A 57,671-nucleotide genomic window follows, 5' to 3' on the forward strand; every position below is an offset into this window, starting at 1 on the left:
CCGCAGCGTGGGCCAACCGGAACGCCGGGCCGCGGACGCGGCGGACAGCCGCGCGACCTGGCCGTACGACAACACCGGGCGGCAGGCAGGGCCGACAACCCCGCAGCGTGGGCCAACCGGAACGCCGGGCCGCGGACGCGGCGGACAGCCGCGCGACCTGGCCGTACGACAACACCGGGCGGCAGGCAGGGCCGACAGCCGCGTGCATGGGCCGGGTCTTATCCGAGTTGAGACCTCGCGGAAGTATGCGCGGCCTGTACGTTTCCCGGTGGAAAAGTCCCTGTCCTCGCCCTCGAATGCCACAGGCAACACCCTTGACACATCCTGGCACTTGAGCGACTACTAGTCCTTGCGCATTGAAGGTGACAACGTTGTCCACTGCGCAGGGAGGGTACCCGTTGATGCAGCGGAAAGCTCGGCACAGATGGGGTTCGGCGGTCGTGTTGGCGACCGCCTTCGCTTTGGCCCTGGGTTCGCAGGGCGTTGCGGTGGCACTGCCCCAGGCCGCGGAGAAACCCGATCGGGGATTTGCGTCCTCCTTCGAGGCGGACGACCCGCTTCCGGACTGGACGAACACGGTCGACACCGGCCCCGGCGGCGCCAAACGCGCCTCGGGTGTCGACGGCGGCTACAGCAGCGGCATACCGGGCAATGTGACCGACCGCGTCACCGACGTCCGGGCCAGCGCCGAGAACACCGGCGGCGGCGAGGTCAAGGAGAACCTCGTCGACGGTGAGCCGAGCAGCAAGTGGCTGGCCTTCGAGTCCACCGGCTGGGTGGAGTTCGGCCTGGACGAACCCGTCAAACTGGCGCGCTACGCGCTGACGTCGGCCAACGACCACGACGAACGCGACCCGAAGGACTGGACCCTGAAGGGCTCGGCCGACGGCAAGGAGTGGGCGACGCTCGACACCCGTTCCGGGGAGTCCTTCGCGGAGCGGTTCCAGACGAAGACGTACGACCTGGCCGAGCCCGCCGAGTACCGGCACTTCCGGCTGGAGGTCACCCGGAACAACGGCGGCGGCATCCTGCAGCTCGCCGACCTCCAGCTGTCCACGGGCGGCGGCGACGGGCCGGTCCCGCAGGACATGCTCTCCCTGGTCGACCGGGGACCGAGCGGCTCCCCGACCGCCAAGGCGGGCGCCGGGTTCACGGGCAAGCGAGCACTGCGCTACGCCGGCCGGCACACCGCCGAGGGACGGGCGTACTCGTACAACAAGGTCTTCGACGTGAACGTGGCCGTCGGCCGGAACACGCAGCTGTCGTACCGGATCTTCCCGTCCATGGCGGACGGCGACCTCGACTACGACGCCACGAACGTCTCCGTCGACCTGGCCTTCACCGACGGCACCCACCTGAGCGAGCTGCGCGCCACCGACCAGCACGGTTTCCCGCTGACCCCTCAGGGCCAGGGCGCCTCCAAGATCCTGTACGTCAACCAGTGGAACAACGTGACCTCGCGGATCGGGTCGGTCGCGGACGGGAAGACCGTGGACCGGATCCTGGTGGCCTACGACTCGCCCAAGGGCCCTGCCAAGTTCCGCGGCTGGTTGGACGACGTGAGCATCGCCTCCGTCGCGCCCGAGCGGCCCAAGGCCCATCTGTCGGACTACGCGGTGACCACCCGCGGCACCAACTCCAGCGGCGGCTTCTCCCGGGGCAACAATTTCCCAGCGACGGCGGTGCCGCACGGGTTCAACTTCTGGACGCCGGTGACCAACGCCGGTTCGCTGAGCTGGCTGTACGACTACGCGCGGGCGAACAACGCGGACAACCTGCCGACGATCCAGGCGTTCAGCGCGAGCCACGAGCCGAGCCCCTGGATGGGCGACCGGCAGACCTTCCAGGTGATGCCGTCCATCGCCGACGGGACCCCGGAGTACGGGCGGGAGGCGCGGGAGCTGGCCTTCCGGCACGAGAACGAGACCGCGCGGCCCTACTACTACGGGGTGCGGTTCGAGAACGGGCTGAAGGCCGAAATGGCGCCGACGGACCACGCGGCGGCGCTGCGCTTCACCTACCCGGGCGACGACGCGAGTGTCCTGTTCGACAACGTGACGGATCAGGCGGGCCTGACCCTCGACAAGGAGAACGGCGTCGTCACCGGCTACTCGGACGTGAAGTCCGGCCTGTCTACGGGCGCGACGAGGCTGTTCGTCTACGGCGAGTTCGACAAGCCGGTGACCGAGGGCCACTCCAGCGGCGTCAAGGGCTATCTGCGCTTCAAGGCCGACGACCGGACCGTCACCCTGCGCCTGGCGACCTCGCTCATCAGCGTCGACCAGGCCAAGGACAACCTCCGCCAGGAGATCCCGGAGGGCCGGTCCTTCGAGGCGGTCAAGAAGGGTGCCCAGCGGCAGTGGGACCGGCTGCTCGGCAAGGTGGAGGTCGAGGGCGCGACCCCCGACCAGCTGACGACGCTGTACTCCAGCCTGTACCGGCTGTACCTGTACCCGAACTCCGGGTTCGAGAAGGTGGGCGGGAAGTACCAGTACGCCTCGCCGTTCTCCGCCATGCCGAACCCGGACACCCCGACGCACACCGGCGCGAAGATCGTCGACGGCAAGGTGTACGTCAACAACGGCTTCTGGGACACCTACCGGACGACCTGGCCCGCGTACTCGTTCCTGACGCCCTCTCAGGCCGGCGAACTGGTCGAGGGGTTCGTGCAGCAGTACAAGGACGGCGGCTGGACCTCCCGCTGGTCCTCTCCCGGCTACGCGGACCTGATGACGGGCACCTCCTCGGACGTGGCGTTCGCGGACGCCTACGTCAAGGGCGTGGACTTCGACGCGAAGGCGGCGTACGACGCGGCCGTGAAGAACGCGACGGTCGTGCCGCCGAACCCGGGCGTCGGCCGCAAGGGCATGGCCACCTCCCCGTTCCTCGGCTACACCAGCACCGAGACCCACGAGGGTCTGTCCTGGGCGCTGGAGGGCTACCTCAACGACTACGGCATCTCCCGCATGGGCCGGAAGCTGTACGAGGAGACCGGTGAGCGGCGCTACAAGGAGGAGTCGGAGTACTTCCTGAACCGCGCCCGGGACTACGTGAACCTCTTCGACACCAAGGCCGGGTTCTTCCAGGGCCGCGACGCCGAGGGCGACTGGCGGGTCGAGTCCTCGAAGTACGACCCGCGGGTGTGGGGCCACGACTACACCGAGACCAACGGCTGGGGATACGCCTTCACCGCACCGCAGGACAGCCGGGGACTGGCGAACCTCTACGGCGGCCGCAAGGGCCTCGCCGACAAGCTGGACGAGTACCTGTCCACCCCCGAGACGGCCTCCCCCGAGTTCGTCGGCTCCTACGGCGGTGTCATCCACGAGATGACCGAGGCGCGGGACGTGCGGATGGGCATGTACGGGCACTCCAACCAGGTCGCCCACCACGCCCTGTACATGTACGACGCGGCCGGGCAGCCCTGGAAGACGCAGAAGAACGTCCGCGAGGTGCTGTCCCGCCTCTACACCGGCAGCGAGATCGGGCAGGGCTACCACGGCGACGAGGACAACGGCGAGCAGTCGGCCTGGTACCTGTTCTCCGCGCTCGGCTTCTACCCGCTGGTGATGGGCAGCGGCGAGTACGCGATCGGCTCGCCCCTGTTCGAGAAGGCGACCGTGCACCTGGAGAACGGGCGCGAGCTGGTGGTGAAGGCGCCGCGCAACAGCGCGAAGAACGTCTACGTGCAGGGGCTGAAGGTCAACGGCCGGCCCTGGTCGAAGACTTCGCTGCCGCACTCGGTGGTCGCCAAGGGCGGTGTCCTGGAGTTCGACATGGGTCCGAGGCCGTCGTCGTGGGGCACGGGCAAGAACGCGGCTCCGGTGTCCATCACCGAGGACGACGAGGTTCCGGAGCCCCGGGCGGACGTGCTGAAGGGTGACGGCGCCCTGTTCGACGACACCTCGGCGACGGACGCGGTGGTGACGTCCGTGGACCTGCCGGCCGGCGAGGGTGCCGAGGCCGTGCAGTACACGCTGACGTCGTCGAAGGACCGCACGAAGGCACCGGCCGCGTGGACCCTCCAGGGCTCCTCGGACGGCACGACCTGGCGGACGCTGGACCGGCGCTCCGGGGAGTCCTTCGCCTGGGACCGGCAGACCCGGGCGTTCTCGGTGAAGTCGCCGGGCTCGTACGCGAAGTACCGCCTGGTCCTCGACGCCGAGTCGACGCTGGCGGAGGTGGAACTGCTCGGCTGAGCCGATGAGTTGAGGTCGAACGCCGGCCGGGTTCCGGGGGCCGGGTCGCGCGGGACTGCCGAAAGGCGGCGGGCGCGGCCCGGCCCCCGGCTTTGCCGTGGGGTCTCCGGTCTTCTGAGTCAGGAGTTCTGTTCAGATGTGTAGGTTCTGGGTGGCGCGCACTGGGCGTCAGGACGGGCGGTCGCGCGCGCTGACGGGTCGGTATCGGACACCGGGAGGGTCGTTCCGGCCCCTTGGCTGCGGACGGACCGGGCCGGGCGGAGGGGGCGACGGGGACGGCGCCGGTCGAAGCGGGCAGGGCGGTTCGCTGGACCAGGCGCTCGGGCGGCCTTCGTGCTCTTCGGGCTGCGGGGCCGGGCAGGGGCGCGGCGGCGCCGGGAGCGGCCGCCCGGCAGGTGTCGGCCACGCCTGACCGGTGGACCGAGGTGATCGGTGGAGCTCGCCGGGCCGGTGCCCGCACCCTGCGGGCGCCCGTCGGAGCGAGGTCCTGACGCCGGTCGTCGGAGGTGCCCCGTCGGCCGGGGCGGATGCGCGCCGGCTGAGCCCGCCCCGCGCTCTCCCGGCCGCTCGGCCACGCCCGCACCGTGCGCCAGTCAGCCGAGCACGACACACGACGCAGCCGGCACCTCGATCGAGCCGGACCGGCGGGGCAGGCCCGTGGCGGGGTCGAGGGCGAACCAGGTGACGTCGCCGGAGCGTTCGTTCGCGACGTAGAGGAAACCGTCGGACGCCGCGAGCGCCCGCGGCCAGTGGCCCGCGCAGGGCACCGTGCCGATCAGCCGCAGCGCCTCACCCCCGCCCTCGGCGGCGAAGACGGACAGCACGTCCTCGCCACGCGTGGCCGTCCACACGAACCGGCCGTCGGGCGCCACGGCGACGCCCGACGGGTAGGCGTCCCCGGTGGGCGCGCCGGGCAGGACGGGGACCTCCGCCAGGGGCTTCAGCGAGCCGTCGGGCGCGTCCCAGCGGCACACCGTGACGCTCGGGGTGAGCTCGTTGACGACGTACGCGTACGCGCCGCCCGGGTGGAAGGCCAGGTGGCGGGGGCCCGAACCGGGGCGCAGGGCGAACTCCCGGTGGAGGACCGGCGCTCCGTCGCGCAGGTCGCACACCCGCACCGAATCCGTGCCGAGGTCCACGCTGACCGCCCAGCGGCCGGTCGGGTCGGGCTGCACCTGGTGGGCGTGCGGTCCCTGCTGGCGCCGCGTGTGCGGTCCGGAGCCGGTGTGGCGCAGCACGCCGGAAGCGGCCGGGGCCAGGCTGCCGTCGGGCCGGACGGGAACGGCGGTGACGCTGCCGGATCCGTAGTTGGCGGTCAGGACGTGGCCGTCGAACACGCTGAGGTGCGTGGGCCCGTTTCCGTCGACCGGAACGGGCGCCCCCGCGGGCTCCGGAACGTCCCCCGCCACGCTGTACGCCGCCACCGCGCCCTCGGCGGTCTCGCTCACCGCGTACAGCGTGTCCCCGGTCGGCGAGAGGGCCAGGTAGGAGGGGTCGGGGACGCCGTTCACGCTGCTCAGGACGGTCAGCGCGCCGCTGCCCGGATCCACGGCCGCCGCCACGATGCCGGGGCCGCCGGCCGCCGTGAACGACCCGATGAACGCCCGATGCCGCCGTCCGCCGACGTCTGCCACCGCTGTCCCCTCTCGCCCCGTCGCTGGTTGGGGGTGACGGTAGCAGTCGATCGCGATCGGTCTAGACCAAGGGTGACGATCGGTCGGAGCTGTTCACAGGGGCCGACGGCGCGATGCGCGGCGCCGCGGGAGCGATGCCCGTACCGCGGGGCCGGGCGTGGCGCCGAACGGGCGCGGTGCCTCGCGCGGCGCCGGGTTCACCGTGCGTGCCGCCCCGCCCCGAGGGCCGGCAGGTCCCACCTGCCTGGAGGCTGCCCTGCCGGTCCCTGAGAGCCGCCTGGAGAGACGCGCTCAGAGATGCCCTCGGAGGGGTCGAAGGCGGTGATGACCGGCAGTCCCGTCGGCCCCGACGCGTTGATGACCCGCGATCCGGTCAGGCACCCACCAACGGCGATCCGGATCCCGCCCGCAGGGGGTGCGCCAGTTCCGTCAGGGCCCGCTCCAGCCCGTGCAGATGCGCCAGCGCGGGTCCGCCGTTCGCCGCCGGACGTTCGGCGTGACCGGCGCGGACCGGCGGGCGCCCGACGTGCGCGGCCTGCTCCGGCCCTCCCTCGGTCAGTGCCTCCACCGCGTCCTGCACGCGCCAGCAGGCCGCCGCGAGGCGTGCGTCGTGGGAGGCCTCGGGGTCGGCGGCCACGGCGACCAGGCCGCGGATCTCGCGGGCGCAGTCGTCCAGCAGGGCGAGGACGCGACGGGCGCGCCGCTTGCGGCCCAGCACGGGGTTCAGCGGGTGCACGAGCGGGGCGACGGAGAGCCGTACCCGGCCGAGGAGCTGTTCGAGTTCGGCGACGCGTGCCGCGGGGTCGGCGGCCGGGTCGCCCGCGAGGCGTGCGGCCGCCTCCGCGGTGCAGGCGTGGACACTGCGCAGCGCGCGCTGGATCCAGGCGTCGGTGACGGCGTGGGTGGTGACGGGCAGCACGAACAGCACCGCCAGGACGGCGCCGAGCGCGCCCACGCCGGTCTCCGCGAGCCGCAGCGCCAGCAGCCCGGGGCTGAGGACGCCGAGCAGTCCGTACAGCAGCTCGGCGAGCAGGGTGACCCAGAGCATCATCCAGGTGTAGGACACCGCGGCCGTGTAGAAGACGCCGAAGACGCAGACGGCGACGAGGGCGGCCGTGGGCAGGCCGGCGCCGTTCACGGGAATGGCGACGAGCAGGCCGAGTCCGATGCCGATGACCGTGCCGAGGACGCGGCGGAAGCCACGCACCAGCGTCTCGCCGCGCGAGGTGGTGTTGACGAAGATCCACCAGGTGGCGCCGACGGCCCAGTACCAGCGCTGCCCCGACACCAGCTGGCCCACGACCAGGGCGAAGCCCGCGCCGGCCGTGGCCTGGACCGCCTGGCGGGTGGTGACGCGGGCGAGGCCGCGGCCGCCCGGCGGGGCCGGGACGGGCGTGGGGGGCAGCCGGCGCTCGTAGCACCACAGCCCGAAGCGCACCGCCGCCGCGGTGAGCACGGACAGGGCGAGGGACCCGTACAGCTCGGGCAGCTGCTCCCTGGTGGCGTGCAGGAACTGGGCGACGAAGAACATCATGAACGCGAACACGCCGAGGCTGTGCCCGCGCGGCCCCCAGCGGCGCGCGTACACGCCCGCGCCGATGACGGCGAGGAAGGTGACGTCGCGGGCCACGGGGTGGTCGTGCAGCACGGCGGCGGCCGCGAGCACCGGCATGCCGACGGCGGGCAGCAGCGCCGTGGTGATCGCCTGGCCGCGCACCGTGGCGTCGACCACGGTGAACAGGGCGAGCAGGGCGGCGAGGCCGCCGGTGACGGCGCCGACGAGGGAGTGCCCGGCGAGGCCGCAGACCGCGACCGCCGACCCGATGCCGAGGACGGCCCGGGCGGCGAACCGCAGCCGCGCCCGCCCCGGATCCGGAGCCACGAACACCCTCTTCAGCACTGCTTCCCGCCCCTCAGCGACAACGGCATGAAAAAGGCGCCGCGGAGTCCGCAGCGCCATCGACACGACTATCTCAGCACCAGGACGGCTGATGGTTCAACCGAGTCCGCGCACGCTGGGCCAATGGCCCGGTCAGGTCCGGCCTTGGAGTGCCACCACGTGGCCAACGGACCACTCGGCGGGGCGTGCCCTCCGCGGCTAGGTTCTGGTGGGACGCCGTTCGGCGGCCACGCGGAGGGTCTCCAGCACGTCGTTGTCCGAGAGCTGCTCGAAGTCCTCGTACCAGAGGCCGACGGCCATGAAGGAGGCCGGCCGTTGCAGGCAGATGACCTCGTCGGCCTCGGCGCTCAGCAGGTCCACCGCCTCGGGCGAACCGACCGGCACCGCCAGCACGACCCGGCGAGGCGTGAGATGCCGTACGGCGTGCAGCGCGGCGCGGGCCGTGCCTCCGGTCGCCAGCCCGTCGTCGACCACGATCGCGGTGCGTCCGCGCAGGTCGGGAGCGGGGCGGCCCTGCCGGTAGAGCCGCTCCCTGCGGTGGAGCTCCCTGCGCTCGCGCTCGACGACCGGAAGGAGATCGCTCCTGGTGAGGCCGAGCCTGGCGAGGACCGCTTCGTCGAAGAGTTCCTGGTCGCCGGCGATGGCGCCGACCCCGAACTCCTCCTGGAACGGGGCGCCGATCTTGCGCACGACGAGCACGTCGAGCGGGGCGTCGAGCACCCGGGCGACCTCCGCGGCCACGGCGACGCCGCCGCGGGGCAGGGCGAGGACCACGGGGTCGGGCAGGGCGCCCTCCTCCTGCCTCGTCCGCAGTACGTCGGCCAGTCTCTCTCCGGCCTGCCTTCGATCACGGAACTGCATGGGGGTGCCACTCCTTCCTCGTCGGCGGCGGAGAGCGGCGTGCCGGGAACCGGACAGGCGGGCTCCGGTCATCTCTCCTCCGCCTGCTCACGCACGGACCTCAGGCAGTCGTCGCACCACTCCTTCACCACCTCGGCGACCTGCTCCAGCGCGCCGGGCTCCTCGAACAGATGGGTCGCGCCCGGCACCACGTGGACGGTGTGCGGCCCGCGCAGCCGCCGGGCCGCCTCCTGGTTGAGCCGCAGCACCTCCGGATCCCGGCCGCCGACGACGAGCAGCACCGGCGCCCGGACGCGTTCCAGGGCCGCTGTCGCCAGGTCGGGCCGCCCGCCGCGCGACACCACGGTCAGTACCTGGTCCGGGCGTTCGGCGGCGGCCAGGAGAGCGGCGGCCGCCCCGGTGCTGGCACCGAACAGGACGAGGGGCAGTTCCCTGATGCCGGGCTGGACCGCCAGCCAGTCCGCGACGGCGATCACCCGTCGGCCCAGCAGCGGGATGTCGAAGCGGTGCACGCCCGTGGACGCGTCCTCGCGGCCCTCGGCATCCGTGAGCAGATCGATCAGTACGGTGCCCAGCCCGGCGCTGCGCAGCGACGCGGCGACCGCGCGGTTGCGCGGGCTGTGCCGCGAGCTGCCGCTGCCGTGGGCGAACAGCACCACCGCCCGGGCCGACGGCGGCGCGAGGAACTCACCCGTCAGCGCCCCGCCGTCGACGGGCACCCGTACCAGCTGGGAGGTCGTCGACATCGTCTTCTCCCTCGTCCCGTCGGTCGGCTTCGCCTCATGGGTCCACCGGAATCCGGGTACCCGTATCCGCACAGCAGACGAAGGTGGTGGGCATGGTCGGCGACACCGATGACGACATGCAGGCACGACGGCAGGGATCGAGCGGCCACCGGACGGTGCCGCACGCCGAGGAGATTCGCATCGACGCCTGGGCGACGAGCCGTGAGCGCTGTCTCGCGGAGGCGGCGCTGGGAATGGTGGAGTGCTTCGCCGATGTCACGGCGGTGCGTCCCACCGCCGTAGAACGGCTCCAGCTCGCCGAAGCCAGCGACGACGACCTGCTGACGGCGCTGCTGGACGAGGTCGTCCATCGGCTGGAGGTGCACGGTCAGGTGCCCGTCGACGTGGAGGCGGAGGCCACGGACGACGGGATGGACGTGCGGCTGGCGGTCGTCGGGCTGGCGGACGTGGAGGTCATGGCGGACGTTCCGAGCATCGTCGAATGGCACGAAGTACGCATCGGGCCGGATCCGTACGGCTGGTCGTGCGCGGTGACGGTCGACATGTGACGACCGGCGGCGTTCGCCGATGGCGGCTTCGACCACCGACGGCATGTGACCGTCGGTGGTCGAGCTGACCGACCGGCCTCGGGTCACGACCGGCGGCGCGTGACCGACCGACGACGAGCGACGACCAGCGGCGGCCGTCCCATGGGTGACAACGGTGGAGGCCGGTGGCGGCCTGACCGGGTCGGTGCGGGCCGGCCGGGGGCTACCGTGGGGGCATGGGCGGCAGCGCGGTGACGCTGTTCCTGTGCGGCGATGTGATGCTCGGGCGCGGCGTCGACCAGATCCTCGCGCATCCCGGCAGTCCGGAACTGCGGGAGGACTACGTCAGGGACGCCCGGGACTACGTCCGGCTGGCGGAGTCGATGAGCGGGCCGATCCCCGCGCCCGTCGACCCCTCGTGGCCGTGGGGCGCGTCGCTGCGGTGGCTGGAGGAGTCCGCCCCGGACGTACGCATCGTGAACCTGGAGACGTCCGTCACGCGTCGCGGTTCCTTCGCCCCGGACAAGGCGATCCACTACCGGATGCACCCGGACAACCTGCCCGCTCTCACGGTGGCCCGGCCCGACGTCTGCGTCCTGGCCAACAACCACGTGCTCGACTTCGGCCGCCCGGGCCTGGAGGAGACCCTCGACTCGCTGGCCCGCGCGGGTCTGCGTACGGCCGGGGCGGGCCGGACTCCCGAGGAGGCCTGCGCGCCCGTCGTGGTGTCCGTCGCCGGTGATGGCCGGGTGCTGGTGTTCGCCCTGGGCGCGTGGTCCGGCGGCGTACCGCGCGCGTGGGCGGCCACCCAGAGCGCGGCCGGTGTGGCCCACCTTCCCGAGCTGTCGGCGGACACGGCCGCCGCGGTGGTCCGCCATGTGCGGCGGGCCAAGCGCCCGGGCGACGTCGCGGTGGTGTCCGTGCACTGGGGATCCAACTGGGGGTACCGCGTTCCCCGCGACCAGATCCGCTTCGCCCGCGCGCTGGTGGACGGGGGCGTGGATCTCGTGCACGGCCATTCCTCGCACCATCCGCGGCGCCTCGAGGTGTACCGCGACCGGCTGATCCTCCACGGCTGCGGCGACTTCATCGACGACTACGAGGGCATCTCCGGCTACGAGGAGTACCGCGACGACCTTCGGATCGGCTACCTCGTCACGGTGGCGGCGGACACCGGCCGGCTGACCGGTCTTCGCATGCTGCCCCTGCGGGCCCGGCGGATGCGGCTTGAGCCGGCGCCGCAGGAGGACCGCGCCTGGCTGCGCACCCTCCTTGACCGCATCAGCGAGGGCGTGCACGTCACCCTGGAAGCGGACGGCACGCTCAGCCTGGTCCACCCCGTCACCGCGCGGCCGGCGGGGGCCGGTCACTGATCGGCCGGTCCGCCCGGAGTGCGTACGTCTGCGCTATTGGTACAGTCGGCGGCGGTCGCGGGCGGACAGCGGGCATCGGGCAGCGGACAGCCGGTCGAAAACGCGTACACAGACACCATCAGGACACCAGGAGGCCGGGCACCATGGCCGTGGACGAGCTCGACACCCGCATCCTGCGGCTGCTGCTCGAACAGCCGCGCACCAGCGTGCGGGAGTACGCCCGGATCCTCGGCATCGCCCGCGGGACCCTCCAGGCCCGTCTCGACCGGCTGGAGCGCGACGGCGTGATCACCGGCACCGGGCCGTCCCTCTCCCCCGCCGCGCTCGGCCATCCGGTGCTGGCGTTCGTGCACATCGAGGTCACCCAGGGCCACCTGGACGACGTGGGCGACGCGTTGGCGGGCGTTCCGGAGATCGTCGAGGCGTTCTCGATCACCGGTGGCGGGGATCTCCTCACCCGGGTCGTGGCGCGCGACAACGCCCACCTGGAGGACGTCATCCAGAAACTGATCAGCCTGCCCGGTGTGGTCCGCACCCGCACCGAGGTCGCCCTGCGCGAGCGCGTGCCGTACCGACTGCTGCCGTTGGTGGAGTCGATCGGGCGGGCCGCCGGAAGGTGACGGCACCCAGCGCCGGTCACGCCCTCCTCCTGGCCCTTCGGATGCCCGAGGGCATCGATCCGGCCGACTACGCGACCACCGTGGACGTCCTGCGGCGCAAGGTCGCGAACCTGGGCGGCAACGGCGACCTGCCCGATCGAGCCCCTGCCGCTGACCTTTCGTCAATCACGTCCGTACCGTTGACGCCCTCCGGCACCCCTTCTAACGTCTGGTCGATTATCCGCACACTGTCCGTAATCTCGAACATATGTGGACCGGAGGAGCAAGCCCATGGCACCGCCTCTCACCAGACGAACGCTTCTTCAAAGCGCGATCCTCGCCGCCGCCGCCCCCGGAATCGGCGCCGGAGTGGCGGCCACGGCCTCGGCGGTGACCCTTCCGCCTCCGCGCGCCTGGACCCTGCACCCCTTCCCGCTCGACACCGTCAAGCTCGGCTCCGGCATCTTCGCCACCAAGCGCCGGCTGATGCTCGACCACGGCCGCGGCTACGACGTGAACCGGCTGCTGCAGGTCTTCCGCGCCAACGCCGGGCTCTCCACCGGCGGCGCGGTCGCCCCCGGCGGCTGGGAGGGCCTGGACGGCGAGGCCAACGGCAACCTCCGCGGCCACTACACCGGCCACTTCCTGACCATGCTGTCGCAGGCGTACGCGAGCACCGGGGACCAGGCGTACGCCGACAAGATCCGGACCATGGTCGGTGCGCTGACCGAGGTGCGGGAGGCCCTGCGCGGCGACCCGCGCATGCTCGCCGTCACCGGCAAGTGGGGCGGCGCGCACGAGAACGTCCGGGGCTCCTACCAGTACGTCGACCTCCCGGCCGCCGTGCTCGGCAACGCCGCGGCGATCACCCTGTCGGTCTGGGTGAGGCCCACCCACAACGCCGACTGGCAGCGCGTCTTCGACTTCGGCGACAACACCACCCGGTACATGTACCTGGCCACCCGCAACGCGAGCGGAGTACCGCGCTTCGCCATCACCACCGGCGGGCCGGGCGGGGAGCAGGGGCTCGACGGCACCGCCGCGCTGCCGCTGAACCAGTGGAGCCATCTGGCGGTGACCCTCTCCGGCAGCACGGGCACGCTCTACGTCAACGGCGCCGCCGTCGCCCGGAACACCACGATGACGCTCAACCCGTCCGTCCTGGGCACCCTGGCGAACAACTGGCTGGGCCGCTCCAACTTCTCCGGCGACCCGGTGTACGCGGGCGCCTTCGACGAGTTCAACGTGTACGCGCGGGCCCTGACCGCGGCCGAGATCACCTCGCTGCAGACCAACGAGGCCAAGAACTCCTCCGCGGGGCTCGGCAACCTCGCGTCGTACTACTTCTCCGCCACCACCGGCGGCACCTTCGCCGACGCCTCCGGCCGCGGGCTCACCGCCACCCTGCGCCGCACCTGGGGCGGGCCGAGCCACCCCGGGTTCCTGGCCGCCTACCCGGAGACGCAGTTCATCGAGCTGGAGTCGATGACGAGCGGTGACTACACGAGGGTGTGGGCGCCGTACTACACCGCGCACAAGATCCTGAAGGGGCTGCTGGACGCCCATCTCGCCACGGACGACGGCCGGGCGCTCGACCTCGCGTCCGGCATGTGCGACTGGATGTACTCCCGGCTGTCCAAGCTGCCCGACGCCACCCTGCAACGGATGTGGGGGATCTTCTCCAGCGGCGAGTTCGGCGGCATCGTCGAGACGATCGTCGACCTGTACTCGCTCACCGGCAGGGCCGAGCACCTCGCGCTGGCCAGGCTGTTCGACCTCGACAAGCTCATCGACGCCTGCGCCGCGAACACCGACATCCTCGACGGCCTGCACGCCAACCAGCACATCCCGATCTTCACCGGTTACGTCCGGCTGTACGACGCTACGGGCGAGACCCGCTACCTCACCGCCGCCAGGAACTTCTGGGCCATGGTCGTCCCGCAGCGCATGTACGGCATCGGCGGTACGAGCACGGGCGAGTTCTGGAAGGCGCGGGGCGTCATCGCGGGCACGATCAGCGACACCACCGCCGAGACCTGCTGCGCGTACAACCTGCTCAAGCTGAGCCGGATGCTCTTCTTCCACGAGCAGGACCCGAAGTACATGGACTACTACGAGCGGGGCCTGTACAACCAGGTGCTCGGCTCCAAGCAGGACAAGGCCGACGCGGAGAAGCCGCTCGTCACGTACTTCATCGGCCTGAAGCCCGGGCACGTGCGCGACTACACCCCCAAGCAGGGCACGACCTGCTGCGAGGGCACCGGCATGGAGAGCGCCACCAAGTACCAGGACTCCGTGTACTTCAGGAAGGCCGACGGGAGCGCCCTGTACGTCAACCTGTACAGCCCCTCCACGCTGACCTGGTCCGGGAAGGGCGTCACCGTCACCCAGACCACGGACTACCCGAGGGAGCAGGGCTCCACGCTCACCTTCAGCGGGGGCAGCGCCGCCTTCGAGCTGAAGCTGCGCGTGCCGTCCTGGGCGACCAGCGGGTTCAGGGTGACCGTCAACGGCAGCGCGGTCGGCGGCACTCCGGTCGCCGGCAGCTACTTCACCGTGTCGCGGACCTGGCGCGGCGGTGACACGGTGCGCGTCACCGTCCCGTTCCGGCTGCGGGTCGAGAAGGCGCTGGACGACCCGACCCTGCAGACCCTGTTCTACGGCCCGGTCAACCTGGTCGGCCGCAGCACGAGCACCGGCTACCTCCCGGTCGGCCTGTACGCCAACGCGGCGCTCTCCGGCGACCTGCTGCCCTCCCTGACGCCCGTGTCCGGCAAGCCGCTCCACTACACGCTGAACGGCACCGAGTTCGCCCCCTTCTTCGAGGGCACCGAGGACCCGACCCACGCCTACGTGCGGCGGGCCGAGCCCAGGGTCGTCTTCGGGAACACCGACTCGGGCGTCGCCAACCCGGCCAGGTCCGACGGCACGACACTCCTGGACGAGGTCTGGGCCGGGGCGCCCTTCGCGGACAGGAGCGCGCTGGTGAGCCGCGTGCGGAGCGTGGTGAACACCTGGGTGTCCGCCGGGCTGCTCGGGCAGGCCGACGGGGAGAAGGTGGTGAGCACGGCGCAGGGCGCGACGTTCGTGCCGTAGACCTCCGTGCCGTGGACGCTCGTACCGGAGACGTTCGTGCCGTGGAGCCTTGTGCCGTGGCAGGGGGGCTACGACCGGCGGCGCGGTTTGCCCGTGCTCCGCCTGGCGCCACCGCCCTTGGCGCCACCGCCCTTGGCGCCACCGGTCCGGCCCCGGGCGGCGCCGCCGGTCGTCCTGCCCGCCACCGGCTTGCGGGGCTCCCGCTTCTTGTCGGCCTTCGGCTGGGGCTGCTGCGGGGTGCGGCCACGCGTGCTGTTGACCGTGCGGCCGCGGACGATGCCGATGAAGTCCTCGACCAGATCGGTGGTGGCGTCCTCGGGCCAGGACAGGGCGACGCCCGACCGGGGGGCGTCCACGACCGTGCGATAGGTGAGGTCACGGCGGTGGTGCAGCCGGGCCAGCGACTGCGGCACGACCAGGACTCCGATGTTCGCCGCGACCAGTTCGACGGCGTCCGCCGTGGTCGCGGGGCGCTCGAAGGCGGGCTCGCCGGGGGGCCGCTCCCAGCCGAGGACGTCGTCGAGGGGGTGGAGCACCACCTCGTCGGCGAGGTCGTCGAGGGTCACCTCGTCCGCCGCGGTGAGCAGGTGGTCCTTGGGCACCACGACGACGGTCGTCTCGGTGTAGAGGGGGATCGCGCTGAACACCGTGCGGTCGACCGGGAGCCGTACGAGGCCCGCGTCGGCGGCGCGGTCGCGCAGGACGCCGGAGGCCTCGGCCGCGGTCACCTGGACGAGGGTGAGGGGGACGTCGGGCAGCCGCTCCTCCCAGATCCGCACCCACTTGGCGGGCGTCACTCCGGGGACGTACGCGAGCCGGAACGAGGAGGAATCCGCCGAGCTGGTCATCCCGCCAGGTTACCGGCTGTGGTCGGAGGCCCCGTCGGCGGCCGATAGTCTGGACAGCATGAAGTCGCACCAGAGCACCCAGACGATGAAGCCCGCGACCGCGGCGAAGAAGCTGGGTGTGTACCTCCCCGCCACCCCCGCCGAGTTCCAGGAGGGTGTCGTCTCGCGCGCCGAGCTGAACGAACTCCAGGCGAACCCGCCGGAATGGCTGCGCGCGCTGCGGGAGAGCGGTCCGCACCCCCGCCCGGTCGTCGCGGCGAAGCTGGGCGTGTCGATCGCGGGGCTGGCGCGCGGCGGTGTCACCGAGGCGCTGACCACCGAGGAGATCGAGGCCCTCAAGGACGAGATGCCCGAGTGGCTGGAGAAGGAGCGCGCCACCCAGGCGGAGGTCCGCAAGGAGGGTGCCCGCATCAAGAAGCTCCACGCCGAGAAGGCCGCGAAGGCGGAGCGGGCGGCGCGCGCCGAGTCCTGAGCTGCCTCCCGCCTCATCCGCGTCGTGGGGCGAGGATGCTCAAAGCGTTGGCCAGGACGACGGCGGCGATGGCCGTCCAGTCGACGGGGCCGAGGCCCTGCCCGAGCCCGATCCAGCCGACCAGCGCCGCGAGCACCGGGTTGACGCTCATGAACAGGCCGAACGCGGCCGGGGGCACGTGCCGCAGGGTGAACAGGTCGGCGAGGTAGGGCACGGCCGAGGACAGCGCTCCGGCGGCGACGGCGAAGCCCACGGCCGGTGCGGTCGGCGGGTGGCGGAGCACCAGGACGACGCCGACCGGCAGGAACAGCAGGGCGGAGACGGCGGCCGCGGCGGCCGAACCCTGGGCTCCCGGCAGGCGCCGTCCGACGGTCCGGTTGAGCAGGATGTACGACGCCCAGCAGACCGCGGCCAGGAGGCCGAGGCCCATGCCGAGGTAGTCGGTGGAGGGCTGCGGGCGCATCAGCGTCACGGCTCCCGCCGCGGCGATCACCGCGCAGCACGCGTCGACTCGGCGGCGCGCGGCGGCCAGGGCGAGGGTCAGCGGGCCGAGGAACTCCAGGGTCACCGCAAGCCCGAGGCCGATGCGGTCGATCGCCGTGTACAGGGACAGGTTCATGGTCCCGAAGACCAGGGCCAGCAGGAGGACCGGTACCCACTGGTGGCGGGTGAAGGACCTGATGCGGGGGCGGCCGACGGCCAGCAGGACGAGGGCGGCGACGTACTGGCGCACCGCCACGACCCCCGCCGGGCCGAGCACGGGGAAGGCGAGGGAGCCGATCGCCGCGCCGGTCTGGTTGGACAGGCCGCTGCCGACCATGGTGGCCACTCCGGCGAGCCGCAGCGGGGCGGTCCCCGCCGCGGGCACGGACGTGGCCGGGGTGGAGGACGCTCCGGTGGCCGAGGACAGGGTGGGCATGACGGGATCGTCCTCCGCACCCGCCGTTGCGCCAAATGCATCCGCTGTTCGATCTATACGATGACGTCATGGATGGCCGGACGGATGTGGAGCTGCGGCAGCTGCGCTGTCTCGTGACGATCCTCGACGAGGGCGGTTTCACCGACGCGGCGGCCGTGCTCGGCGTCTCCCAGGCAGCCGTCTCCCGCACCCTCGCCTCGCTCGAACGAGCCCTGGGCGTGCGGCTGTTGAGGCGGACCTCGCGGATCGTGACGCCGACCGCGACCGGATTGCGGGTGGCGGCCCACGCGCGGCGGGTGCTCGGCGAGGTGGATTCGCTGGTGCGGGAGGCCGCCTCCGGCCACACCCGCCTGCGGATCGGCTACGCCTGGTCGGCGCTGGGCCGCCACACCCTGGCCTTCCAGCGCCAGTGGGCGGCGCAGCACCCGGGGACGGACCTGCAGCTGGTGCGGGTCAACTCTTCCAGTGCCGGGCTGGCGGAGGGCGCCTGCGACATGGCGGTGGTGCGCAGGCCGCTGGACGACCGGCGGTTCGACTCGGCCCTGGTGGGCCTGGAGCGGCGCCTGTGCGCGCTGGCCGCCGACGATCCGCTGGCCCGGCGCCGCTCGGTGCGGCTCGCCGACCTCAGCGGGCGGACCCTGCTGATCGACCGGCGTACCGGCACCACCACGCCCGAGCTGTGGCCGCCCGACGCCCGGCCGGCCACGGAGGAGATCCACGACGTCGACGACTGGCTCACGGTGATCGCCACCGGTCGCGGCGTCGGCATGACCGCCGAGGCGACCGCCAACCAGTACCCGCGGCCCGGGGTCGTCTACCGGCCCGTCCGCGACGCCGAACCCGTCGCCGTGCGTCTGGTGTGGTGGCGGGACGATCCGCATCCGGTGACGCAGGCGGTGATGGAGCTGCTCACGGCGCTGTACCGTGCGCCATGAGCCCCCGGGAGTCGCTCCGGAGCCTGCGGGGTGACTACGATCTGGTCAGGTTCACCGACGTGGGTGTTTCGAGGTTGCTGGGGGTTGGGATGGTTGCTGGTCGTGTGGTGCGCTTCGACAGCCAGCGCGGTTACGGGTTCATCGCGCCCGACGACGGCGGCGAGGACGTCTTTCTGCACGTGAACGACATGCTGATGCCGGAGTCGCAGGTGCGGCGGGGTGTCGTCGTGGAATTCGAGATCGAGGACGGCGAGCGCGGCCCCAAGGCGTCCGGGGTGCGGCTCGCGCGGGGCGCGGACGGCAAGCCGCTGGCGGCCGACGACGACGTCCTGTGCGACGTGCTCAGCACGGAGGAGTTCACCCGGGACGTCACCGAGGCCCTGCTGACGGCGGCGCCCTCGCTGACCGCCGAGCAGATCCTGCAGGTCCGGGGCACGCTGGCCCAGTTCGCGAAGAACCACGGCTGGGTCGAGGGCTGACGACGCGGGCCGGGGGCACCCCGTGTCTCCCGGGGACGGCGCCGACCCTGCCGTGCGCCGGTTCTCGTTCCGTACGACGGATGTGGACGAGGCGCGCGCGGCGGTCGACGCCACGTACTACGCCAATTTCATGGACCTGCTCGACCCCGCTCGGGGGCTCGACGCCAGGTTCGAGGTGGTGCGGCTGGGACCGCTGACCGTGGGCGACCTCAGTTGCGGGGCTCCGGTCGGGATGCGCTTCGGCGAGCTGGGCGCCTACCACGTCGACCTGCCCGTGTCGGGCCGGCTCCGGTGGAACCAGGCGGGACGCGGTTCGGCGCTCGCCACCCCGTCCCGGGCGGCCGTCTTCCAGCCGGAGGGGCGGGCGACGCTGGAGCGCTGGTACTCCGACTGCCGGCTGATCGCCGTCAAGATCGAGGCGCGCGCCCTCCAGCGCCACCTGGAGCGTCTGCTGGGCCGTCCGGTGCGCACCCCGCTGCGCCTCGCGCCGGAACTTGACGTGGCCGCGGGCCCGGGCCGGAGCTGGGCGCGGCTGGCCCGGCTGGTCGTCGCGGAGATGGACAACGACGGTGGTCTGCTGCACCAGCCGCTCCTGACGGCGCCGTTGCAGGAGTCCCTGCTGACCGGTCTGCTGCTGGCCACGGGCCACGCCCACCGGGAGGAGCTGGACGCCCCGTCGGCCGCGGCCAGGTCCCCGCGTGCGGTGGAGCTGGCGCGGGACGCGGTCCACGCCCGGCCGGAACACCCCTTCACCACCGCCGAACTGGCCACCGTGGCAGGGGTGGGCGCGCGCTGGCTGCAGGTGGCCTTCCGCCGGCAGCTCGGTCTGTCGCCCATGGCGTATGTGCGCGAGGTGCGGTTGGCGCGGGTCCGGGAGGAGTTGGAGCGGGCCGATCCGGCGCGGACGACCGTGGCGGAGGTGGCGTTCCGCTGGGGCTTCGGCCACCTGGGCCGCTTCGCGGAGAAGTACCGCGAACGCTACGGCGAACTGCCCTCCGAGACCCTCAAGTCGCCCTGATGCGACGCCCGGTGGGGGTGCGCGAATCGGCCACGCTCAGCGGATCGCCGCGGCCGTGCGGACGGGGTAGCTTCTCCCTGCCGTGCCCGTTTCGGGCACGGGCCTCCGCGGCGAGGCCGCTCCCCTCCGTGCCGGCGGGCGGCCGAGCCGCTCACCGGCGACGGCCTGGGGCTTCGCCGGTTCTCCGGAGGCGCGCGGGCTGTCCGTCCCCGGGTCCCTTCCCCGTGATCCGGGAGCGGACGGCCTCGCGTGGTTCCTCCCGTCAGCCCGTGACCGGGCGGTGGCCGGACCCCGTTGTCAGTGGCCTGATCTACAGTTCCCGTCACTTGATCACTGCGGGTGCGGGAGGCACGCATGGGGTGGGTGTCGGCCGGCGACTACGAAGTCGCCCTCGACGACGGCAAGGTGGTGTGCCGCAACGCGGCGGGGCGGCGGTTGAAGTCCGTCCCGGCCAAGATCGCCGACGATCCGGCCGTGGTGGGCCTGCGTCAGCTCGTCGAGTGGCTGGAGCGGCACGAACGCCAGTGCCTGGCCGATGTGGAGCGGTGGATGGTGCGCTCGCTGCCGGTGCCGTTCGCGGTCCTCGCGCGGGTGTGGCCCGACCCCGCCTGGCAGGCCGCCCTGCGCGACCTCGTCGTCACCGGAGCCGACGGCGAGGTGGCCGGTTTCCTCCGGGACGCCGACCCCGAGCGCGGCCTCGGCCTGGTCGACCTCGACGGTGACACCGTGCGCATCACACCGGACCTCGTCCGCCTGCCGCACCCCGTCCTGCTCGACGACCTGGAGGAGCTGCGGGAGTTCGCCGTCGAGCTCGGGGTGGAGCAGCGCGCGCAGCAGTTGTTCCGCGAGGTGTGGCACCGGCCCGCCGCGCTCGACGCGGAGGCCACGTCCGTCGAGGAGTACGCGGGCGGGGCGTTCAAGGAGCAGCGCTTCCTGCACGGCCGGGTCACCCAGCTCGGCTACCGCGTGCGCGGCGGCCAGGCCGTCCACTCGGTCCTGGAGGACGGCCGCACCGTCGAGGCCCGGGTGTGGGTCGGCGACTACGAGGGCTACGAGGAGGCCGAGACCGGCCCGCTGGTGTTCGCCGACTCCGCGGGCCGGCTGCTGAAGCTGGGTCAGGTCGGGCCGGTGGCCTGGTCGGAGGGCATGCGCATGGCGGCCGGACTGTACGCCGGGCGGGACATCGAGGACGAGGAGCAGGCGGCATGACGACGTACGACGAGACCACTTCCGCCGCACTGCTCGACGCCGGCGCCGTGCTGCCGCCGGGCACCACGGACCGGGAGGACGCCGACGTCCTCACCGTCCGCACGTACACGCACCCCGCGCTGGACGAGCGGCGGATCGTGCGGCTCGTGCCGGGCACCGTCGGCGAGGCCGAGGACCTGGCGCTGGAGTTCCTCGGCCTGGCCCGGGAACCGGAGACCCCCGAGGTCGGACAGGTGCGCCGGGAGACGCTCGGCTTCCCCGCCTGGGCGCTGGTCAACGACCCGGCGAACGGGCACCACGCGCTGGCGCTGGTGAAGGACGTCGAGCGGCTCGCCCGGCAGGCCAAGTCCCGCCCCGGCACCGCCAAGGAGGGTTTCGAGGCGCTCGGCGAACGGCTCGGCCGGGCCGTGCCGCACTTCCTGCCCACCTTCTACGAGCAGGCCGCCCGCGTCTTCCTCCAGCACGAGAACACGACGTACGCTGCCGCGTTCTTCGGCAAGGCCCGCGAGGCCGAGCGGGTGCACGCACTGGCCGTGGACGAGGAACGGCAGCGAGCCGTGTTCCTGGAGTTCGCCTTCGCCGGGGCGCTCACGGTCAAGGCGCTCAAGGAGCATGTGAAGGCCCTCGCGGCGCGGCTCAGCCCGGCCGACGCCTGGACGCAGTTCCGCCAGTTGACCGTGGAGCGCTGCGCGGCGGGCATGCCGCCGTACGCGTCGCTGCCGCAGGACGCGCGCGGGCTGATCAAGGCCGCGGGTCTGGACCGGGTCACCGAGGAGTGCTCCCTGGTCGCCGACCTGCTCGCCTCGCCGGCGGCTGTCCGGGCGCCCGCGTCGTTCTGGAACACCTACCGGGCGACGCTCGTCCTGCTGGCAGGTGAGCAGCCCGCCGTACGGGCCCGGCTGCTGGAGATCATGCCGGCGGGGCTGGGCCGGTCCACCGAGGACGACGAGTTCTGGCTCTCGCTGCTCGCGGAGACGGGCGCCGACCTGCTGCTGACCGGGGAGGCCGAGGCGGCGGACGGCAACGCCGGCGGGGCGGCCGGGGTCGACGCGGCGGACTGGCTCAGCCGCTGGGCCCTGCACCGCAAGCACGGCTCCTCGGTCTCCGACCGCTCGCCGGCCACGCTCGCGCTCGTCGAGCGGATGGCCCCGCGGCTGCGGGCCCAGGGCCGCCCCGTGGACCTCTTCACGGGCCGCTGGCACGCCGGCGCCGACCTGGACCTGCTGGACCTGTGCGTCGCGGAGGGGGTGCCGCTGACGCCGCCCGGCGCCGACCAGGATGTCTTCCTGCCCCTGAGCCGCTGGTTGCAGGACACCCGGCCGGGCCGGCGGGATCTGACGGCCCTCGCGGCCGACCCGCGCCACCGCCGGATGCTGTACCTGTCCGTCGGCACCCTGAGCGGTCACCGCCCCGACGAGAAGCTGCTGGAGGGCCTGGCCGGGCACCCCGTCCTCGCCGACGCCATGCGCGAGTGGCTCGACGACTCGGCCGCCGAGCTGACCGCGGCGGCCGGCCTGCCCGCGGCGCGCGCCGCGCTGGAACGCCTGCGCCCCTTCCGTACGGTCGCCGCCCGGGTGAGCCCGGCCGCCGTCGCCGAGGTCGCCGCGCACGAGGTCGCGCCGCTGCTGGGCCGTACCCTGCGCGCCGGCATACCGGACGAGCTGGGCTGGCCCGCCCTGGAGGAGGCGCTGCGGCGGCTCGACGCCGAGACCCGGCAGGACCGCGACGACACGCTGTCCGTGGAGGAGGCGTGGCCCGCGCTGATCCTCGCCCGCCGGCACAAGGCGATCGTCGTCGGACCGGAGGAGATCCTCCTGGAGCACCAGTTGCGGCTGCCCGTCGAGCTGGACCGCTGGCAGCGTCCGTCGTTCCGCTACGCGGACGGTGAGCTGCTGGTCATGTGGCGGCAGGACGGCAAGCAGTTCGGCTACTGGTCGGCCCGCCCGTCCGACGTGTTCCCGCTCGGCGGCGACCAGCTCCCCCGCTGGCACAGCGGTGGCGGTGACGCGGGTGAGCCCTCGATCCCGCTGCCCGGAGGAGGCCGCGCCACGGGCGGGCGCGCGCTGCACGCCGGCGACACGGTCGTGCCGTCCGGCCGCCCGGTCCTCGGCGACGGCACCTCGTACTGGCGTCAGGGCAGGCAGGGACGGCAGCAGGTGTGGCTGGAGTACGACCCGGCCACGGGCACGCACGGCCGTGCCTCGCTGCCCGCGTTCCTGCGGACGGGCATCCGCGAGGGCGCGACCCTGCTGCAGCAGCACTGTGCGGTGCTGCCGCTCCAGCCGGGTCTGGAGCACAGCCCGTTCGGCACGGACGGCACGGTCCTGGGCCGCTGGGTGCGCCGGGAGGGCGACGGCGCGGAGGCCTTCACGACCGCCGGTACGCCCGACGGCCGGACCGTCACCCTGCCGACGGTCCCCGGTCGTGGCGCGGGGGTCCCCCTCGGCGCGCTGCGGCTGCCCGGTGCCGAGCCGTTCGTCGTCGCCCTGCACCGGCAGGTCGCCCTCTACACGAGTGACGACGCCCGCGGCGCGTCGGAGTTGGGCCGGGTGACGCCGCTGCAGCGCGGTGGCGAGTTCGCCGCCGGTACGCCTCTCGTTCCGCCGGTGGACTTCTGGCATGCCCTGCGGCCGCGTGACGAGGACGCGTCGGCGATCCTGCGGGCGCTGAGCGACGAGCAGGCCGGTGAGTTGCTGCGTGTGGGGGCTCAGGCCCTGGCGGAGCGCGCGGCGTTGGTGGCGGCGGCCGCGGCTTCGGCTGCCGCGACGGCGAGTCCCGCTGCGGGACCGGCCTCTTCGGCCGCGGCCGCCACCGCCCGGAGCACCACCACCGCGCGCACGGACACCGACAAGCCCGCCGTTCCGACCGCCGACGAGGTGGTCCGGGAGGCCGTCTCCCGTGCCCTGCCCGCCCTCACCGAGCCGCACCTGCTGACCGGTGTCGCCTCCCTCGTGCGTGCGGTGCTGCGTCTCGCGGAGTCGACCGCCTCGTTCGTGGCGCCTCCCGTGCAGCGCCCGCAGGTGGACCGGCGGCGCGTCGAGGGCATGTTCGCCGACTACAGCCCCGAGAACGGCGACGACGAGACGCTGCGCGAGGCCGTGAGCGGCCTCGCCCACCTGCACGGCTGGTCGGGCAGCGGCGCGCGGTACACCGTCCTGCGGCAGATCCGCGCGGTGAATATCGTGCTGTCCGGGAAGCCCGCCGATGGCAAGCCGCTGCCCGCGCGGGCCCGGCTCACCTCAGCCGTCGGCGGATGGCGGAGCGAGGATTTCACCGTCCCCGGCATCGGCCTGGTGTGGCCGTCCGTGCTGGGCGCCCTGCGGCCCCTCGCCTACCGCGCCGCCTCGCCGACCGTGACCGACGCCCAGCGCGAGGCGCTGCTCCTGCTGTTCGAGGCGATCACGGAAGGGCCGCTGGCCGCGCCCGAGGGATCCCTGCGCGAGGTCGTGCTGAGCGAGCCGCGCGATCAGCAGGAACGAGCCGGTCAGGTGCTGCGCCGGGAGGGGCGTACCGTCGTCGTCCTCGGCTGCCTGCGCGTCGACCACCAGTCCGGTCGGGTGCACTGGCTGGCCCTGGACCACGATCCGGCCGGAACCTTCGGGGCGATCGCCCACTTCACGCTGGAGACGGAGACCGCGTATCCCGCGGTCTTCCCCGCCGACGCGCTCGCGGCCGTGACCCGGCTGGTCCGGGACAAGGGCGCCGCGCCCTGGCAGGCGGAGGCGCCCCAAGCCCTCGCCGCCGCGACCGGGGGCGGGCTGGGCCCCCTTCAGGCCGCCCTGCTCCTCGCGGGGAAGCCCGCGCAGCTCACCGCCGAGGTGATCGCCGCCACCGGGCTGAAGCCCCGGCAGAAGAACCTCGGCGACGGCTTGCTGGGCTCGCTCCTGGCCGACGACCGGGCGGCGCTCATCGGCGCGCTGCTGCCCGGGAACCCGGCGGACCTGTGGACGTCCGGGCCGGACACCGGCGCCGCGGGCCGGGTGTGGGAGGAACGCCTCGCCGGGTTCGTGCGGCTGCCCGAGGACCTCGCCGGGGAACTCTCCCTCGGCGGTGTGCCCACCGGGTCCGCCGAGGAGGTCCTCAACCCGCGCCGCACCCCGTGGCTCAGCCGCACCACGGTCCAGCGTCCCGACAAGGACGGCAACCTCGTCCCGGAGGACGCCCGTGCCCTGCCCGGACGGTACGACCTGACGCGTGCCGTCACCGCACTGGCCGGTCTCGCCTACTCCCTGCCTTACGGGCATCCCTTGCGTGCGGCCCTGCCCGAGGGGCTCGCCGCGCTGCGCCGCCGGATCGGCGACCCGGGGCTGCTGCTCGACCTCGACGTCAGCTGGGCGGAGAAGGGCGGAGCGGCCTCGGGTCACCTGCGCAAGGCGTTCGGGCTGCCCGCCACCGGGGGTGCCGGCGCGGACGGGCTGACCCGGCTCGGCGACGTACTGGTGCTGCGCCCCTGGTACCAGGAACAGGAAGCCGTCCTGGTGCGTCCCGCCGGGCTCACCGGGCCGGACGACGCCGTGTTCGGGCTCGTCGAGGGCGTGGTCGGCGCGGGCCGGGGCGAGGGTCTGCGCGCCCTGCGGACGATCCTCGGCGACGAACTCGCCCGCGCGGTCGCCGCCGGGGCCGCTCCCGAGGAACCCACCGGGCACGCCCAGGACCCGACCGTCAGCGTGCCGGAGCTGGTCGCGGAGGTCGCCGACACGCACGGCCTGGGCACGGACGCGGCCGCTCTCTACCTGCAGTTGCTGGCCCTGCCCGACCCCACGGACCGCAACCGCGCCCGCTGGACCGGCTGGAAGCCCGCCCGCGCGAAGAAGGCCCACGCCGAACTGGCGGCGACCGACCTGGTCGTCGAGGCCAAGCGGCCCCGTGCCGGGCGCACCCTCTTCCTGCCGTGCGGCTGGCACGACTTCAAGGCGCCCGCGCTGCCGGTCGAGGTCTGGAAGGAGGGCCTCTACCCGGTCCGTGACCACGCGCTCGCCGTGCCGCTCGTGCCGGTGCCGGAGCTGTTCACGCGCGCGTGGGACCGCGTCCGCGCCGGTGACGCCCCGGCCTACGAGGAGCTCACCACGCGCGCCAGCCGTAAGGGCCGCCGCCGATGACCACCGTCCCGCCGCACCTGGAAGAACCCGCACCGATGACCACCACCGTCTCCCCCGCCCCGGCCCGCCAGATCGTCCCGCCCGAGGACCAGCACGCCGTCGAACTGGCCTTCCTCGCCGCGTACGACGCCGGGCCGCGCCCGCCCGCCTGGCGGCTCACCCCGCGCGCGGTCGTCACGTTCGTCATGGGCAGTGACGGGCGGGCGCTGAAGCTGCCCGACGGCGCCGAGGTCCCCGACGGGGTGCCCCGCCGCCTGGTGATCGAGGGCAAGTTCGTCGGCGACCGGGCGCTCGTCGAGCGCTGCGTGGTGACCCTCGTCGGCGAGCGCGGCCTGCTCCTCGTCGGCGAGCCCGGCACCGCCAAGTCGATGCTGTCGGAGCTGCTGTCGGCCGCGGTGTGCGGCACCAGCGGCCTGGTCGTGCAGGGCACCGCGGGCACGACGGAGGACCAGCTCAAGTACGGCTGGAACTACGCCCTGTTGCTGGCGCAGGGCCCCAGCCGGCAGGCGCTGGTGCCCTCGCCGGTGCTGACCGCCATGCGCCGGGGCGCGATCGCCCGGGTCGAGGAGGTCACGCGCTGTCTTCCCGAGGTGCAGGACTCCCTGGTGTCGTTGCTGTCGGAGCGGCGCATCGCCGTGCCCGAGCTGGCGGGCACCGAGGACGCGCTGGCGCACGCGGCGCCCGGCTTCAACCTCATCGCCACGGCCAACCTGCGCGACAAGGGCGTCTCGGAGATGTCCGCGGCCCTCAAGCGCCGCTTCAACTTCGAGACGGTGGGCCCCATTCCCGACCTCGACGCGGAGACCGCGTTGGTGCGCAGCCAGGCTCGGGCGTCCGTGGAGCGGGCCGGGGCGCCGTTCCAGGTCGACGACGCCGTGCTGGAGGCCCTCGTCACCGCCTTCCGCGATCTGCGCGAGGGCCGGTCGGCGGAGGGGTGGGAGGTGGAGCGGCCGTCCACCGTGATGAGCACGGCGGAGGCCGTGTCCGTCGCGGGGGCGCTGGCTCTCGCGGCGGCGTACTTCCCCGGGGACCGTGACGTGCTCGGTCTGCTGCCGGGGCACCTGCTCGGAGTGGTCCGCAAGGACGACCCGGCCGACGCGGCCCGCCTGCGCGGCTACTGGGACGGTCCGGTGCGCCGCCGCGCCGAACAGGGCTCCGCCACCTGGCGCACCCTGTGGGACCTGCGCACGGTCCTGGAGGGCTGACGACCGTGTCCCTCTCCCCCGACGGCGCCCCCGCGGCTCCCCACGCCGGGTCAGTACCTCCGGACACCGAGGCCGCTTCATCTGCCGAGGGTGCCGTGGGTGCCCCTCCTGACGGCACCGCCACTCCGTCCGAGGCCAGGGCCGCCTCAGCCGAGGCCAGGGCTGCCCGGACCGACGCCCGATCCGACCCATGTGACGCCGGGACTGCCTCTGCCAATGGTGGGTCCACCGCTGCCGGTGCCACAGCCGCCTCAGCCAACGCCGGGTCCAACCTTGCCGACGCCGAGGCTGCCTCTGCCGATGGTGGGTTCACCGCAGCCCATGCCGCAGCCGCCTCAGCCAACGCCGGGTCCGACCCTGCCGACGCCAAGGCTGCCTCTGCCGATGGCGGGCCTGCCTCTGCCGATGGCGGGTCCACCCCTGCCCATGCCGCAGCCGCCTCAGCCGACGCCGGGGTTGCCCCTGCGGACACCGCAGCCGCCCCGACCGACGCCCGGTCCAACCCACCTGACTCGGCGACCACCCCTGCCGACGCCCGGCCTGCTCCTGCCGATGCCGAGGCCGCCTCTGCTGACGCCGGACTTGCCCCTGCCGCCGGCGGGGTCTCCCCCGCCGACGCCCGGTCCAACCCACCTGACGTCGCGACCACCCCTGCCGACGCCCAGCCTGCTCCTGCCGATGCCGGGGCCGCCTCTGCTGACGCCGGACTTGCCCCTGCCGACGCCGTTGCCGCCGTGCGCGACGCCGGATCCCGCCCACCCCACACCAGGTGCGACTCCCCCGACCCCGCGTCCGACCCACCCGTCGGCGCCGGGTCGCCGCCGCCCGACCCCGTCGCCGCTTCGCCCGAAGCCAGAGCCGTCGTTCCGGGCGCCGTGGCCGGCTCCCCCGGCGTCGGTACGGTCGCGCCCGACGATGCCCTTGCCGCCCTCACCGACCCGGCGGCGCCCTACCTCGTCGGCGTACGGCATCACGCGCCCTCCCTGGCCGCCGCCATGCCCTTGCTGCTCGACGAGGCGAAGCCCGACGTGGTGCTCGTCGAGCTGCCGGCCGAGATGCAGGATTGGCTGCCCTGGCTCGGGCACGAGGAGACGCGGGCCCCGGTCGCGCTGGCCGCGGCCCCACGGGACGGGACGGGGGGCGAGGGGCCGGCGTTCTATCCGTTCGCGGATTTCTCGCCCGAACTGGCCGCCGTGCGCTGGGCCTTCCGGCACGGTGTGCCGGTGATCGCCTGCGATCTGCCGCTCGCGGACCGGGCGTGGGGTGAGGAGCCGCGCGTCCGAGCGTCGGCGAGTGCCGGCGGCCCCCGGCTCGCCGCCGCCCTCCGGGCCGGGCTGACGGGCCGTCCCGGGGACGACCTGTGGGACCGGCTGGTCGAGGCCTCCGCCCCGGGTTCCCCGCCCGAGGCCCTGCGCAGGGCGGCGCTGCTGACGGGCTGGGCGCTGCGCGAGGACACGGCCGCCACCGGCGGGGTGCCCGAGCTGGACCTGCGGCGCGAGCGGTGGATGCGGGCCCGGCTGGCCGAGGCCACCGCGAACGGGGCGCGGGCCGCCGTGGTGGTGGGCGCGTTCCACGCCCCGGCGCTGGTGGGGCGGCAGGCGGAGGAGGACGCGGAGGCCTCCCCGTCCGTGAGCCGTCCTCCGTGGACCACCTCGCTGATCCCGTACACCTACACCCTCCTCGACGAGCGGTCCGGTTATCCGGCCGGCATCCGGGATCCGGAGTGGCAGGACATGGTCCTGCGCGCGGCAGGTGATCCGGCGGCCCTGGAGGAGTCTCTGACGCGGGCGGCCGTGCGGATCTGCGCGGAACTGCGGGAACTCGGTCACCCGTCGGGGCCCGCCGACGCGCGCGAGATCACCCGGCTCGCCTCGGACCTCGCCCGGCTGCGGGATCTGCCCGCTGCAGGCCGGGGCGAGTTGGTCGAGGCCGTGCAGACGGTCCTGGCGCAGGGCGAGCCGTACGGGCGGGGGCGGGCCGTGGCGCGGGCCATGGAGCGGGTCCTCGTCGGCACGCGCACCGGGCGCCCCGCGCCGGACGCGCCGCGCAGCGGTCTCGCCCCGGCGGTCGAGGCCGAGGTGGCGGAGCTGGGCCTGCCCGGCCCCGGGGCGGGCGGCTCCGGCACCGCCCGTGACCTGCGTCTCGACCCGCTGCGCTCCGACCTGGACCGGCGCCGCGAGCTCCTGCTGCGCCGGCTGACGGTGTGCGGGGTGCCGTACGCGGAGGCCAAGGAGGTCGTCGGCGCGGGCGGCGCCGAGGCCCTCACCTCACGCTGGGAAGTGCGCTGGACGCCCGCGACGGCGGCCATGCTGACCGCCGCAGGCGTACGCGGTGTCACGTCCGCGCAGGCCGCCGAGGGCGTGCTGCGCGAGCGGCGGCGCGCCCAGCGGGAGGAGGGCGGGCCGACGGCCGCCCAGTGCGTGGAAGGGCTCGCGCAGGCGGCGGAGTGCGGTCTGCCCGTGCTAGCGGACGAGCGGCTCGACGACGTCGCCGAGGTGCTGCCCCGCGCGGCCACCCTCCCCCACCTCATCGCCGGCCTCACCCTGCTGGACCGCGTGCGCGCCGGGCACATCCCGGGGCTCGGCGCCGACGAGGACCGTGCGGCCCGGGCGGCGGCCGTGGCCGAGTTGCTCACCTCCGCGGCGGTACGGCAGGTGGACGGCCTGACCGGGTCCGAGGACCCCGCCGACGCGCACGCCCTGCTGGATCTCGCCCACCGTGCCGACCTGTCGGGCGGCATCCGGCTGACCGACGCGCTGACCCGGCTGGCCGCGGACGGCTCCCCTTTGATGCGCGGCGCCGCCGGCGCGGTCCGCGTGCTGCTCGGGCAGGAGGACGCCCGGGTCTTCGGCGACCGGGTCGCCTCCTGGGTCGACGGGGCCGTCGACCCCGACTCCCGCGCCGCGCTCACCGGCCGGCTCAGCGGGCTGCTGACCGCCGCCGGCCCGCTGCTCGAGGCGGCGGCACCCGCGCTGGAGCCCCTGCTCGACCGTGTGTCGGAGCTGCCCGACCGGGAGTTCCTCGACCGGCTCCCGGCCCTGCGGGGCGGCTTCGACACGCTCAGCCCCGCGGCCCGCGACCGTCTCCTCGCGTCCGTCGAGGAACGTCTCGACACCGCGCGCGTGGCCGACACCGACGGCGTCGACCCCGCCGCGCTCGCCGTCTGGACCGGCGCGGACCTGTCCGCCCGCGACACCCTGCGGTCGCTGGGCCTGCTGCCTGTGCAGGGCGGTCCGGCGGACGTCACCGCACCGGCAGCCGCCCCTCGGGCCGACCCTCGGGCCGAGAACCACCGCACCACACCCGCCGCCGCCTCTCGGACCGAAGACCACCGCGTCGAACCCGCCCTCCCTCGGGCCGAGGACCACCCCACCGCACCGGCTGCCGCCCCTCGGGCCGAGGACCACCTCGTGGCCCCCGCCGACCGCTGGCGCCTCGTCCTGGGCCGCCGTACGGACCAGCTTGCGTCGTCCGCCGCCCCGCTGGCGACCGCGTTGGACGAGCTGTACGGCAGCGGGCGCGGAGAGGGCAGCAGAGGCGACCTCACCGGATCCGGGGGCGGGGGCGGATCCGGGGGCGGCCGGGAGGTGCCGTACCCGGGGGTGCGGGAGTGGTCGGAGGAGCTGGCCGTTCTGTTCGGGCCGGGCATCCGGGAGGAGGTCCTGGCGGCGGCCGCCGCGTCCGGCCGCAAGGACGTCCTCGCCGAGCTGGACGCGGACAGTGCGCGGCCCTCGGTCGACCTGCTGCGGACCGTGCTGCGGCACGCGGGCGGCCTGCCCGAGTCCCGGCTGGCCGCGCTCCGCCCGCTCGTACGGCGGCTGGTCGACGCGCTGACCCGTGAGCTCGCCACCCGGCTGCGTCCCGCCCTGCACGGCACGGCGCTGCCGCGCCCCAGCAGGCGGCCCGGCGGCGGACTCGATCTGCCCCGGACCCTGCGGGCCAACCTGGCGACCGCGCGCCGCGGCCCGGACGGCACGGTCCAGGTCATCCCTGAGCGGCCGGTGTTCCGCACGCGGGCACGCCGGGCGGCCGACTGGCGGCTGATCCTGGTGACGGACGTGTCGGGATCCATGGAGGCGTCCACCATCTGGGCCGCGCTGACCGCCTCGGTACTGGCGGGCGTACCGACCCTGTCGACGCACTTCCTGGCCTTCTCCACGGAGGTCATCGACCTCACCGGGCACGTCGAGGACCCGCTGTCGCTGCTGCTGGAGGTCAGCGTGGGCGGCGGCACCCACATAGCGGCGGGGCTGCGCCACGCGCGCGAGCTGGTCACCGTGCCGTCGCGGACCCTCGTCGTGGTCGTCAGCGACTTCGAGGAGGGCTACCCGCTGGGCGGCCTGCTCGCCGAGGTCCGCGCCCTCGTGGGAGCGGGCTGTCACGTCCTGGGCTGCGCGAGCCTCGACGACACGGGCCGGCCCCGCTACTCCACGGGCGTCGCGGGTCAGCTCGTCGCCGCGGGCATGCCCGTAGCCGCCCTCAGTCCGCTCGAACTCGCCCGCTGGGTAGGGGAGAAGATCGCATGAGCCCGGACCTGTCTCCGGACCCGACCGGACCGGGCCTGCCCCCGGTCGCCCCGTCCGTCACCGCCGACCTGGTCGGGGCGCTCTCACCGCGGCTGCGCAAGCGGCTGGACGCGGGCGTCGCCAAGCTCGTAGGGCGTCCGGTCGTCCGCGAGGGCGACACCGTACGGATCGCCGTCGACGACGACACCGACCTCGAGCTGCACGCGCCCGGCGGCACGGTGACCAGTGCGGACGCCATCCGCTGCGGGTGTCTGCTGGCCCCCGGCTGTCTGCACCGCGCCGCGGCGGCCTCCGCCGCGCCGGTCGCGGCCGAGGACCCGGCCGAAGGTGCCACCGAGGACCACACCCCCAAGGCTGGGGAGGCAGCGACCGAGCCGGACACCGACATCGGCACCGCAACCCCCACCGGCGCAGAGGCCGGTAGTCCCAAGGGAGCAGAAACCCGTGATCCCACGGGGGCAGAGGCGCGAAGCCCCATGGGAGCAGAGGCCCGAACCTCCACCGACACCGGGACCGGGACCTTCACCGGAACGCGGACCTCCGCCGATATCGGGACCGGGACCCCCTTCGGGACCGGGACCGGGATCTCCACCCGCTCCGGTACCGGTGATGGAACGGCGACCGAGGCGGCCACCGCCGCACAACGCACCGCCGCGCGTGCCGTGTTCGACGCGGCCGCCGCCGTGCTGGAAGCGGGCACCGACGGAGCCGGTGCCGTGCTCCAGGCGGAGCTGCTGCGTGCCGCGCACACCGCGCGCCTCGCAGGCCTCCCCCGGGCCTCCGCCGCGGCGGTGTCCGTGGTCACCGGGGTACGCGCAGCACGCTCGGCCGACCCCGCGTACCGCCTCGCCGACCTGGTGAGCGCCGTGCGGGGCGTCCTGAACATCGCCCACCGCGTGCCGCACGCCACCGGGCCGGACCTGGCCGACCTGCGGGGCACGGTGCGCCAGCCCTACCGCCCGGACGGTTCACTGCGTCTGTACGGTCTCTTCTCCGAGCCCGTCCTGACGACGACCGGTTACGCGGGCGCCGTCACCTGGACGGCCGACGCCGAAGGGCGCCTCTACACGGTCTCCGACGTGGCTCCGGGCGGGCCGGGCCGCGCGACCGGCGCCGCAGACCGGGCCGTACGCATCGGGGACACGGCCCTGACCCACCGTGAACTGTCGCGCGCGGGGCTTGCCGTGTCCGGCGCGACCGTCTCCCCGACGGGCCGTCTGGGCGCGGGGGCGGGAGTACGGGCGGTCCGCGCGTCCGGCGCCTCCTGGCACGGAGAGCCACTGGAGCGGCTGTGGGCCGTGCCCGTCGCCGAGCAGGTCGCCCGCGCGCTGAGGAGCGACGGCAGCCTGAAGAACGAGGGCCACGACCTGCTCTTCCTCGACGTGACCCTCACGGGCACGGTCCGGGAGTCGACGGGCGACAGCCTGCTGGCCGACTGCGACGGGCTGGCCCTCCGGCTGGCCGCGGCCCACGACGACCCTGCCCTCCCCTGTCGCGACAACCTCCGCCTGCTGGCCGCCGCTCGGGGCAGCAGGCTGCGGATCGTGGCCCGGCTCGTCCCCGGACCGCTCCCCCGTGCCCTGCTGCTCGCCGCCGGGCATCCCAGCGACCCCACCGCCCGGGTGGACCTCGGCCTGGACCGCCTCCAGCGCGCGGACCTGCCCGCCTCGACGGCCCCGGGGCCGGGCATGGTCGCTCCCGTGGCGGACGAGGCCCCGCTGCACCTCCTCCGCCGCCGGATCCACCAGGCGGTGTCGGGGGGCCGTCGCGTTCTGGCCTTCCCCGGCAACGGGTCGGGCGACAGCGCTCGTCTGCGCCGGGTGGGCCTCTCCACGGCGGGCGACCTCCTGGACGAGTTGCAGGCCGCCGCGGCGGACCGCTCCCGCGACGCCTTCGGCCGGCTGCTGCCGACGGACACGGACCGCTTCGCACGCGCCTGGCTGGCCGCCGCGCTCTACACGGAGGAGGTGGAACGCCGGTTGTGCGCGGCGGCTTGGGGCGCGGACAGGGAGGTGGCAGCGGCATTGCGGTGAAGACCTCCGGAACCCCGCCCGATGCCCGGCCTCATTAGGTCAGAGTCTGACCTCTTCGCTTCCTAGCGTGGTGCTCGACCGCGGAACACGACCCACGGAGACGGAGAGCGTCATGACCAGCACCACGCACCTCGACGACCCGACCGCCGCACCGGCCGCCACCGGCGAGCGCGCCGACCTGCTCGAGTCGCTTGCCCACCACCGACAGTTCCTTCGCTTCACCACCCGCGACCTCAGCGACGAGCAGGCCGGCCGGCGGACCACGGTCAGCGAGCTCTGTCTGGGCGGCCTCATCAAGCACGTCACCTCGGTCGAACGGGGATGGACGGCCTTCCTCCTGGAGGGCCCGTCGGCCCTGGGGGACTGGAACGACATGACCGAGGCCGACTGGGCCGAGCGGGCGGACGAGTTCCGTATGCTGCCCGGCGAGACGCTGGCGGGTGTGCTGGACGCGTACGCCGAGGTGGCCCGCCGTACGGACGAGGTGGTCGCCTCGCTGCCCGATCTGGATGCGGCCCAGCCGCTGCCGCCGGCCCCCTGGCACAAGCCCGGCACGCGGTGGTCGGCCCGCCGGGTGCTGCTGCACATCATCGGCGAGACCGCCCAGCACGCCGGCCACGCCGACATCGTCCGCGAGGCCCTGGACGGCGCGAAGAGCATGGGGTGAGCGGATCGCGCCGCACGGGATGAGCGGATCGGTCCCGCTCGGCGTGGTGCCGATCCGCGAGCGGTACGGCGCGCGGCGGGTCGCCGTCCGCCGCACGGGGTGAGCGGATCGCGCCCGACCGTCGACGCCGGCGTCTCCCCGCACACAGGGCTGTTCGTCGTCGGCGCACTCTCCGAGCAGCGCGGCACGGCACTTCGACGAGGACGCGACCGACCGCTGACGTGACGCACCGCGTGGGTCGGGCCGGCCCGACCCACGCGGTGGTGCCAGCCCCACCCCCGATTCGGTGGGCCGCTCCCTCGTTCGCGCGAACGGGAAACGGCATCGTTCAACCCGGTTGCTCCGAAGCCGGGTCGAGACCCGAAGAAAGCCCGGCAGGAATCGACTGTCCAGGCCAGAGGTTCGTGCCCCGGAAGGAAACCGCCATGGAGTCGCTGTCCCCGTCCACACCGGGGCCCTTCTCGTCGTTCGTCCGCTTCGTGGTCTGCGGCGGCGGGGTCGGACTCCTCTCCGGTGCGGCCGTACCGCTGCTGGCCACGGTGATGCCCTGGGCCCTGGCGAACGCGGTGATCACGGTCGTCTCCACCCTGCTGTGCACCGAGTTGCACGCCCTCTTCACCTTCGGCACCGGCCGACGTCCGGGGTGGCGCCGGCACGTGCAGTCCGCCGGCTCGGCCACGGCCGCCTACCTGGTGACCTGCGCCGCGATGCTCGTCCTGCACACGGTCCACTCGTCCCCCGGCCTGCTCACGCAACAGGTCGTCTACCTCACCGCCTCCGCCGTGGCGGGCACCGGCCGCTTCCTGCTGCTCCGCCTGTTCGTCTTCAGGGACCGCCGACGCAACGACGCGACCACGACGGTCGCCGCCCGGACCCGAGGGGACACGACCACGGCTGTCATCGTCACCGAGCGCCTGCAGACGCTCCCGAGTCGCCCCGCCCGCGCTACGCAAGGCCCTGCACACCCCCGCGCTACGGAAAGCCCCGCACACCATGGGCGCCGACACGACCTGCTCGTCCGGCCCGCTGTCAGCGCCGCTTGCTGAGCAGGCCTGCGCCCCGGCTCCGGGAGGGTAGCGGCGTGCGCCTCGGGCGAGCCGGGAGGAACCAGGGCGCTGAACGGTGTGGACAAAGGCGCCTGATGGCAGTCTGATACGACGGTGGTTCAGCGTCGGCACACGGGGGGACACAGTGCTCGTCGGAGGTACTGCCGCGAGAGCGGCGACAGTGTGCGCGGTCGGTGTACTGACTCTGGCCGGCTGCTCCTTCGGGGACGAGGGGAGTTCGGCGGAGCCGAGGGACACGGCGGTCGCCACGGCAACCGCGTCCTCCGCTCCGCCGTCGGCCGGTTCGCCCCCGCGCTCGGACTCGGCCTCCCCCACCCCCTCTCCCTCCGTCTCCCTCTCCGCCTCCGTGTCGGCGCCGGCTTCCGCGAGCCCCTCCCCGGTGCACGTGACGGGACCGGACCAGAAGTTGGTGACCATGACCGTCACCGGCGGTTTCGCCGGGGTCAACCAGCAGGTGGTCCTGCGGGGGGACGGCACCGTGCGTGCCACCGACGGGAGCGAGTCCACGGTGCGCCGCACCAGCGCGGCGCAGTTCACGAAGCTGCGCACGCTGCTCGGGGATCCGGCGCTCTCCGACGTCCCCGCGTTCACGATGAACATGGGGGCGGCGGACATGTTCCAGTACAGGCTGCAGTTCGACGGCCGCACGGTCATGACGGACCGCTCCGCCGAGGAGCCCGCGCTCGACCGCCTCATCGACGCCCTGGACGACTGGCTCCCGAAGGACTGAGGGTCGGTCGTGCCGCGTGGTCGGTGCCCGGGACGCGCGGCGCCCCGTCGGCGGGCCGTCACCTGCCCCAGATGCTCCGGTACGCCTCCCGGTATCCCGACGGGTTCCAGGCCGTGGCGCCGTCGCTGTTGTCGGCCGTGGCGATGTGGACGGGGGCGACGTATCCGCTGGCGGGGCGGCCGGAGAAGGCCCGGTTGAACTCGTCGACGATCTGCCAGCCCTGCAGGGACAGCGGCTCGGGCACGGTGGCGGCCTGGTACTGCTCGCTGTCGACGCGCTGGAAGGCGGAGGGGTCCCCGTCTCCGGCGCCGATGTTGAAGGGCGGTCCGGAGCCCTCCTTGCCGGCGGCGCGGAGGACGGGAGCGGCATCGGCGAAGTACAGGTCGTTGATGGCGACGGAGTGGGTCCACCGGTCCCGGAAACGGGAGAGGAGCGAGGAGACCTCACGAGGTGTGCGGCTGCTCGCGTCCGGGATCGGGATGTTCTCGTACGCCAGCAGTTCCACCCCCGAGCAGGTGGCGAGCTCTTTCCTGATCAGCTCGGACTTGTTCCGGGCGAAGGGGATCGAGGCATCGGTGAAGATCACCACCCCGGCGTCGCCGCCGGAGTGCGCGATGACCCATTGCGCGCTGATTCTGGCCACGTCCTCGACGTCGGTCGTGACGTTGGAGAAGAGTTCGGGCCGTCGGCTGGGGCCGGGAGAGGCGACGGCGTGCCAGCCGACGAGCGGAATGCCTGCGGCACGCGCCCGCGTGACCTGCTGCGAGGTCGAGTCGGGGTCGAAGCCTCCGATGACGATGCCCGAGGGCCTGAGGGCCACGGCGTCGCTCATCGCCGCCTGGATGCCGGCGGGGGTGCCGCCGCCGTCGATCACCCGGACGTTCCAGCCGATGACTCGCGCGGCTTCCCGCACGCCGTCGGCGGCGCCCGCGACTCCTGGATTGGTCATGGTCTGGGCGACGTAGACGATGGTCTTGCCGGCCACCGCCGCGGGGCCGTCGGCCGGTCCGTTCCAGGGGATGTCCGTCCGTTCCGCCCGGCTGACGGCGGCCTGGGCCCTGGCCTGGGCGGCGGGGCAACCGCTCGGGCCCGAGGTGGAGTCCTGCGGGCCGCCCGACGAGCCGCGCTCACATCCCGCCAGTACGCTCGCCGCGGCCAGCAGGGTGACGGCGGCGGCGCGGGCCCTGCGGGCGCCGGGGGTGGCCTTGCGGTTGCGGTGCACGAGAGGCTCCTCGCGGAGGGACGAGCGGGAGAACACGGCCGGGGCGTGGGGTGACGCAGGCGGCGCGGGTCATCGGGTGGTGTCCGCCGTGCCGCCGTCGTGCGGCGGTCAGGACGGGGGCTCCGGCGCTTCGCCGGGCGCGTCGCGGGCCGAGAAGACGCCGGTGCGCACCCGGCGGCGGGCGGAGTATCCGGCCAGGCCCACGGCGAGGAGCAGGGTCGCGCCGTGGAACAGGGGGACCGTCCAGAACTCGGCGCCCATCTGGGCGATGCCGGTGAGGCCCACGGCCAGGACGGCGACGGCGACGAGGGTGCCCATGGCGTTGGGGCGGCCCGGTTTGATCGCGGTGGAGCCGAGGAGCGCCCCGACGAAGGCGGGGAGCAGGTAGTCGAGGCCGACGCTCGGGTTGCCGAGCTGTTGCTGGGCCGCGAGCAGAACTCCGGCGAAGCCGACGATCAGGCCCGAGGTGGCGAAGGCGAGGACGGTGTACTTGCGGACCGGGATGCCGACGAGGTCGGCGGCGCGCGGGTTCGACCCCACGACGTAGAGGTACCGGCCGAGGGGCAGCCGCTCCAGCGCGAGCCAGAGGGCGAGCGCGAGCGCGAGCACGTAGAAGGCGGGGACCGGAAGGCCGAGGAGTGTGGAGTTGTAGAGGTCGGTGAAGGCCGCCGGGAGTCCTTGCGGGCCGGGCACGATCCGGCCGCCGTCGGTGATCCATCCGGTCACGGCGTACATCATGCTGCCGGTCCCCAGGGTGGCGATGAAGGAGTCGATCCGGCCGAACTCGACGATGACGCCGTTGACGACGCCCACGACCACTCCGCCGAGGATCACCGCGAGGCAGGCGAGCGGCCAGGGCCACCCCTCGTCGACGACGAGCCGCAGCACCATGACGTGCGCCAGGCCGAGACCGTAGCCGATGGAGAGGTCGAACGCGCCGGTCACGATGGGGACCATGGCCGCGAGCGCCAGGACGGCCGGGATCGACTGCGTGGACAGGATCGAGTCGACCGTGTCCAGGGTGGGGAACGTACGCGGCAGCGTGAGGGAGAAGACGAGGATGAGCAGGCCGGTGAGGGCCAGGAGGCCGTAGGCGCCGACGAGGCGCCCGCCCGGGCCGCGCGGTCGCGCCGGGCGACCCGTTCCACGACCAAGTACGAACCGTTTCGGCGGGCCCGGTCGGCGCGGTCGCGGCCGGGGCGGCGGGGAGGGTGAGGCGGTCACGGGTTCGTCGCGGTGCCGGAGGGGGGCACGGCCGAAGCCGCCCGGGTGAGTTCCGCTGCCGTGAGGGCCGGGCCGCTCAGCTCGGCCGTCACGGTTCCGCGGACGAGGACCAGGGCACGCCCGCACACCCCCGCGACCTCCTCGAAGTCGGTGGAGAGGAGGAGAACCGCGAGGCCGCCGGAGAGCGCCTCGCCGAGCAGGCGGTGGATCGCGGCCTTGGCGCCGATGTCCACGCTCGCCGTCGGCTCCTCCAGGATCAGCAGGCGCAGGCCCGTCCGGAGCCAGCGGCCGAGCATGATCTTCTGCTGGTTCCCGCCGGACAGGGTGGCGATGGGAGCCTCACCGTCGCGGGGACGCACCGAGAACCGTTCGATCAGGGCGGCCGTCTCGGCGCGTTCGCGGCGGGGGCTGATCAACCGCGGCGCCGACCGGTCTCCCGCCCGGGGGTTGGCCAGGAGGTTCTCCCGTACGGTCAGCTCGGGCAGACAGCCCTCCCGCTGCCGGTCGCCGGGTACGAAGGCGACACCCCGTGCGACGGCTTCCGCGACCGTGCGGGGCCGGTAAGGGTGGCCCTCGAGGAGTGCCCGGCCGCCGAGGAGGGGGCCCGATCCCGCGAGGGCTCGGCCGAGGTCGGTGTGTCCGGCGCCCGAGAGGCCGACCAGGCCCAGGGCCTCCCCGGCCCTGAGCTCCAGGCCGACCGGTCCCGTGCCGGCGGTCCGCACGCCGTCGAGGGTCAGGACGGCCGGGCCGTCGACCGGTGCCGTGGCGGGGCGGTGGGGGGCCGGCTCCTCGCCCGTGATGTCGCGCACCAGGCGGAGTGGGCTGTGGCCCGCCGTCGAACCCTGGCTGACGAGACGGCCGTCGCGCAGGACGGCGAAGGTGTCGGCGACCTCGTACACCTCGTCCAGGCGGTGGCTGACGTAGAGGATGCCGTGCCCCCGGTCGCGCAGGGCGTGCAGGACGCGGAACAGCCTGGCGCAGTCCGCGGCGGGGAGGCGCGCGGTCGGCTCGTCGAGGACGATGAGCCTCGCCCGTGCCGACAGGGCGCGGGCGACGGCGACCAGAGACCGCTCGGCCGGGGCGAGGCGGGCGACCGGAGCGTCGGGGTCGAGATGCCCGCCGACGACGCGCAGGGCGTCGGCGCAGCTCTCCCGGGTCCGCCTCCAGGAGATCAGTCCCGCGCGGCGCGCGTACCCGCGGCCCAGGGCGATGTTCTCGGCGACCGTCATCCACTCCACCAGGCCGAGGTCCTGGTGGATGAAGGACATACGGCGGGACGCGCCATGACTCCCGAGGGGGTGTCCGTCGACCGTGATCCGCCCCGCGTCGGCGTGGTGGACGCCCGCGAGCACTTTGATGAGCGTGGACTTCCCGGCTCCGTTGGGACCGAGCAGCGCGAGAACGCTTCCGGCGTGGACGTCGAGGTCGACTCCGGCCAGCGCGAGGGTCCCACCGAATCGTTTGGCGAGTCCGCGGATGCGGACGAGCGGTTCCGCCCGGCTGGGCGGGATCGCCTGCGCAGAGGTGTCGTGAGCGTCGTGCACGGACAGCTCCGGAGGTCGGCCTGGCGGTTTCTTCCCGACGTGTGTCAGTGATACTAGCCGTGCATATCACAATATTTCAGGCACATTGCCGTCCGCTGTGCCCCAACGGATCAGTCGGTCGGCCGAACGCGCGCCGCGTGCTCGCCGAGTGGTCAGGCGCCCGAGTACGTCAGGCACCGTCGAGTCCGCATTCGGCCCAGATGACCTTGCCTTCGGGCGTGTAGCGCGTGCCCCAGCTCCGGGCCAGCTGCGCGACGAGGAACAGGCCCCGGCCGCCCTCGTCGGTGGTGGCCGCCAGGCGCAGGTGCGGGGCGGTGCTGCTGGTGTCGGATACCTCGCAGATCAGGGCGCGGTCGCGGAGCAGCCGCACCCGGATCGGTCCGGCGCCGTGGCGGATGGCGTTGGTGATCAGTTCGCTGAGCGTCAGTTCCGCGACGAAGGCTGCCTCGTCGAGTTCCCAGTCGGCCAGCTGCCGCATCGCGGATGCACGGACCTGGCTGACGAGCGCCGGGTCGGCGGGCAGGTCCCAGGTGGCGATCCGACGGGGGTCGAAGGCGTGGGTGCGGGCGACGAGCAGGGCGATGTCGTCGTTCGGGTGGGCGGGGGCCACCGTGTCCAGGACCACCCGGCAGGTCTCCTCCGGTGGGCGCCCGGGGTGGGCGAGGGCCGTGCGCAACTGGTCGAGGACCACGTCGACGTCGCGGTTGCGGTCCTCGATGAGTCCGTCGGTGTAGAGGACGAGCTGGCTGCCTTCGGCGAGGTGGAGTTCGGCGGGCTCGAAGGGCAGGCCGCCCAGGCCGAGCGGGGGTCCGGCCGGCAGGTCGGGGAACGACACGGCGCCCTCGGGTGAGACGACGGCGGGCGGAGGGTGGCCGGCGCGGGCCAGGGTGCACTGCTGCGAGGTCGGGTCGTAGACGGCGTAGAGACAGGTGGCGCCGATGATGCCGGTGCCGTCGAAGGCGGGGTCCTCCCGGTCCAGGCGCAGCACGAGGTTGTCGAGGTGGGTGAGGACCTCCTCCGGGGAGAAGTCGAGTTCGGCGAAGCTGCGTGCGGCCGTGCGCAGCCGCCCCATGGTCGCGGCGGAGAGCATGCCGTGCCCGACGACGTCGCCGACGAAGAAGCCGACGCGGGTGCCGGACAGCGGGATGACGTCGTACCAGTCTCCGCCCACGTCGCATTCGGCGGGCAGGTAGCGGTGGGAGACCTCCACGGCGTCCTGTTCGGGCAGGCCGCGCGGGAGGAGACTGCGCTGCAGGGCGAGGACCATGGCGCGTTCGTGCGTGTAGCGGCGGGCGTTGTCGATGGACAGCGCGGCGCGGGTGGCGAGTTCCTGGGCCAGCGAGCGATCGTCGTCGCCGAAGGGGGCGGGGTCCTGCGCGCGGTAGAAGGCGGCGGCGCCCAGGACGACGCCCCGGGCGACCAGGGGCACCGCGATGAGGGAGTGGACGTGGCCCAGCAGCCGTTCGGTGTGGTCGGGGTGGTGCGCGAGCCAGCCGGCGGCCGTCCTCAGGTCCGGTTCCAGCACCGCCTGCCCGCTGGTCAGACACCGCAGCTGAGGCATGGTCGGGCCGTAGTCGATCTGCGTGCCGACCTGGCTGAAGGGGAGATCGTCGCGGATGCCGTGGACGACCGTGCGGCGCAGGTCCCTTCGGGGATCCGCGGGTTCCTCGCCGCGCAGTACGGGCTCGGCGAGGTCGATGGTGACGAAGTCGGCCAGGCGCGGTACCGCCGTCTCGGCGAGTTCCTGGGCGGTGCGGCGCACGTCCAGGGTGGTCCCTATGCGGGCGCTGGCCTCCGACAGCAGCTCCAGGCGTCGCCGTGCGACCAGGGCGTAGGTCCCGACGTGGGGCTCCCCCACCATGACGAGCCCTCTCGCCGGGGACAGGGAGCCGAGATGATCCTCCGTCACCGGGTCTCCTATGGCGGTCGGATTGACGTCGACACCCGCGGCGACACCGCCGGGAACGGCGTCGGGAACGGCGTCAGGCAGTCGATGGGGCGCCGGACCGGCGGACAACCGCCCGGGGCCCCCGACCACGGGGACGCCTTCGAAGCGCGGGACGGCACGGGCGCCGACAGGCTCGGCGGCGAAGCCCGGAGCCGCGTCGGCCAGGAGCGGTACGGCGAGGGGCTCGCGCGGTGACGGTCCCGGCAGGACGGCTTCGACCGCGAACCCTTCCACTCCGCCGGCGCTCACCATCGCACGGCTCACGAGCGTGACCCGCCGGCCGTCGGACAGGGGGACGTCGACGGCGGCCCGCTGCGCGCGGGAGATCAGCTCGGCAGCCCTCTCGGTGAGGATCGCCCGGTCCCGGGGGCGCAGCCCGAGGGCCAGCTCGTCCACCCCGACGCGGTGATGAAGGCCGACGCCGGTTTCGACTCCGGCGTCCATGTACGCCCGCAGCAGAGCGCGCTCCCGAGCGGAACTACGCGCCAGCAGCCGCCGCTCGATGGCCTCGGCCGCCTTGCGTATCACGGTGGACAGCGCCGGGTCCTCGTCGCTGCGCGGATACCCGAAGCACAGAACGCCGTGGATGCGGCCGCTGAGCGGGTCCCGCACGGGAAGGGCACGACAGGCGCTGCCCTGGGAGCGCTCGGCGAAGTGCTCGGCGCCGTGGACCCGGATGAGCCGCCGCTCCGCCAGGGCCAGACCGATGCCGTTCGTGCCGGCGAACCGCTCGGCGAACACGAACCCCGGAACCGCCTGGATCGCGGGAAGACTCCTGGCCAGGGACGCGGTTCCGAAGCGGCGCATGAGGACCGTCCCGCTCGCATCGGCGAGGGAGATGTTCATCGCGGTGCCGGCGAACCTGGACTCCAGCCGGTCCAGCACCGGCACAGCCGCGCGGATGATCGGGTCGTCCCGGTCGAAGTCCCCCCGGAAGGGCGGGTCGGACCGGTCCGGCAGCAGTCCCAGGGCCCGGCACCGCTGCCACGAGTTCAGAATCGACGTGCGTACGCCCGACTCCAGCGGCTCACCCTGCAGAAACCGCTCACGGAGACGGACGGGCCCCGTGCCGCCTGTCGCACGGCCCGTGAGTGTCGGCTCGCCGTCGGACCGAACCACGCTGGCCTCGCTCACGCCTTCAATAATGCGCTCTTCACGCATATCCGGCATTGACGAGGATACGGGCATCAGTAATACGAGTCACGGCCCATCGGAGCCCTCCCACACGGCAAGCGGGAGGGCCACTCCCGACGGTCACCGCATGACTGTTCAGGCGCGGCAGGACGGCGGGGCAGTCAGGAGTCCGCCAGGCACCGGTCGACCCGCGGCTCGGAGCATCGGCGAACCGGAACCATCGGCGCTCACCGTCCGCCGTACCGCGCCGTCGCCGGCGCCGGCGCCGGCGGCAGGGGATCACCGGACGCATCGGCCGGACCCGACCGACGGCCGCCGCCTAGCCGAGGAAGCTCAATCGCACCTGCCGGTCCGGATTGTCCCGGTTCGTATCCACCAGGCACACCGACTGCCAGGCCCCGAGCTCCAGCCTGCCGCCCACGACCGGGAGGGTCGCGTGGGGCGGGACGAAGGCCGGGAGGACGTGGTCGCGGCCGTGGCCGGGGCTGCCGTGGCGGTGCTGCCAGCGATCGTCCGCGGGGAGGAGGGTGTGCAGGGCGGCGAGCAGGTCGTCGTCGCTGCCGGCACCCGTCTCGATGATCGCGACGCCGGCCGTGGCGTGCGGGACGAAGACGCTGAGGAGGCCGTCGCGCCCGGCGGCCGCGTCCCGCAGGAAGGCCTCGCAGTCACGGGTGAGGTCGACGACCGCCTCCTGCGAGCCGGAGGCGATGTGCAGTACTCGGGTGGTGAACGCATCTGCCATGCCCCCATCCTGACCCACACGCCGCATTCGTGTGGGGGTGCGGGACCCGTACACCCCACAGGTACTCCATGCGCGGCAGGGTCGATCCGCCCTGCACGGCGGCGGCCTGCCCGCCTCTCCCGGCCTCGCCTGTCCCGGCCCCGCCGCACCCCCCCTCGTGGCGGGCGGTCCGATGGGCGGCACCAAGTCCCCGTGGCGAGCGGTCCGCCGGGCCGCGCCCGTCCCCAGCGGGCGATCCACGGGAAGATCCACGACTTCGGCCGCGTTGGTAGAAACGTGAACAACATGCGTGAGGTCGAGGTGGTCGTGATAGGCGCCGGTCAGGCGGGTCTGGCCGGCGCCTATCACCTGCGGCGCACCGGTTTCAAGCCGGAGCGTGACTTCGTGGTGCTCGACCACTCCCCCGGGCCGGGTGGCGCCTGGCAGTTCCGGTGGCCCTCGCTGACGTACGGCAAGGTGCACGGCATGCACGCCTTGCCCGGAATGGAGCTGACGGACGCGGATCCTGCGCGGCCGTCGTCCGAGGTCATCGCCGCCTACTTCGACCGCTACGAGCGCGCCTTCGACCTGCGCGTGCGGCGGCCGGTGGACGTGCGGGCCGTGCGCGAGGGGTCCGGCGGGCGGCTGCTCGTCGAGACATCCGACGGCACCTGGGCGACGAAGGCCCTGATCAACGCCACCGGCACCTGGGACCGGCCGTTCTGGCCGCGCTACCCCGGCCAGGAGACCTTCCGCGGACGGCAGCTGCACACCGCGCAGTACCCGGGCCCGGAGGCGTTCGCCGGGCTGCGGGTGATCGTGGTGGGAGGCGGGGCGTCGGGTACGCAGCACCTCTTGGAGCTCGCCCCGTTCGCGGCAGCCACCACCTGGGTGACACGGCGCCCGCCCGTCTTCCGCGAGGGCCCCTTCGACGAGAACGCCGGCCGTGCCGCGGTCGCCCTCGTGGAGGAGCGCGTACGCCAGGGACTGCCGCCGAAGAGCGTCGTCTCCGTGACGGGTCTGCCGTTGAACGACGCGATCCGCCAGGGGCTGGCCGACGGGGTGCTCGACCGGCTGCCCATTTTCGACCGCATCACGCCGGACGGTGTGGAGTGGCGGGACGGGCGGCGGGTGGCCGCCGACGTCATCCTGTGGGCGACCGGCTTCCGGGCCGCCATCGACCACCTCGCGCCCCTGCGGCTGCGCGAGCCGGGCGGCGGGATCCGGGTCGACGGTACGCGTGCGGTCGCCGACGCCCGCGTCCACCTCGTCGGCTACGGCCCGTCCGCGAGCACCATCGGCGCCAACCGGGCCGGTCGCGCGGCCGTGCGCGACATCAGGCGGCTGCTCGCCGAACGCGGGGAGGAGCAGCCGGCCGCGGCATGAGGCCCACCGGGTGTCCGGGTCCCCCGCACGACCGGGGCGATCGGGTCGCCGAAGGCGGTCGGGTCACTGATGCGGTCGTCGCCTGTGCCGCGCCGTCACCGGGGCTTCGACGGGCTCCGCGAGGGCTTCGCGCTCTGCTGGTATTTGTTGAACTCGGCCATATTGCGCTGGTGTTCCGCGTAGTCCGCCGTGAAGCGGGTGTCGCCCGGCTTGATCGTGACGAAGTACAGCCAGTCGCCCGGGGGCGGGTTGATCGCGGCGCGCATCGCGTCCTCGCCGGGGCTGTCGATCGGCGTGGGGGGCAGGCCCATGCGCTGGTAGGAGTTGTAGGGGCTCTCGATACGGGTGTCCCGCACCGTCGCCTTCAGCGAGGAACGGTTCAGCGCGTAGTTGATGGTGGAGTCCATCTGCAGCGGCATGCCGCGCTCCAGACGGTTGAAGACGACCCGGGCCACCTTGCCCATGTCCGCCTTGGTGGCGGCCTCGGCCTGGACGATGCTGGCGACGGTCACCGCCTGGTAGACGTTCATCGCGTTGCGCTGGGCGCCGGCGGCGATCGGCGCCCCGTTGAACTTCTTGTTCGCCGTCTCGACCATCCGCGTCAGCAGCGCCCGGGGCGTCGGATGCTCGCCCAACGCGTACGTCGCCGGGAAGAGGTAGCCCTCCGGGTTCCCGTCGGCGTCGATCGGCAGGTTCAAGTTCGCTGTGGGCAGGGCCTTCCGGGTGGTGCCGGCGGGCAGGGCGAGGACCTTGTCGACGGCCGCGTAGATCCGGCTCGCGCGCCAGCCCTCCCGGATCACCAGGGAGGTCAGCTTCTCCTCGGGGCTGTCCGGGCTCAGCAGCGGCACCGCCACGGCGGTGCCGGCCACGACGGCTCCGACCGCGATGAGGGCGAGACGGCCCCGGCGCGTCAGTCGAATCCTGCGCTGTGACGGAGTGTTCATCTGCATGCGGGCACGGTAACCCGCATATCGTCAGAAAAGATGCATAACCTGGCGTATCGTCATCTTGTCGGCTCCAGCCGCGCGTCCCGCCGCACCAGGGCCGCGTACCGCCCACCCCGCGCCAACAACTCCTCGTGCGTCCCCCGTTCGGCCACTCGGCCGGAGTCCAGGACCACGATCTGGTCGGCGCCGCGAACGGTGGACAGCCGGTGGGCGATGGTCAGCGTGGTCCGGTCGGCCGACAACGCGTCGATGGCCTCCTGGACGGCCTGCTCGGTGCGGGTGTCCAGGGCGCTGGTCGCCTCGTCGAGGATGAGCACCGGCGGGTCGCGCAGGATGGTCCGCGCGATGGCCAGTCGCTGCTTCTCACCGCCGGAGAAACGGTGTCCGCGCTCGCCGACGATCGTGTCGTACCCGTCGGGCAGGGCGGCGATGTGGTCGTGGATCTGGGCCGCCCGTGCCGCCGCGTACAGCTCCTCGTCGGTGGCGTCCGGCTTGGCGAAGCGCAGGTTCTCCGCCACGGACGCGTGAAAGAGGTACGTCTCCTGCGAGACGACGCCGACCGCGCGCGCGAGGGTGTCGAAGTCGAGGTCGCGGACGTCGACGCCGTCGAGGGTGACCCGGCCGCCCGTCACGTCGTACAGGCGCGGCACCAGGTAGCCCAGTGTGGACTTGCCGGCACCGGTCGGGCCGACGATCGCGAGGCTGCCGCCCGCGGGCACCGTGACGTCGATGCCGTGCAGGGCCGGCCCGCCCTTGTCGTCGTACCGGAACGCGACGTCCTCGAAGCGGACCTCGCCCTTGATCCGCTCCAGGTGGACCGGGTCGGCGCGCTCCGTGATGTCGACGGGCAGGTCGAGGTACTCGAAGATGCGCTGGAAGAGGGCGAGCGAGGTCTGGATCTGCACCCCCGTGGACAGGAGGCTGACGGCCGGGCGGAAGAGGCCCTGCTGGAGCGTGACGAAGGCGACGATCGTACCGAGGGAGACGTCCGGGCCGCCCAGTTGGAGGGCCATGCCCGCGGCCCAGTAGATGAAGGCCGGCATGGCGGACATGACGATCCCGATCACGGCCATGCGCCAGCGGCCGGCCATGTTGGACCGCACCTCGAGGTCGACGAGTTGCTCCGACTCGTCGGCGAAGGAGCGGGTGAGGGAGTCGGCACGGCCCATGGTGCGGCCGAGCAGGATGCCGCTGACCGAAAGGGACTCCGTGACGGTGGCGGCCATGGCGGCCATCTGCTTCTGGCGCTGGGTGGTGATCTTCCTTCGTTCATTGCCCACACGCCGGCTGATCCACACGAAGGCCGGCAGCAGGACCAGCGAGACGACGGTCAGGCGCCAGTCGAGGGCGACCATGGCGACGATCGTGGCGACCACGCTGGTGAAGTTGGAGACCAGGGAGGTGGCGGTGGAGGTGACGGTCGCCTGCATGCCGCCGATGTCGTCGGCGATGCGGGACTGCACCTCGCCGGTGCGCGTGCGCGTGAAGAAGGCGAGCGACATGCGCTGGAGGCGACCGTAGACGGCGGTGCGCAGGTCGTGCATGACGCGCTGGCCGACGGTCGTGGAGATCAAGGTCTGCAGGACGCCGAAGACCCCGGCGAGGACGGCGCTGAGGATCATGCCGAGGGCCAGCAGGCTCAGCAGGCCCGTGCGCCCCTGGGGAATGGCGACGTCGAGGGTTTCCTTGAGCAGGAACGGCGTGGCGACCGAGACCAGCGACGAGGCGGCGACCAGCAGGCCGACGACCGCGAGCCGGCCGCGGTAGGGACGGAAGAGCTTGAGGATGCGGCGCACCTGGTGGGGCTGGTGCCCGGCATCCGCGGGTGGGGTCCAGGGTTCCGGTCGGTCGGGGTGCATGGGCTCCTACGGGAGGTGAGACGGGATCACTGGTGGAGCGTAGCTCATTGTTACCTATACTCACAATGAACGACGTCCTGATATTGTTCCCGCATGACCATCCCCGATCCCGACGGCGCGCTCGCCGAGCAGCTGCTGCGGTTCACCCGCCGGGTGCACCGCATCCAGAAGCGCCATTTGGAGCTGTCCGAACTGGGCGTCACCCCGGCCCAGTCCCGGCTGCTGCGCACGCTCGCCCACTTCAGCGCGCCGCCGCGGATGGGGGATCTCGCCGAGCGCCTGGAGGTCGTGCCGCGCGCGGTGACCACGCTGGTGGACGGGCTGGAGGCGAGCGGTCGGGTGCGCCGGGTGCCGGACCCTACGAACCGCCGGGTGATCCGGATCGAGCTGACGGATGCGGGCCATGACACGCTCCGCGAACTGCGCCGGGCCCGCCAGTCGGCCGCGCGGGAGATCCTGGCCCCGCTGACCGACGTGGAGCGGGCGGTCCTCGGGGAGTTGCTGGACACATTGATCGACGGGACGGCCGCGGAGCGCTGCTGAGTCCTGCTGACCCGCCCGTCCGTGTCCGGTGTGCGGTGCGCAGGGCACCCGGGGCTCCGCCAGGACGCCCGCGACGGGCTTCTTCTCCGCAGTGGCAGGTGCGGGTTCCGTGGTCGCTTCCCGGTCGGCTGTGACGGCGGCGGGTTCCCTGCCGGCGGGAAGCACGGGCTCTGTCTGCCCAGGAGTGACAGCCGGATCTGTGCGGTGCCGTGGAAAACCGGTTGATTCTGATCACCGTGCGAGGCGAACCTTTCACGGTTTGCTGCCGCCGCTCCGACCGGACTCGCCTTCGTCCGAACCCCGCTTCCCCCCTCACTCCTTCCCCCCTGACACGAGCCACTGGGACGTCATGCAGATCCAAGATCTTCCGTTTACCGACCCGGGTGTGCCCGACGTGCGCTCGGGACCCCGCTTCCTGTGGTGGCTCGGCCGCAACCAGATGGGCGGTCAACTCAAGTCACTCGCCTGGGGACTGCTGCACTTCGTGGCCGTCTCGGCGCAACCGTTCTGCGTCGGGTTCGCCGTCGAGGCCGTCATCGACCGCTCCGGAACGCGCCTCGCCCTCGCCGGCGGACTCATGGCCCTGTTCGGTGCGGCCACCGCCATCGGGGACACCTTCCTGCATCGCGCCGCCGTCACCAACTGGATCACCGCCGCCGCCCGGGTGCAGCAACTCCTCGCCCACAAGGCCTCGCAGTTGGGCTCCGCACTGAGCCGGCGGGTCGCCGCCGGTGAGGTCGTCGCCGTCTCCACGGGAGACGTCGAGAAGATCGGCTGGTTCGTGGAGGCCGTGTCGCGGTTCACCGCCGCGGCCCTCACGGTCGTACTGGTCTGCGTCGGCCTCGTGGTCTACGAGCCGGCTCTGGGTGTCGTGGTCGCCGTGGGACTGCCCGTCCTCGCCGTCGCCGTTCTGCCCCTGCTGCCCCGCGCGACCCGGCGTGCCGACTTCCAGCGCGAGAAGGCCGGTCGCGCCACCGAACTGGCCTCGGACACAGTGGCCGGCCTGCGGGTGCTACGCGGCATCGGCGGCGAGGAACTGTTCCTCGACCGCTACCGCCGCGCCTCACAGGAGGTCCGGCACGCGGCCGTGCGCAGCGCCCGCATGTGGTCCCTGATCAGCGCCATCCAGGTACTGCTGCCGGGCCTGCTGCTGATCGCGGTCGTCTTCTACGGCGTCCACCTGGCCCGCGAGGGCCGGATCTCCGTCGGCGAACTCGTCACCGTCTACAGCTCCGTGATGGTCCTGACCTACCCGCTCAGGCACTTCGAGGAGATCGCGATGGCGTACTCCTTCTCCCGCCCGTCGGCGAAACGGGCCGCCCGCGTGCTGTCCCTGCAACGCGTCACGGACGTCGGCGGATCACGCGCGGCGGACCTCCCCTCCGGCGACCTGTACGACCCGGCCACGGGACTGCTCGCCCCGGCCGCCGGCCTCACCGCCGTGGTGTGCGGCGACCCGGACGCGGCGGGGCGGCTGGCGGAACGCCTCGGCGGACACCCTTCCGAGGACGGCCCGTCGGTGCTTCTCGGCGGGGTACCCCTGGACGAACTTCCGCTGGACTGCGCACGCACCGCCGTCCTCGTCCAGGACAAGGACCCGGTGCTGCTGTCCGGTTCGCTGCGTGACCTGCTCGACGTGCCCGCCTCCGGCGACGTCGACGCGGCAGCGGCGCTGACGGCCGCGCAGTGCGGGGACGTGCTCGAGGCCCTCGTGCAGGGCTCGCTGGACGCCGACGACCCGATGGACGCGCGCATCACCGAACGCGGCCGTTCCCTGTCCGGCGGCCAGCGCCAGCGGCTGGCCCTGGCCCGGTCGCTGCTCACCGACCCGGAGGTCCTCGTCCTGGACGAACCCACGTCCGCCGTCGACTCGCACACCGAGGCACGGATCGCCGAGGGTCTGCGCGCGCTGCGCGCCGGTCGTACCACGGTGGTGTTCACCTCGTCCCCGCTGCTCCTGGACCGCGCCGACCGGGTCGTCCTCGTGCACGAGGGCCGGGCCGAGGCGGTCGGCGTCCACCGCGAACTGCTGCGCACGGAACCGCGGTACCGCGCCGTGGTGACCCGGGAGACCGACGAAGAGGCCGCTCTGAGCGGTGTGTTCAAGGAACTCGAGAAGAACGAACTGCGAGAGATCGAGGAGACCGCATGATCGGCGTGGCGCCACCGTCGTACGACCCGGCGGCACCGACCACGGCCAACACGCTGCCCGTCGGCGCCCCCGCGACCGTACGCGCCTACGTGGCGGAACTCCTGCGCCGGCACCGGCGCGCCTTCCTGATCCTCGTCGCCGTCAACACGGTCGCCACGGTCGCCTCCATGGTGGGTCCATGGCTCCTGGGCGACCTCGTGGAGCGGCTGTCCCACGGCGCGCGCGACCTCCGCCTGGAACTCACCGCCGCACTGTTCCTGCTCGCCCTGCTCGTCCAGGCCGCCTTCGTCCGGCAGGTCAGGCTGCGCGGCGCGATGCTCGGCGAGCGGATGCTGGCCGACCTGCGCGAGGACTTCCTCGTACGGTCGGTCCGGCTGCCGCCGGGCGTGCTGGAGCGGGCCGGAACCGGTGACCTGCTGTCCCGCATCACCACGGACATCGACCGGCTGGCCAACGCGATGCGCGAGGCCGTGCCCCAGCTGACGATCGGCGTGATGTGGGCGGCGCTGCTGCTCGGCGGGCTCGTCGTCACGGCGCCGCCCCTCGCGCCTGCCGTGCTCGTCGCGGTGCCCCTGCTGGTGGCCGGCTGCCGTTGGTACTTCCGGCGGGCGCCGTCCGCGTACCGCTCGGAGGCCGCCGGGTACGCCGCCGTGGCCGCCGCCCTCACCGAGACCGTCGACGCCGGGCGCACCGTGGAGGCCCACCGCCTCGGCAACCGCCGGATCGAGCTGTCGGAGCTGCGGATCACGCAGTGGACGGCCTGGGAGCGGTACACGCTGTGGCTGCGATCGGTGCTCTTCCCGGTGATCAACGTCGTGCATGTCACCGTTCTCGGCTCGGTTCTCATGCTCGGCGGGGTGTTCGTGCTGCAGGGCTGGATCGGGGTCGGGCAGCTGACGACCGGCGCGCTCATGGCCCAGATGCTCGTCGACCCGGTGAACCTGATCCTCCGCTGGTACGACGAGCTGCAGGTGGCCCAGGTGTCGCTGGCCCGCCTCGTCGGGGTGCGCGACATCGAGCCGGACGCGGGCGATCCCGAGCTGGAGCCGGACGGGCGCGACGTGCTCGCCGAGCGGGTCCACTTCGGCTACCGCGAGGGCGTCGACGTGCTGCGCAAGGTGTCCCTCGAGGTCGCCTCCGGCACCCGGCTGGCCCTGGTCGGCCCGTCGGGCGCGGGCAAGTCCACGCTCGGCCGGCTCCTCGCCGGCATCTACGCGCCCCGCGCCGGCCGGGTGGCCCTCGGCGAGGCCGAACTGTCCCGCATGACCGCCGAACGCGTCCGCTCGCACGTGGCGCTCGTCAACCAGGAGCACCACGTCTTCGTCGGCTCGCTGCGCGACAACCTCCGGCTCGCGCTCCCCCACGCCCGGCTTCACGGCGGCGAGGGCTCCTCGGGGGACGGCGAGCTGTGGGCCGCGCTGGCCGCGGTCGACGCGGACGGCTGGGCGCGGGCGCTGGACGACGGCCTCGACACCGAGGTCGGCTCGGGCGGGCTGGCCCTCACCCCGGCCCAGGCCCAGCAGATCGCCCTTGCCCGGCTGGTGCTGGCCGACCCGCACACCCTGGTCCTCGACGAGGCGACCTCGCTGCTCGACCCGCGCGCGGCCCGGCACTTGGAGCGGTCCCTGGCCCGTGTCCTGGCCGGCCGGACCGTCATCGCCATCGCCCACCGTCTCCACACCGCCCACGACGCCGACGTCATCGCCGTCGTCGAGAACGGCCGCATCAGCGAGCTGGGGAGCCACACCGAGCTGGTCGAGGCGGACGGGGCCTACGCGGCTCTGTGGCGGTCCTGGCATGGGTGAGGAGGCCTTTCGGGGCGTGCGCGGGTTCGCGGAGGGCCCGTTCTTTGTGACGGCGCGGCGGGGCCGGGGCCGGGTCCGTGCCGGAACTGCCGCGGGCGCCTGACCCTTGCGGTGGCCGGGCCGGGCCGGGCCGGATGCCGGTCCCACCGGCCGGCACCCGTGCCGCCTCGGACACCACAACCGGTGGCCGGAGCGGCGCCGGGACGGTTGCAGCGCCGGAGCCGAGTCGGGTGCCGCAGCCGGTCTGGACGCCGGACCGGTTGCCGTCGCCCGAGTCAGTGCGGGCGGCTGCTCGCTGCCCTCGCCAGAGCCGCCACAGGCAGGGGAGCTGGTGCAGGCGCCGGGACCCGCTCCAGGCGCCCGAGCCAGCGCGGGCGGCGGGCCCGCTGCCGGCACTGGACCCCTTGCCGTCGCCGAAGCCCCGCACGCAGGGGAGGGTGCAAGCGCCGGGCCCACTCCGGGCCCCCGAGCCAGCGCGGGCGGCGGGCCCGCTGCCGGCACTGGACCCCTTGCCGTCGCGGAAGCCGCCGCACGCAGGGGAGGGTGCAAGCGCCGGGCCCACTCCGGGCCCCCGAGCCAGCGCGGGCGGCGGGCCCGCTGCCGGCCCTCGACCGCTGCCCTCGCCGAAGCCGCCGCAGACACCGGAGCCGGTGCAGGCGCGCCGGAGCTGCCGGGGCCGTCCGTGGTCGGACTGCATCAGGCCTGTCCTCCGTTCGGGCCCGCCCGGAATCCGCCTTCGAGTGCGTGGCAGGTGGGCGGCCGGACCGGGACCGGCGTCCCTTCCCGGCCGTCCCGTGCCCGCTGCCGTTGCGCGTCCCCGAAGCGGGGTGGAACGCTGGAGACCGGCACCCCTGCGGACGGCGGCCGGGCCGATGCGTCCGGTACCTGTCGTGTCCGGCCGGTGCCCTGTGCGGCGGTGGCCCACCATCGGCCGCGGTGAGGACGGGCCCGTCACCCCCTGGAGGAACCCGTGAACAGCGCCGAAGGATGGGGGGACGACGTCTACCAGCCCGACGCGTCCGAAATCCAGGACGACTCGGGCCTGCTCGACTCGGAGGACACACTCGTGAACGACGGTGTCGCCGATCCCTGGGACCGGGGCTGGTCGCCGCCGGAGAGGCCGTGGGCCGTGGAGCACACCGGTGTGACGGCCGCGGAGCGCCGGCAGGGCGAGAGTCTCGACCAGCGGCTCGCGGAGGAAGTGCCCGAACCCGCCGTCCCCGTCGGCGACGGCCTCGGCGACGTCGACGGCACGGACGGGGAACTCCTGGACAACGAGGTCGGCGCCGTCCGCTCCGGCCGGCTCGTGGCGCCGGACGAGGGAGCCCACGAGGACGAGGAGAGCGCCCTGGTCGCCACGGACGTCGGCATCGACGGGGCGGCCGCCTCCGCCGAGGAGGCCGCGATGCACATCGTCGACGAGGACACCCTGTCCGGCTGACGCGACCGTCTCCGGTCCGTCGCCTCTGCCCCCACCACACAAGGAGCACTCGTGCAGCAGGACAAGCACCCCGACTACCACCCCGTCGTCTTCCGGGACCGCGCCGCCGGTTACGCCTTCCTGACCCGGTCCACCGCCACCAGCGACCAGACGATCGAGTGGGACGACGGCGAGACCTACCCGGTCGTGGACGTGGAGATCTCCTCCGAGAGCCACCCGTTCTACACCGGCAAGGCCCGCACGGTGGACACGGAGGGCCGCGTCGCCCGCTTCGAGCGCCGGTACGGCGAGGGCTCCGCGACCTGAGCCGCCCACGCCGTCGGGGCCGGGGTTCAGATCACGTTGAGCGCGGCCGCGCCGCCCACCCCGCCGAGCAGCATGAACACCGGCATCAGCACCTTCAGCTCGACCCAGCTTCCCGCCCGGAACCGCAGCGCCTTGGGCGGACCCAACGGGTACCAGCGCTTGCGCCCGATCGGGATGGGCCACAGGATCGGGCAGCCCGAGACGGTCAGCGCGTCCCCGATGTCGTGCACCAAGGCGCCCAGCAGGATCGGCAGCCCCAGCCACAGGTACTCCTGGCCAGGCTCGGTGAACAGCCAGTCCGCGCCGTTCCCCGGCTTGTCCAGGACTCCGGCGAGGATCCACGCGCTGGTCGCCGCCAGCAGCCACACCAGCACGTCGCTGCTGGAACCTCGCGTCGCCCGCCACAGCAGGCCTTCGATCGCCAGGACCATGTGCACGAAGAGGATCGCCAGCACCGCCCAGCGACCGCCGGTGATCGCCAGCACGGAGGTGGCCGCGCCGATCATGACCGCCCACAGCCAGGTGTGCGTCAGCGTGCGGTGGCCGCCGGAGCGGCGCGGGTCGCCCTGCTTCTTGGTGGCCTTGTAGACGGCGTAGGAAAGCTTGTCCACGATCTCGCACAGCCAGCGCGAGATGGGACCGAAGGCCCGTGAGATGGTCGCGGCCTTGTGGTCGAGATCCGGCGCGAGTGCGGCCCCGGCACAGATCAGCGCACCGCACAGCAGGACCGGCCAGGGCATCGAGTGCCCGGCGGCGGCCGCGGCCGCACCGACGCCGAGCCAGGCGGCGGCGCCCGACAGTGAGTGTGCTGGTCCCATCATGGCCGTTGCCCGCCCCATTCCTCATGCGCCGCTGTCCAGTTGACCGGGTGCGATGACGCTCCGTCGGCGACACAGCGTATCGGCCGTGATCTTCGGGTGGGCATCCGATTCCCCCCTCGGGCGCCAGGCCAGGCAAGATGGGGTCGTGACCCTCATCGATCAGTTGCCGCCGACCGCCGATCCCGACGCCCTGTACGACGCCTTCGAGTCCTGGGCGCAGGAGCGCGGTCTCACGCTCTACCCGCATCAGGAGGAGGCGCTGATCGAGGCGGTCTCCGGCGCGAACGTGATCGTGTCGACGCCGACCGGCTCCGGCAAGAGCATGATCGCGGCGGGTGCGCACTTCGCGGCCCTCGCCCGGGACGAGGTCACCTTCTACACGGCGCCGATCAAGGCGCTGGTGTCGGAGAAGTTCTTCGAGCTGTGCAAGCTCTTCGGCACGGAGAACGTCGGCATGCTGACCGGCGACGCCTCCGTCAACGCCGACGCCCCGGTCATCTGCTGCACCGCCGAGGTGCTGGCCTCGATCGCGCTGCGCGACGGCAAGGACGCGGACGTCGGCCAGGTCGTCATGGACGAGTTCCACTTCTACGCGGAGGGCGACCGCGGCTGGGCTTGGCAGATCCCCCTCCTGGAACTGCCCCAGGCACAGTTCGTCCTCATGTCGGCGACGCTCGGCGACGTCTCGTTCTTCGAGAAGGACCTCACCCGCCGCACCGGCCGCCCCACCGCGGTCGTCCGCTCGGCGACCAGGCCCGTGCCGCTGTCCTACGCGTACCGGTACACGCCGCTCACGGAGACGCTCACCGACCTGCTGGAGACGAAGCAGGCTCCCGTCTACATCGTGCACTTCACCCAGGCGCAGGCGGTGGAGCGGGCCCAGGCGCTGATGAGCATCAACATGTGCTCGCGGGAGGAGAAGGAGCAGATCGCGGAGCTGATCGGCAACTTCCGCTTCACCACGAAGTTCGGCCGCAACCTCTCGCGCTACGTGCGGCACGGCATCGGCGTGCACCACGCCGGCATGCTGCCCAAGTACCGGCGCCTGGTGGAGAAGCTCGCCCAGGCCGGCCTGCTCAAGGTGATCTGCGGTACGGACACGCTCGGCGTCGGCGTCAACGTGCCCATTCGCACGGTGCTGTTCACGGCGCTGACGAAGTACGACGGCAGCCGCGTACGCACGCTGCGGGCTCGGGAGTTCCACCAGATCGCGGGCCGGGCCGGCCGGGCCGGCTTCGACACGGCCGGTTTCGTGGTGGCGCAGGCGCCGGAGCACGTCATCGAGAACGAGAAGGCGCTCGCCAAGGCCGGCGACGATCCCAAGAAGCGCCGCAAGGTGGTGCGCAAGAAGGCCCCGGAGGGCTTCGTCGGCTGGACGGAGAACACCTTCGAGAAGCTCATCGAGTCCGAGCCGGAGCCGCTGACGTCCCGCTTCCGGGTGACGCACACGATGCTGCTGTCCGTGATCGCCCGCCCCGGCAACGCCTTCGATGCGATGAGGCGCCTGCTCGAGGACAACCACGAGCCGCGCCGGCAGCAGCTGCGGCACATCCGGCGCGCGATCGCCATCTACCGTTCGCTGCTGGACGGCGGGATCGTCGAGAAGCTCGACGAGCCGGACGCGACGGGCCGCATCGTCCGTCTCACCGTGGACCTCCAGCAGGACTTCGCGCTCAACCAGCCGCTGTCCACCTTCGCGCTGGCCGCGTTCGAACTGCTCGACCCGGAATCGCCGTCCTACGCGCTCGACATGGTCTCCGTCGTGGAGTCCACACTCGACGATCCGCGCCAGATCCTCGCCGCCCAGCAGAACAAGGCGCGCGGCGAGGCGGTCGCCGCGATGAAGGCGGACGGTGTCGAGTACGAGGAGCGCATGGAGCGCCTCCAGGACATCACGTACCCGAAGCCCCTGGAGGAGCTGCTCTTCCACGCGTACAACACCTACCGCAAGAGCCACCCCTGGGTCGGTGACCACCCGCTGTCGCCGAAGTCGGTGATCCGGGACATGTACGAGCGGGCGCTGACCTTCACCGAGCTGGTGTCGCACTACGAGCTCGCCCGTACCGAGGGCATCGTGCTGCGCTACCTGGCCAGCGCCTACAAGGCCCTCGACCACACCGTCCCGGACGACCTGAAGTCCGAGGACCTGCAGGATCTGATCGAGTGGCTGGGCGAGATGGTGCGCCAGGTCGACTCGAGCCTGCTGGACGAGTGGGAGCAGTTGGCCAACCCGGAGGAGATGACCGCCGAGGAGGCGCAGGAGAAGGCCGACGAGGTGAAGCCGGTCACCGCCAACGCGCGTGCCTTCCGTGTCCTCGTCCGCAACGCGATGTTCCGCCGCGTGGAACTCGCCGCCCTCGACCAGGTCGACGAGCTCGGCGAGATGGACGCCGACTCCGGCTGGGACGCCGACGCGTGGGGCGAGGCGATGGACAAGTACTGGGACGAGTACGAGGACCTCGGCACCGGCCCGGAC

At 73.3% G+C, this 57,671-nt stretch carries 38 protein-coding genes (1 of these 38 running past the window's edge); 24 read left to right on the forward strand and 14 right to left on the reverse strand.

The window, feature by feature from the left end:
* The first annotated feature begins 401 nt into the window (after window positions 1-401).
* Window positions 402-4,199, forward strand: a complete 3,798-nt coding sequence (locus ACIHAR_RS26175) for a GH92 family glycosyl hydrolase (RefSeq protein ID WP_400022212.1) — start codon at window positions 402-404, stop codon at window positions 4,197-4,199.
* A gap of 593 nt (window positions 4,200-4,792) precedes the next feature.
* Here the strand turns inward: ACIHAR_RS26175 and ACIHAR_RS26180 are convergent.
* The 4 genes from ACIHAR_RS26180 to ACIHAR_RS26195 form a co-directional block, all read right to left on the reverse strand.
* Entirely contained in the window at window positions 4,793-5,833 is a 1,041-nt protein-coding gene (locus ACIHAR_RS26180) for a lactonase family protein (protein WP_400022214.1), read from the reverse strand.
* A 373-nt stretch (window positions 5,834-6,206) separates the two neighbouring features.
* Entirely contained in the window at window positions 6,207-7,733 is a 1,527-nt protein-coding gene (locus ACIHAR_RS26185; RefSeq protein ID WP_400022216.1) for an FUSC family protein, read from the reverse strand.
* A 198-nt stretch (window positions 7,734-7,931) separates the two neighbouring features.
* Entirely contained in the window at window positions 7,932-8,594 is a 663-nt protein-coding gene (locus tag ACIHAR_RS26190) for a phosphoribosyltransferase family protein (RefSeq protein ID WP_365464647.1), read from the reverse strand.
* 68 nt (window positions 8,595-8,662) lie between these two features.
* A complete protein-coding gene (locus ACIHAR_RS26195) occupies window positions 8,663-9,340 on the reverse strand; it encodes a dienelactone hydrolase family protein (protein ID WP_400022218.1) in 678 nt (225 codons plus the stop codon).
* A 92-nt stretch (window positions 9,341-9,432) separates the two neighbouring features.
* Here ACIHAR_RS26195 and ACIHAR_RS26200 point away from each other — a divergent pair, with 92 nt between their 5' ends.
* The 4 genes from ACIHAR_RS26200 (at window position 9,433) to ACIHAR_RS26215 (ending at window position 14,935) form a co-directional block, all read left to right on the forward strand.
* Window positions 9,433-9,888 carry an archease gene (locus ACIHAR_RS26200; RefSeq protein WP_365464653.1) on the forward strand — a complete coding sequence of 152 codons (456 nt, stop codon included), beginning with the start codon at window positions 9,433-9,435 and terminating at the stop codon, window positions 9,886-9,888.
* A 215-nt stretch (window positions 9,889-10,103) separates the two neighbouring features.
* Window positions 10,104-11,240: a CapA family protein gene (locus ACIHAR_RS26205; RefSeq protein ID WP_365464656.1), complete on the forward strand. Its 1,137-nt coding sequence runs from the start codon at window positions 10,104-10,106 to the stop codon at window positions 11,238-11,240.
* 143 nt (window positions 11,241-11,383) lie between these two features.
* Window positions 11,384-11,860, forward strand: a complete 477-nt coding sequence (locus tag ACIHAR_RS26210; RefSeq protein ID WP_365464658.1) for an Lrp/AsnC family transcriptional regulator — start codon at window positions 11,384-11,386, stop codon at window positions 11,858-11,860.
* A gap of 270 nt (window positions 11,861-12,130) precedes the next feature.
* A complete protein-coding gene (locus ACIHAR_RS26215; RefSeq protein WP_400022222.1) occupies window positions 12,131-14,935 on the forward strand; it encodes a beta-L-arabinofuranosidase domain-containing protein in 2,805 nt (934 codons plus the stop codon).
* A 68-nt stretch (window positions 14,936-15,003) separates the two neighbouring features.
* Here the strand turns inward: ACIHAR_RS26215 and ACIHAR_RS26220 are convergent, their stop codons facing one another.
* The gene (locus ACIHAR_RS26220) at window positions 15,004-15,783 is read right to left on the reverse strand and encodes a LysR family substrate-binding domain-containing protein (protein WP_400022224.1); all 780 of its coding nucleotides are present in this window, start codon (window positions 15,781-15,783) and stop codon (window positions 15,004-15,006) included.
* Window positions 15,784-15,841: 58 nt separating this feature from the next.
* On the opposite strand from ACIHAR_RS26220, the gene ACIHAR_RS26225 reads away from it, so the two are divergent.
* The gene (locus ACIHAR_RS26225; RefSeq protein WP_365464666.1) at window positions 15,842-16,255 is read left to right on the forward strand and encodes a DUF5997 family protein; all 414 of its coding nucleotides are present in this window, start codon (window positions 15,842-15,844) and stop codon (window positions 16,253-16,255) included.
* 13 nt (window positions 16,256-16,268) lie between these two features.
* On the opposite strand, the gene ACIHAR_RS26230 is transcribed toward ACIHAR_RS26225, so the two are convergent.
* Window positions 16,269-17,174: an EamA family transporter gene (locus tag ACIHAR_RS26230; protein WP_400022226.1), complete on the reverse strand. Its 906-nt coding sequence runs from the start codon at window positions 17,172-17,174 to the stop codon at window positions 16,269-16,271.
* A gap of 68 nt (window positions 17,175-17,242) precedes the next feature.
* On the opposite strand from ACIHAR_RS26230, the gene ACIHAR_RS26235 reads away from it, so the two are divergent.
* The 11 genes from ACIHAR_RS26235 (at window position 17,243) to ACIHAR_RS26285 (ending at window position 36,142) form a co-directional block, all read left to right on the forward strand.
* Window positions 17,243-18,109, forward strand: a complete 867-nt coding sequence (locus ACIHAR_RS26235) for a LysR family transcriptional regulator (protein ID WP_365464672.1) — start codon at window positions 17,243-17,245, stop codon at window positions 18,107-18,109.
* 89 nt (window positions 18,110-18,198) lie between these two features.
* On the forward strand, window positions 18,199-18,588 hold the full coding sequence (locus ACIHAR_RS26240) for a cold shock domain-containing protein (RefSeq protein WP_365464675.1): 390 nt from the start codon (window positions 18,199-18,201) through the stop codon (window positions 18,586-18,588).
* 22 nt (window positions 18,589-18,610) lie between these two features.
* Entirely contained in the window at window positions 18,611-19,606 is a 996-nt protein-coding gene (locus ACIHAR_RS26245; protein ID WP_400022229.1) for an AraC family transcriptional regulator, read from the forward strand.
* Between the two features lie 354 nt (window positions 19,607-19,960).
* Window positions 19,961-20,815 (forward strand): DUF4132 domain-containing protein, encoded by an 855-nt coding sequence (locus ACIHAR_RS26250; RefSeq protein WP_365464681.1) that lies wholly within the window; start codon window positions 19,961-19,963, stop codon window positions 20,813-20,815.
* Window positions 20,812-25,914, forward strand: a complete 5,103-nt coding sequence (locus ACIHAR_RS26255) for a hypothetical protein (protein WP_400022231.1) — start codon at window positions 20,812-20,814, stop codon at window positions 25,912-25,914. The genes ACIHAR_RS26250 and ACIHAR_RS26255 overlap by 4 nt, the downstream gene beginning before the upstream one ends.
* Window positions 25,915-25,949: 35 nt before the next feature.
* The gene (locus ACIHAR_RS26260) at window positions 25,950-27,119 is read left to right on the forward strand and encodes an AAA family ATPase (protein WP_400022286.1); all 1,170 of its coding nucleotides are present in this window, start codon (window positions 25,950-25,952) and stop codon (window positions 27,117-27,119) included.
* 875 nt (window positions 27,120-27,994) lie between these two features.
* The gene (locus ACIHAR_RS26265; RefSeq protein ID WP_400022233.1) at window positions 27,995-31,645 is read left to right on the forward strand and encodes a DUF5682 family protein; all 3,651 of its coding nucleotides are present in this window, start codon (window positions 27,995-27,997) and stop codon (window positions 31,643-31,645) included.
* Window positions 31,642-33,678 (forward strand): hypothetical protein, encoded by a 2,037-nt coding sequence (locus tag ACIHAR_RS26270; protein ID WP_400022235.1) that lies wholly within the window; start codon window positions 31,642-31,644, stop codon window positions 33,676-33,678. Before ACIHAR_RS26265 ends, ACIHAR_RS26270 begins: the two co-directional genes overlap by 4 nt.
* Window positions 33,679-33,790: 112 nt before the next feature.
* Window positions 33,791-34,345, forward strand: a complete 555-nt coding sequence (locus ACIHAR_RS26275; protein ID WP_365464689.1) for a DinB family protein — start codon at window positions 33,791-33,793, stop codon at window positions 34,343-34,345.
* Window positions 34,346-34,770: 425 nt separating this feature from the next.
* Window positions 34,771-35,391, forward strand: a complete 621-nt coding sequence (locus tag ACIHAR_RS26280) for a GtrA family protein (RefSeq protein WP_365464692.1) — start codon at window positions 34,771-34,773, stop codon at window positions 35,389-35,391.
* Between the two features lie 436 nt (window positions 35,392-35,827).
* Window positions 35,828-36,142, forward strand: a complete 315-nt coding sequence (locus ACIHAR_RS26285; protein ID WP_400022238.1) for a hypothetical protein — start codon at window positions 35,828-35,830, stop codon at window positions 36,140-36,142.
* A 58-nt stretch (window positions 36,143-36,200) separates the two neighbouring features.
* On the opposite strand, the gene ACIHAR_RS26290 is transcribed toward ACIHAR_RS26285, so the two are convergent.
* The 5 genes from ACIHAR_RS26290 to ACIHAR_RS26310 all read right to left on the reverse strand — a co-directional run bounded on the left by ACIHAR_RS26290 (window position 36,201) and on the right by ACIHAR_RS26310 (window position 43,956).
* A complete protein-coding gene (locus tag ACIHAR_RS26290; RefSeq protein WP_400022240.1) occupies window positions 36,201-37,364 on the reverse strand; it encodes a substrate-binding domain-containing protein in 1,164 nt (387 codons plus the stop codon).
* A gap of 108 nt (window positions 37,365-37,472) precedes the next feature.
* A complete protein-coding gene (locus ACIHAR_RS26295; RefSeq protein ID WP_365464701.1) occupies window positions 37,473-38,588 on the reverse strand; it encodes an ABC transporter permease in 1,116 nt (371 codons plus the stop codon).
* Window positions 38,585-40,132 carry a sugar ABC transporter ATP-binding protein gene (locus ACIHAR_RS26300; protein WP_365464703.1) on the reverse strand — a complete coding sequence of 516 codons (1,548 nt, stop codon included), beginning with the start codon at window positions 40,130-40,132 and terminating at the stop codon, window positions 38,585-38,587. Before ACIHAR_RS26300 ends, ACIHAR_RS26295 begins: the two co-directional genes overlap by 4 nt.
* A gap of 169 nt (window positions 40,133-40,301) precedes the next feature.
* A complete protein-coding gene (locus ACIHAR_RS26305; protein WP_400022287.1) occupies window positions 40,302-43,199 on the reverse strand; it encodes a SpoIIE family protein phosphatase in 2,898 nt (965 codons plus the stop codon).
* Window positions 43,200-43,533: 334 nt separating this feature from the next.
* Window positions 43,534-43,956, reverse strand: a complete 423-nt coding sequence (locus ACIHAR_RS26310) for a YjbQ family protein (RefSeq protein ID WP_365467002.1) — start codon at window positions 43,954-43,956, stop codon at window positions 43,534-43,536.
* A gap of 276 nt (window positions 43,957-44,232) precedes the next feature.
* Here ACIHAR_RS26310 and ACIHAR_RS26315 point away from each other — a divergent pair, with 276 nt between their 5' ends.
* Entirely contained in the window at window positions 44,233-45,321 is a 1,089-nt protein-coding gene (locus ACIHAR_RS26315) for an NAD(P)-binding domain-containing protein (RefSeq protein ID WP_400022288.1), read from the forward strand.
* Between the two features lie 95 nt (window positions 45,322-45,416).
* On the opposite strand, the gene mltG is transcribed toward ACIHAR_RS26315, so the two are convergent.
* Both mltG and ACIHAR_RS26325 read right to left on the reverse strand, forming a co-directional pair.
* The gene (mltG, locus tag ACIHAR_RS26320) at window positions 45,417-46,271 is read right to left on the reverse strand and encodes an endolytic transglycosylase MltG (RefSeq protein ID WP_400022243.1); all 855 of its coding nucleotides are present in this window, start codon (window positions 46,269-46,271) and stop codon (window positions 45,417-45,419) included.
* Window positions 46,272-46,324: 53 nt separating this feature from the next.
* Window positions 46,325-48,127, reverse strand: coding sequence for an ABC transporter ATP-binding protein (locus tag ACIHAR_RS26325; RefSeq protein WP_400022245.1), 1,803 nt, complete (start codon window positions 48,125-48,127; stop codon window positions 46,325-46,327).
* 93 nt (window positions 48,128-48,220) lie between these two features.
* On the opposite strand from ACIHAR_RS26325, the gene ACIHAR_RS26330 reads away from it, so the two are divergent.
* From ACIHAR_RS26330 to ACIHAR_RS26350, 5 genes are all read left to right on the forward strand, one after another.
* Window positions 48,221-48,670 carry a MarR family winged helix-turn-helix transcriptional regulator gene (locus tag ACIHAR_RS26330; RefSeq protein ID WP_400022247.1) on the forward strand — a complete coding sequence of 150 codons (450 nt, stop codon included), beginning with the start codon at window positions 48,221-48,223 and terminating at the stop codon, window positions 48,668-48,670.
* Window positions 48,671-49,019: 349 nt separating this feature from the next.
* A complete protein-coding gene (locus tag ACIHAR_RS26335; protein WP_400022249.1) occupies window positions 49,020-50,822 on the forward strand; it encodes an ABC transporter transmembrane domain-containing protein in 1,803 nt (600 codons plus the stop codon).
* Window positions 50,819-52,627: an ABC transporter ATP-binding protein gene (locus ACIHAR_RS26340; protein WP_400022250.1), complete on the forward strand. Its 1,809-nt coding sequence runs from the start codon at window positions 50,819-50,821 to the stop codon at window positions 52,625-52,627. Before ACIHAR_RS26335 ends, ACIHAR_RS26340 begins: the two co-directional genes overlap by 4 nt.
* Before the next feature lie 970 nt (window positions 52,628-53,597).
* Window positions 53,598-54,068 (forward strand): DUF5709 domain-containing protein, encoded by a 471-nt coding sequence (locus tag ACIHAR_RS26345; protein WP_365467014.1) that lies wholly within the window; start codon window positions 53,598-53,600, stop codon window positions 54,066-54,068.
* 51 nt (window positions 54,069-54,119) lie between these two features.
* Complete coding sequence (locus ACIHAR_RS26350; RefSeq protein ID WP_365467016.1) at window positions 54,120-54,374, forward strand: type B 50S ribosomal protein L31; 255 nt, start codon at window positions 54,120-54,122, stop codon at window positions 54,372-54,374.
* A 26-nt stretch (window positions 54,375-54,400) separates the two neighbouring features.
* Here the strand turns inward: ACIHAR_RS26350 and ACIHAR_RS26355 are convergent, their stop codons facing one another.
* A complete protein-coding gene (locus ACIHAR_RS26355; RefSeq protein WP_365467018.1) occupies window positions 54,401-55,195 on the reverse strand; it encodes a metal-dependent hydrolase in 795 nt (264 codons plus the stop codon).
* Between the two features lie 145 nt (window positions 55,196-55,340).
* Here ACIHAR_RS26355 and ACIHAR_RS26360 point away from each other — a divergent pair, with 145 nt between their 5' ends.
* Window positions 55,341-57,671, forward strand: the 5' portion of a protein-coding gene (locus tag ACIHAR_RS26360; protein ID WP_365467020.1) for a DUF3516 domain-containing protein. It continues 183 nt past the right edge of the window; the window shows 2,331 of its 2,514 coding nt (coding positions 1-2,331); it begins with the start codon at window positions 55,341-55,343; its stop codon lies beyond the right edge, outside the window.

It is taken from the genome of Streptomyces sp. NPDC052016 (assembly GCF_044548445.1).
In the GTDB taxonomy this organism is placed as follows: domain Bacteria; phylum Actinomycetota; class Actinomycetes; order Streptomycetales; family Streptomycetaceae; genus Streptomyces.

Bases quoted from the DNA above. Each gene is read 5' to 3' on its own strand.
- ACIHAR_RS26240 (WP_365464675.1), top strand. From the start codon at position 18,199: ATGGTTGCTGGTCGTGTGGTGCGCTTCGACAGCCAGCGCGGTTACGGG.
- ACIHAR_RS26255 (WP_400022231.1), top strand. From the start codon at position 20,812: ATGACGACGTACGACGAGACCACTTCCGCCGCACTGCTCGACGCCGGC.
- ACIHAR_RS26210 (WP_365464658.1), top strand. From the start codon at position 11,384: ATGGCCGTGGACGAGCTCGACACCCGCATCCTGCGGCTGCTGCTCGAA.
- ACIHAR_RS26275 (WP_365464689.1), top strand. From the start codon at position 33,791: ATGACCAGCACCACGCACCTCGACGACCCGACCGCCGCACCGGCCGCC.
- ACIHAR_RS26270 (WP_400022235.1), top strand. From the start codon at position 31,642: ATGAGCCCGGACCTGTCTCCGGACCCGACCGGACCGGGCCTGCCCCCG.
- mltG (WP_400022243.1), bottom strand. From the start codon at position 46,271: ATGCAGATGAACACTCCGTCACAGCGCAGGATTCGACTGACGCGCCGG.
- ACIHAR_RS26230 (WP_400022226.1), bottom strand. From the start codon at position 17,174: ATGCCCACCCTGTCCTCGGCCACCGGAGCGTCCTCCACCCCGGCCACG.
- ACIHAR_RS26260 (WP_400022286.1), top strand. From the start codon at position 25,950: ATGACCACCACCGTCTCCCCCGCCCCGGCCCGCCAGATCGTCCCGCCC.
- ACIHAR_RS26330 (WP_400022247.1), top strand. From the start codon at position 48,221: ATGACCATCCCCGATCCCGACGGCGCGCTCGCCGAGCAGCTGCTGCGG.
- ACIHAR_RS26340 (WP_400022250.1), top strand. From the start codon at position 50,819: ATGATCGGCGTGGCGCCACCGTCGTACGACCCGGCGGCACCGACCACG.
- ACIHAR_RS26225 (WP_365464666.1), top strand. From the start codon at position 15,842: ATGAAGTCGCACCAGAGCACCCAGACGATGAAGCCCGCGACCGCGGCG.
- ACIHAR_RS26195 (WP_400022218.1), bottom strand. From the start codon at position 9,340: ATGTCGACGACCTCCCAGCTGGTACGGGTGCCCGTCGACGGCGGGGCG.
- ACIHAR_RS26190 (WP_365464647.1), bottom strand. From the start codon at position 8,594: ATGCAGTTCCGTGATCGAAGGCAGGCCGGAGAGAGACTGGCCGACGTA.
- ACIHAR_RS26325 (WP_400022245.1), bottom strand. From the start codon at position 48,127: ATGCACCCCGACCGACCGGAACCCTGGACCCCACCCGCGGATGCCGGG.
- ACIHAR_RS26215 (WP_400022222.1), top strand. From the start codon at position 12,131: ATGGCACCGCCTCTCACCAGACGAACGCTTCTTCAAAGCGCGATCCTC.
- ACIHAR_RS26285 (WP_400022238.1), top strand. From the start codon at position 35,828: ATGACCGTCACCGGCGGTTTCGCCGGGGTCAACCAGCAGGTGGTCCTG.
- ACIHAR_RS26310 (WP_365467002.1), bottom strand. From the start codon at position 43,956: ATGGCAGATGCGTTCACCACCCGAGTACTGCACATCGCCTCCGGCTCG.
- ACIHAR_RS26200 (WP_365464653.1), top strand. From the start codon at position 9,433: ATGGTCGGCGACACCGATGACGACATGCAGGCACGACGGCAGGGATCG.
- ACIHAR_RS26175 (WP_400022212.1), top strand. From the start codon at position 402: ATGCAGCGGAAAGCTCGGCACAGATGGGGTTCGGCGGTCGTGTTGGCG.
- ACIHAR_RS26335 (WP_400022249.1), top strand. From the start codon at position 49,020: ATGCAGATCCAAGATCTTCCGTTTACCGACCCGGGTGTGCCCGACGTG.
- ACIHAR_RS26355 (WP_365467018.1), bottom strand. From the start codon at position 55,195: ATGATGGGACCAGCACACTCACTGTCGGGCGCCGCCGCCTGGCTCGGC.
- ACIHAR_RS26280 (WP_365464692.1), top strand. From the start codon at position 34,771: ATGGAGTCGCTGTCCCCGTCCACACCGGGGCCCTTCTCGTCGTTCGTC.
- ACIHAR_RS26220 (WP_400022224.1), bottom strand. From the start codon at position 15,783: ATGACCAGCTCGGCGGATTCCTCCTCGTTCCGGCTCGCGTACGTCCCC.
- ACIHAR_RS26235 (WP_365464672.1), top strand. From the start codon at position 17,243: ATGGATGGCCGGACGGATGTGGAGCTGCGGCAGCTGCGCTGTCTCGTG.
- ACIHAR_RS26250 (WP_365464681.1), top strand. From the start codon at position 19,961: ATGGGGTGGGTGTCGGCCGGCGACTACGAAGTCGCCCTCGACGACGGC.
- ACIHAR_RS26205 (WP_365464656.1), top strand. From the start codon at position 10,104: ATGGGCGGCAGCGCGGTGACGCTGTTCCTGTGCGGCGATGTGATGCTC.